Here is a 57,671-nt window from a genome sequence, read left to right as displayed (position 1 = left end):
CACGACGCTGTCGCCGATATCGCCCCGCTGATGGGCCAATCGGAAGCGGTGTCGACCAAGGCGCCGATCGTCGCCGCCAATGACCTGCAGGCGCCGCTCGAAGCCGAGCCGGCCCCTACAGGCGCCGAGAAAGCCAGCGTCGTACTGACCGCGCCCGGCCTTTCGGATCCCGACGCCGTTGCGGCCGTCGATGCCGAGGCCTCACCGACCTCCGAACCCGATACGACGCCCGTCGAACAGACGCTGAGCACCCGCGAAGTCGTCGCCCGTGCCAGGGCCGCCAAACGCCCTGGCTGGGGCGAGACGGCCACCTTCCTGGTCATGGGCGGGCTGGGCATGCTGTCGCTGGGCGTCGCCATGGCGGCGTTTCGCCGGGCGTCGGTATCGGACAGCAGCGACACCGCCACCGTCGCCTGGGTGCTGGCCCTGATCGCCGTCGCCTGCGTCGGCGTGTCCGGCTATAATCTGTATCGTCGCTGGGGACGGGCCGACCGCGTCTGACAACGCTTGGCGAACAGCCGTGCGCGATGCTACGCCCTAGCGCATGAGCATTCCCTTCGCGCCCCAATCCATGGAATTCGGTCTTGGCGAAAACGCCGACGCCATCCGCGACACGACCGCCCGCTGGGCCGCCGACCGTCTGGCCCCGCTGGCCGCCGAGATCGACGAGAAGAACGAGTTCAAGCGCGAGCTGTGGCCCGAGATGGGCGAACTTGGCCTGCACGGCATCACCGTCGAGGAAGAATACGGCGGCCTCGGTTTGGGCTATCTCGAACACGTCGTGGCGATGGAAGAAGTCTCGCGCGCCTCGGCCTCGATCGGCCTGAGCTACGGCGCCCACTCCAACCTGTGCGTGAATCAGATCCGTCGCTGGGGCACGCCCGAGCAGAAGCAGAAATATCTGCCAAAGCTGATCAGCGGCGAACACGTCGGCTCGCTGGCCATGTCCGAGGCCGGCTCGGGGTCCGACGTCATGTCGATGCGCACTCGCGCCGACAAGAAGGGCGACCGCTACGTCCTGAACGGCGCCAAGTTCTGGATCACCAACGCGCCGCACGCCGACACCCTGGTCGTCTACGCCAAGACCGATCCCGAGGCCGGCTCGAAGGGTTGCACCGCCTTCCTGATCGAAAAGGGCATGAAGGGGTTTTCGGTCTCCAAGAAGCTGGACAAGATGGGCATGCGCGGCTCGGACACCGCCGAACTGGTGTTTGAGGACTGCGAAGTGCCCGAGGAAAACATCATGGGCCCGGTGGGCGGCGGCGCCGGCGTGCTGATGAGCGGCCTAGACTATGAGCGGGCCGTCCTGTCGGCTGGTCCCCTGGGCATCATGCAGGCTGCGCTGGACGTGGTCCTGCCCTACGTCCGTGACCGCAAACAATTCGGCAAACCCATCGGCTCGTTCCAGCTGATGCAGGGCAAGGTGGCCGACATGTATGTCTCCCTGAATAGCGCCCGCGCTTACGTCTACGCCGTCGCGCGCGCCTGCGATCAGGGCAAGACCACCCGCTATGACGCGGCGGGGGCCATTCTGCTGGCCTCGGAAAACGCGGTGAAGGTCACGCTGGAAGCCGTCCAGGCCCTGGGCGGCGCCGGCTACACCAAGGAATGGCCGGTGGAACGTCTGGTCCGCGACGCCAAGCTTTACGACATCGGCGCCGGCACCAACGAGATCCGTCGCTTCCTGATCGGGCGGGAACTGCTGGGCGGCTGACGACTTGTCTCCGCAGAAGGAGACATCCAATGCCCGCCAAATCCGCAGCTCAGCAAAAGGCCGCCGGCGCCGCCCTGTCGGCTAAACGCGGCGACACGCCCAAATCGAAGCTGAAAGGCGCGTCTAAATCCATGGTCGAGTCCATGAGTGAGAAGCAACTCGAGGAATTCGCCCACACCAAGCGCAAGGGCAAGCCGGACCATGTGCAGGACTGAGACATAGGCGAATTATCTGATCGCCTTTCCGTTCTGTAAGTGGCGATCCTCGCACCGACAGCCTAGATGGGCGCAATCTCCAGCCGAGCGCCCTGCCTGATGCCCGCCCAACCGCCTCCGAACGACGACTTGCGGCGGTTTTCCGACGTTCTCGAAGATCTCGGCCACGCCCCCGAGCCCAAATTGACCATGGCCGAACTGGTCGCGTCATTCGGCGAGCGCGGTTTCGGGGCCATGATTCTGATCCTGTCGCTGCTGGCGCTCCTGCCTTGGCCGCCCGGCGGCAAGGCTGTGTTCGCTGTGCCCATAATCCTGATGTCGCTGGAACTGGCCTTTCAACGGCGCAGCGTCTGGCTGCCACGCTGGATGCTGCGGGCGTCGGTGTCGCGCGCCGCCTACCACGGCCTCATCGTCACGCCATTCGCCGCCCCGGCCTGGCTGCGTCGCTGGGTGCTGACATCCGAAGTGCGTACAGCGCAGCGCCGCTACATCTTCTCAGATCGCGTTCGACGCGCCGTAAGACGACGCCCCAGGGGCGCCAGCGTCCTCAAACTGGTCCGCGCCATCGAGCGGCTTACCCGCCCCCGTCTGCCCCTGCTGACCGGCGACATCGCCGACACCTTCACCGGACTTGTCTGCGTCGTGTTGGCGCTAATCATGGCCCTGCCCATCCCGTTCGGGGACGCTCTGCCCGGCATCGCCCTGGTCCTGTTCGCCCTGGGCATGATGCAGCGTGACGGCGTTGCGATCCTGTTGGGCATTCTCGCCACGGCCGCCAGCGCGCTTTATCTGTTCCTGATCTGGGCGACCGTGGTCGAGGTGGGCGAGCATGTCGCCGGCTGGTTCGGCCGCCTTTTCCACTAGGCCCAAACAAAAAGGGCCGTCGAGTTTCCCCGACGACCCTTCATTGCCTGACCGCTGACGGCCGGGCCGCAACTCAGTCTGAAAGGATCAGACCAGGACCTCTCCGAGGACCAGGGTCGCGGCCGCCGCTCGCGATTGATGACAATGAGACACTGGATCACCTCCTTTCGACTGTTCAACAGGGAGATGAAACATAAGACGCCTCAACGCCTTGCGCCAAGTGGCTTCGCGTTTTCGTGAACTATGGCGTGTCAGGCCGCCTGAGCGCCGCCCGACAGGCCCTGCATGATCATCCGATTGATGTCGATCAGGTCCTGGAATGTCTCCTCGCCCCGCATCACCGCTGACGAATGGCGGTTGATGAACAGGCTCAAGGAAATGATCTGCGCGCGCATCGGGTTGGCAAGCGCGTTGGCGGGATCGCTGCAATCGCTGGCCAGGGTCGACCATAGCCGCCGGTTCCAGTCCAGCGCGTCGATGCGGGTGGCGATATCTGACGCATCGACGGTCGAGGCGTGGACAAGGGCGCGTGTGACCTGACCGAACAGCCGGTACTCCAGGTCGCGCGGGCTCTCAGCTCTCGCTGTCGCCGCTGTGTACGCCTGAAGCGACATTCAGCACTCCCTCTTCGTATTCAACAATCTTACGGGCCGACATCAGGGCCTTGTAATATTCGCGGGCCAGCACGTGACGCGAGGCCGAGACGCATTCCGCCAGGATGTCCGGGTTCTGCGTCGCACCCATGAATTCGGTGATCCGCAGCGCCAGCTCATCATAGAATTTCGCCGCTGCACTCTCGTCCAGATACATCATCATGATCGGGAAATAGATTCGCCGGCCGGGCGTGGTGACGTCCTCGGCCTGCATGATGTCCTTCTCGCGCAGAACACTGGCGCGGTTCTGCAGGATCAGCACGCCGCGACGGTCGCCGTTCTGGACCACGGCGCCATTCAGGACGAACTTCTCGCCGGGTTTCAGCGACAGCTTCAGGGCCATTGAGCACCGAACTCCAGACAGGGGTCGAGCCGGTCACGCGTGGACCGGCTCAGTTGAGTCGAACCTTAGCCCGCCATCAGTTAACCATCCCTTGTCCGCCGCCTCCGCTGGAACGCGTATCGTCGCCGTTGCGTTGGTGTCTCGAAGAGGAGATCGCCATGCCGGACAACGATTATCAGGACGACCAGGAACAGTCGGAAACCTTCGACGAAACCCATCTGGACGACGAGGGCGACGGCGAATTCCTGCTGGACGAGGCCGACCAGGTTCTGGACGTCACCCAGGCCGACGGCGACGCCGACGAAGAGGATTTTGACGAGGATGCCGAGGTCGATCTCGATGACCAACTGGCGCTGGACGGCATTGAGCGCGAGGCGGACGCACTGCTTGGCGTTGATGGCGAGATCCGCAATCAATCTGACGCGGACGGCGAACCCCAGTCAGGTCCCGACGAAATCGAACTGGTCTATTCCGGCCTGATGGAAAATGAACGCGGCGCGCAAGCCAGCGCCGCCCACTGGGAGGCCAAACGCCTCTCCGACGACGATATCTCCGACTTGGGCTACGGCCCGGACGGCGATCAAGACACTCCGGCTAGATAAGGGAGCCATCGACATGACCGATCACAAAGCGCGCAACGACGCCTCGTCCGATACCCCTCACGCCAAGCGCACCCAGTCCGAAGAGGGCGTGCCCGATCAACTGGACAAGATCGACAAGAACGAAAGCCGTCAGGAGGCCCTGGTCGATGAGGGGCTGGAAGAAACCTTCCCCGCCAGCGACCCGGTCTCGGCCAAACGCATCACCTGATCGCTGTTCACACGGATTGCGATCCGCTACCCACTCCGTGGAGACACGGAGTGGGTTTTTCATGAGCCGGTTCGAAGGCACTGATCGATACATCGCCACTGGCGACCTGAAGGTGGCGGTCAACGCCGCCGTCGCCTTGGAACGTCCTCTGCTGATCAAGGGCGAACCCGGCACAGGCAAGACAGTCCTGGCCTATGAGATCGCCAAGGCTTTCGACGCGCCCCTGATCACCTGGCACGTCAAATCGACCACCAAGGCCCACAGCGGCCTCTATGAATATGACGCCGTCAGCCGCCTGCGCGACAGCCAGTTGGGCGAGGAACGCGTCCACGATGTTCGCAACTATCTGAAGAAGGGCAAGCTGTGGGAGGCCTTCACCGCCCCTGCCCGCCCCGTTCTTTTGATCGACGAGATCGACAAGGCCGACATCGAGTTTCCCAACGACCTGCTGCAGGAACTCGATCGAATGGAGTTCTACGTCCAGGAAACGGACGAGACGATCCGCGCCGAAGTTCGTCCCATCGTCATCATCACATCCAACAACGAGAAGGAACTGCCCGACGCCTTCCTGCGTCGCTGCTTCTTCCACTTCATCCGCTTCCCGGACGCGGAGACGCTGTCAGCCATCGTCGATGTCCACTTCCCCGGCATCAAGCCGCGCCTGGTCTCCGAGGCGCTGAAAACCTTCTACGAGATCCGCGACACGCCAGGCCTGAAGAAGAAGCCGTCAACGTCGGAACTGCTGGACTGGCTGAAGCTGTTGCTGGTCGAGGATATCGACGCCGAGACCCTGCGCGAGAAGACGCCGAACAAGCTGATTCCGCCCCTGCACGGCGCCCTGCTGAAAAACGAGCAGGACGTGCATCTTTTCGAACGCCTGGCCTTCCTGAACCGCCGTGAAGGCTCGCGCCCCGGCGGCTGATCCGTGATTACCGCGATTTCACTGGATCGCACGGCCGCGTCGCGCAGAATGGGGCTCAAGAGAGGTTCGACCATGCGTCATGTCCTGCTTTACCTAGCCCTGAGCGCCAGCCTGGCCGCCTGCGACGGCGACAACTCGGTCCGCATCACGACCACATCGTCCAAGGATGATCAGGGCGCGGGCGTGCTGAAGGTGATCGACGCCCTGCAATGCCCCGACAGCCTCGGCGTGCTGACGCGCAAGGGCCTGGCGGCGGCCGGCGGCACGAGTTGCGTCTACGGCGGCCCCAAGGGCGCCGATGTGGTGCTGCATCTGGTCAAGCTGGACGGACGCTCCGTCGATGACGTGCTGCGCGACTTCGAGACGCGGGTCAGCGCGGACCTGCCCCAGACGACCGCCAAACTGGCGACCCGCCCTGACGCACCCAAGACCGAGCCTTCCGACACGACCGAGCCGACCGAGACCGCCTCGGTCCAGGCGCCTGGTGTCGACATCAAGGCGAGTGGCGAAGACGCCTCGGTGCGCCTGCCGGGCCTGCGCATTGAGACCAAGGGCGACAACGCCAGTGTCCGCATCGGCGGCATCAACATCCAGTCCAAGGATGGCCAGAACACTCGGACGGAAAGCTCCAGCGTCAGCATCGACACCAACGACAACTCCACACGCGTACGGACCCGCGCGCCGGGCGAAGCGACCCGCATGACCTACATTCTGGCCGACGATCAGCCCGGCGACGCCGGCTGGCGTCAGGTCGGGTTCGAGGCCAGAGGCCCCGGCGGCGGCCCCATCGTGGTCGCGGTGGTCCGGTCCAAGGATCGCCAGAACGATCAGATTTTCGACGACGCCAAGGATCTGGTCGCCCTGAACGTCGGCCGCTGACACCCGTCCGAAGGTCTGGTTTTCCCCGCCCATCGGCGCGGATAGGGCCGTGCGGCTTGATCCCGGCGCGTCTTTGCGTCACCTGACCCCCCGACAAGCGATCAGGACACGCCCTTTGGCCGAGCGCACACCCAAGAAGAACGCCCCCCGCGCATGGCAGCGCATGCTGTCAGGCCGTCGCCTGGACCTGCTCGACCCCTCGCCGTTCGACATCGAGATCGAGGACATCGCCCACGGCCTGGCGCGCGTGGCGCGCTGGAACGGCCAGACCATCGGCGAGCACGCTTTTTCCGTCGCCCAGCACTCGTGCGTCGTCGAAGAGATCGCCGCCCACATCAAGCCCGGCCTCGATCCCAAATGGCGTCTCGCCGCCCTGCTGCACGACGCCTCCGAATACGTCATTGGCGACATGATCTCGCCGTTCAAGGCGGCGCTGGGATCGGGCTACAAGGATTTCGAGGCCCGGTTGGAGGCCGCCATCCACCTGCGATACGGCCTGCCGCCCAAGACGCCGCAAACGATCAAGACCCTGATCAAGAAGGCCGACAAGGCCTGCGCCTTCTTCGAGGCGACGCAGTTGGCCGGCTTCACCGAAAAAGAATCGCTCGGCTTCTTCGGCAGCCCGCCCGAGGGTTACAGCCTGACCATCGAGCCTCAGCCAGCCCCGGTCGCCCAGGCCCGCTATCTGGAGCGTTATCGCGTCCTGGCCGGCGCCGTCGGCCTGATCCCCGCCGACGACGCCTGGCACACGGAATAGAACCATGACGCAAGGGGCGGAGGGCGGCGTTCGCATCGGTCTGTCGGCGGTCGTGATGACCCTGAAGGCCCGACAGGCCGTCGTCCTGACCACCCCGGCCGAAGACGGCGCGCGCGCCCTGCCCTTTGGTCCCTTCGACCCATTGCGCGACCGCACCTTCGAACGCGCCCTTCGCGACTTCGTGACGGCCCAGACCGGTTTTCGCCTGGGCTTCGTCGAACAGCTCTACACCTTCGGCGACGCCGGCCGCGCCTCGCCCCGCGCCACGCCCGGCCCCGGCCGTCATCGGGAGGTCTCCGTCGGCTATCTGGCACTGACGCCCGACGCCGCAGAGGGCCAGACACATGACGCCCGCTGGGACGCCGTTTTCGATTTCTTTCCCTGGGAAGACCGCCGCAGCGACCACGACGCCGCCCTGACCGACGGTCTGATCGCCTGGGCCGCCGGCGATGAACACCGCCTGGCCCGCGCCTGCGCCCTGTTCGCCCTGACGCCCGAGCACCGCTGGAACGAGGAGCGAGTGCTGGAACGCTACGAGCTGCTCTACGAAGCCCGCTTGGTCGCCGAGGCTTGGCGCGACGTCGATCAGACTCCGCCCCACCCCATGCCTGGCCGCATCATGACCTCGGATCACCGGCGCATCCTGGCGACCGCCCTGGGCCGTCTGCGCAGCAAGCTGAAATACCGCCCGGTCCTGTTCGACCTGACCCCCGGCGTCTTCACTCTGTCCCAGCTTCAGGCCGGCGCCGAGGCCGTCTCGGGACTCAGTCTGCACAAGCAGAACTTCCGTCGCGGGGTGGAGCGGACAGGCCTGGTCGAACCCACCGGACAACTCTCCTCGACCACTGGCGGCCGTCCCGCCGAACTGTTTCGATTCAAGGGCGTGGACGCCCAAACCGGCGCCGCACCGGGGCTGTCCCTACCCGCCCAAAGATAGCTTCGGATTTCTTTCACAGACGGGTTGCGAAGCGCTGCGGCTCCGACTAGAGAAGCCCCTCGCTCGACCAAGCGATATCGGCGCCGCGGAGAGGTGGCAGAGTGGTCGAATGTACCGCACTCGAAATGCGGCGTGCCTGGAAGGGTACCGTGGGTTCGAATCCCACCCTCTCCGCCATTCTTTGTTGTAATGTTTGTATATTTTACCCGCCCGGGATACTGTTCCTTATCCCGTCCCACATCGAGATGGATTCCGTCGCGTACCACCGCGAAGTCGGTTCGGCGCCGATAGTCCTCCTGTAGAGCCATGAGTGTTTAGGCGATGGTAACCGTCTTGTTGGCCAAGGCCACGGCGGCGACCTTGGGCTTTTTCCGTTCAAGTAGATTGCCGATCAAGCCCTCTCGGCCACGCTAACGCGCATCCGCAGGACGGCGGTTGCGCCGACGACCAGGAGATGTCGGGATAGGCTATCGCCCATTTTGCTGATGCCGCCCTGGCGTTCCTTCCCGCCACCGCTGTTTGCTCGGGGTGTGAACCTTAGCCAGGCTGCGAACTGTCGGCCCGAACGGAAGAGCTTCGGATCCGGCGCGCTAGCAGCCATGTCGCTGGCGGTGATCGGCCCGATGCCTGGTATGGTCGCCAGTCGCCGGCTCGTCTCCTCCTGGCGACGCCAATCGAATATCCGACGCTCCAGTCACCCGATCTCCGCACCGAATAGTTCAAGTTGCTCTGCGAGGCCTCCCACGACTGCCCGAGCCAGCTCCGGAAGATTTCATCGTCTTCGCGCAAAGCCGTGAGCGCGTCCGCACCCCGGAAGGGCCTTGCGGTGCGATCACACCGTGCTGAGCGCTACCGCCATCTCGAGAGACGCCGCCAGTTCAGATGCCAACGACTAACTCACGTCATCCCGTCCAGTGTCGGTGCTTCAGCAGCGCTGCCTGGGAAGACGCGCGTGTCTAGCGCCGCCCGGTCCACACCCAAATGGTCACGCAGCACGCCCTTGAACACCGAGCGCACATCAAGCGTCGGGGCCAGGTCGCGATCTTCGAAAAGGTGGTCATCGGTCAAGGTAGGCCAGTCTCCGATCGGCCCGCCTGACTTCACTGCTCCGCCTGCCAAGAGCAGGGACGACGCTGTCCCATGGTCTGTACCCTGCGTTCCATTTGCCCGCGCTGTGCGGCCGAACTCCGTCGCGACGACCAGGATCGTACGGTTCCACTGCGCGCCCAGACCAGTTTTTAGGCCGCCGATCAAGGCATCCAGTCCCCCGAGCCGCGTCTGCAACTGGGCGAGCTGGCGAGCGTGGGTGTCCCAGCCATCGACGGTCAAGGCCACGACATCCGCGCCGTGCTCGCCCATCATGAGCCGCGCGACGACCTGACCCAACCCCGACACATCTCTCCGCCGCATTGCCGCAGCGTCGCCCATCGTTAGGGCCAAGGCCTCGGTCTCCAGCCCCCGGGCCAAGTTGGTGCCCAGCATCGGATCGTCGACGTAAAGCTCCTGCAGCAGAGATGCGATTCGATCCTCGCCTTTGACCTGACCGCCAGGGGCCCAACTCGAAGTCTCGGCCGCGCCGCGCATTATCAGCGGCGTCTGGGCCCCTATCGATAAGCCCTTCAGCCCGCCCTCGCCACCCGCCGCAACGAGAGCCCGGTTCAGCCAGCCATCCGATTGGGCGCGCAAACTCTCACCGCCGTTCTCCAGCACGTCCTGAGCGTCGAAGTGCGATCGTACTCGGACCGGAATGGCCACCGCCGGCGCGAACCGCATCTGACCCGCGCTGTAAAATCCATGCAGGCTGGTCAAAGCTGGGTGCAGGCCGAAGCCTTCATTCAACACCAGCGCCCCGCCCGCTTGTCCAGGCTCCGGGATAGCTAGCGCCCCGCGCAGCACCCGGTAGTTAGGGTCGCCATACGGAACCGTCACCGACAGCCCGTCCATGGCTCCTCGCGCAATGATGACCACGAATTTGTTGCGCTGGGTCGCGGTTTGAGCTCCGACGCGTCCGGCAAATGCCAGTCCTATCCCAGCGGACAGCCCCCCCAGCAGCCGGCGGCGGTTCAGTTGATTGAGATGGGTCATCGGCGCTGGAACTCCGGCGACATCAAAAATAGGGTCAGGGCTTCTGGTCGGCTTTCGGCGCGAGCCACGGCTTGACGGCTGCGTTCGGATAGTCGCGCCCCCAATGCTCTAGCGGCTACTGCGTTCGGGTCGGTGTTGTGCGCGGTGTTTACGAAGGACATGGCCCAGTTCAGCCGCTTGACCAGGGCATCTGGCCCAGCCCAGTCGGCTGCCATATCAGGCCAGCCTTCGGGAGACGGTGCGCTAAACGCCGGCTGGCCCATCTGCACCATCGCCTGCTGTAGCGGTTGCGGCCGCTCCGGCTGCGTCCCCAGTGCTCGATGGGACGAGATTACGAACTCATAAGGCGTTTTGATCTTCGCCGGCTGCGGATCCCAGGCCTCAGGCGCCATGATCAGCGCCTTCGCCACTTGCGCCAAGTCCCCACCCGAGCCGATCCAGGCCGCCTCTAGCCGCCTGACCAACGCAGCAGGCGGATTGTCCGCTACGAAATGCCGCGCCAACTTTAGAGCGAGACGCCGCGCCGTCTCCGGGCGGTTGGAAAGATCGCGAAGGATCGCCTCGCCTTGGTCTGTGGCGGCTTCCGGGTAGTTTCGCCCAAGCACGGTACGCTCGCCCGGCTCATGCACCTCAGCGCGGAAGATAGACCCACTTTCGCGCGGCTTGCTGTCCGTTGATGACAGCTGCTGCTTCGCGCCATCGTAGTCTGTTGGAACCGACCAACCGGTAAGCGCTCGCGCGAACTCAGTGACGTCAGCCTGTGAATAGTTGCCGTTAGTCCCAACGGTGTGCAGCTCTAGAATTTCACGAGCGAGATTCTCGTTCAGGCCTGCTTGGCGCCGCGTTCCCACCCGACTGTTTGGCCCTATCGACTGGGCCTGGTCGAGATAAAGCAGCATAGCCGGATGCGTCTCGGCCGCCACAGCCAGATCCTCAAACCGACCGAACACATGCGGCCGGATGGCCTCACGTTCGTATTGACCGATAAAGATACCTGCTTGGAACTTGGTCGCCGAGACGCTGAAAGCATTAGCCCAAAACAGAGCCCAACGCTCGGCAAATCCCGCATCTGTTGTCGCTCCCAGCTGCGCCCGCGCCAGGAACTCGCGCGTCGTGTCTTGCACCAGATTCCTTCGGCTCGCTCGCCGTGCCTCTAGAGCCTGCGCCTGAGGGCCGATCTCCATTCCCGCCGCTTGCCCCGCAGCCTGCGGCGGCGGCTCGTCCGTCGCGCTCGCAGCCGGCGCATCGACCCGTCGTATCCGCCGCGCCGCCCGGCTGTCGCCTTGATAGTCAAGATAGTCTTGAACCCGCGCGCGGGTGCTCTCGAACTCACCCGTCGGATTGGCTGCGCCGCTGGCACTGATCTGACCTTCTAGCCATCCGCTCGGATCACGAATGACGACGTCGATCTCGTCAGACTTGGAGCCGAGACCAAACCGGGTCAGCGCAATGGCGGCGTGAAGGCGGTCGTCGGTTTGAACGGGCATAGGTCAACCTTTTCGTGCACGCCTAAAGTTTTACGTCACGCTCACAAAAATCCGTCGACGCTTGCCTCCGCTGTCGATCACAAACCTACGCCAGCGGACCTGAAAAGACGGCTGCTAGAAGTGGATCCTCGTCAGCAACCCGTTCGCTTTCTCGCCTTAGCATCGGGCAGAGAGACCTTGGGCAGGGACGAGCCACACGCACCACACGTGCGACTCGCCCCGAGTTTCAGTTGGGTGCAGCCTGATCTGCGGTCCAACCCCAAGCGTCCATCATCACCTGGAATAGGTAGGTGTTGGGGAAGTAGCCGCGAACACGCTCGGCGCCGGCGCCGATGGCCAAGGCCGGCACCTCCTCGGCTGTGTGGGTCCTGTTGACCAGCACGTTCTTGAGACGAACGATATCGCCTTCGGCGTCCTCTCCGCCCTCGCGACGGGAAGCTTTCCATTCGTCATAGCCTTCCAGCAGAGGCTCGCCGCGACGGCCGCCGTCGACCTGCAGGCCGAAGGAGTGATCGGCCGTGAAGATCAGCAGGGTGTCGCTGAGATCGACGCGGCTCTGCACCTCGGTGATGAGCTTGTCGAAATCCACGATATTCTGAAGGCCTCGGCTCGGATCGCTGGTGTGCGCGTCCCATTCAACCATCAGGAAATAGCCGTTGGGCGAGCGTTGCAGGATGTCGAGCGCCTGCAGCGTGGCCGCGTGGACGTCCATACTGTCGGCCACCACCACCGGCCGAGCATTCGACGCAGGCACATCGGCCAGAGACGAGTAGATCGGACGGTCATGGGCCTGGCTTAGGGCGTCATAGCTCGTGCCCAGAACCGTCAGCTTCTCGCCGATCTTGTCACGGCCGGCGCCGATCAGCACATCGACCCCGTCGCCGAACCGGGGCGTAAAGGCCTGGGTGAAGATCCGTCCCCAGTCCGAGCGATTGTTGACGTGGGCGTAGTTGGCCGCCGGCGTCGCATCGGCGATATTCTGCGTGCTGATCACGCCGGTAAGCAGACCGTGCTCTTCCGCATACTCCAACAGGGTCTTGGTTGGCGTCCCGTCGGTCCGACCACGCACCGCGTCAGGCCCCTGGCTGATGACGCCGTTGTGGGTCTTCACGCCTGTTACGATGGACGACATGCCGTTGGCCGAGTCTGAGACGAAGCTGTCGACTGGAGACGTATCGCTCAGGCCCAAATGCGGCCATTGCTGGATGTTCAGCCGCAGCGGTTCGCCATAGCCAAGGATGCTAGCGGCATGCACGGCCGGCACACCTCCTGCGTCAGCCAAGAAGATTATGACGTTCTTTGCCTGCTTGGGGGCGGCCACGGGCGCCGGGCTGGTCCAGGCGGTCCCCGGAGCGACGACCTCCTGCGCCAGCGTGGGGACAGCCGACAGCGTCAAAGACACGGTCAGTATTGGGGAGATGAGAGCTCGAAGGGCGTTCATGATGTCTGTTCCCGTATTAGAATTTGTAGCCGAGGCCGAAGGTGAACTTGCGACCCGTCAGGCTCGCGTCTTCAACGAACTGGCTGTAGCCAGAGTAGGAAACCTGGGCTTCGTCGGTCAGGTTGGTGACGGTGGCGAAGGTCTGAAGGCCGTTCGCAAACGTGTAGCTGGCCTCGACATCGACGCGCTGTTCGGCATCGTAGAACTCGTCGCTCTCGATGCTGTCGCCCAGACCTTCGATGTAGGCGTCGCGGTAACGATAGTCTCCGCGAACGTTGAAGCCTCTCCAGGCCCACTCCAGGGTTCCGGTGAACATGAACTTGGAGAAGCCCGGAACCGGCAGGTCGCGATCGTCGTCACGATTGGGATAGGTCGCCTCGCTGTCCGCGAAGGTGGCGCTTATCCCGGCGCTCAGGCCACGCAGTGGGCCAGGCAGGAAGCCGAAGCGCTGGCGGGCGATCAGTTCGACGCCGTAGTTCTTGGCGGTCGAACCGTTCATCGGGACTTCGTATTCGAGGTCGCCTTCCGGATCGAAGATCGGAATGCCGTTCGCATCCAGATCGTTGAAGTTGTAGGTCTGGGTGTACGAGAAGTCGCTGATGTCCTTGTAGAATACGCCGATCGAGTACAGGCCGCCGCTGTCGGTGTAATATTCGACTTGGGCGTCATAGTTATCCGAGACCGCCGGCTTCAGGTTCGAGTTGCCGTCCTCGATGTCGCCATCGGCATTCACGAAACGACCTCCGGTCAGTTCGCTCAGCCGCGGACGGCCATAGCTGCGGTTGTAGCTTTCGCGCAGGATCAGGTTCGGTATGAGCTCGTGCCGAAGGTGGATGCCCGGCAGCCAAAAGCTGTAGGAGTCGCTCGAGTTCACCTCGACAATGCTGGCCACCTCATCGAGGTAGCTGACGCGATAGTTGGTGTTCTCCCAGTCGACCTGCTCGTAGCGCACCCCGGCCAGCAGGGTGTGCGGTCCCGCGCGCAGCGTTCCCATCACATAGGCCGCCGAGGTGTCCTCGGTCGCGTCGTAGTCGGCGCGGTTACTGTCGTTGAGCGAATCCTCGGCCTCGAACTCGAACAGGTCGGGGTTGCTGCGTAGCAGGGCGATGCCGTTGGCGGGGATGACATCATAGTATTTTTGCCCGCCCAGCAGCACCTCGTCATTGCGTACGACGACATCGGCGTAGGGGAAGGCCTCGTCCATCGAATAGACATTGGCCACCCGGTCGAAACGCGGCGCACTGCGATTGAACTTGGCGCCTGTCTTGAGGGTGAAGACGTTCGAACCGAGGTTGAAAGTGCGTTCCCAGTCGACCTTGGCGCCGAACAACTCCTCGGTCTTCACCGAACTGTTCAGGATCAGTTCGCCTTCGGTGACGAGGGACAGATCGGTGGGATCGCCGCCGAGCTGTGTGATATTCACCTCTCCGCGCGAAACGTCGATCAGATCGTATTCGAACACCAGCCAGGGATCGGTCGGCTCCATCAGGAAGTTGAGCTCATTGTCTCTGACGACGTTCTCCCGGTTGCGGGAATAGAAGGCGTCGTAGGTCAGAAGACTGTTCGGAGCCTCGTGACGGCCGCCGAAGTTGATCGAGTAAAGGTTATTCTTGCGTTCGTCCTCAGTGCCGATCCAGCCACGCGATCCCCGCGAGCCGTTGGCGCCGCCCGTTCCGCGCCCGCTGGTCGGGGTCAGCTCCGCATAGGTCTTGCGCCCTCCAACCGCGTTCTGGAACCGCGTGTCGATGTCGATGTCGGTCTCATAGGCGATGCCGTGACGTTCGGCGTCGCTGTATGTGGTGCGCAGGTAGAAGGAGTTGAACTCGTCGGTCCGGAAATCGAAGTTGGCGCTGATCGTGTTCGTGTCGGTGACACGCGTGTTGTACTCCCAGTGCGACGCCTCCATGAACCAGACGGGGTCATCGTACTGGTCCAGACCCAGCGATGGATTGTTCTCCGGCGTGACCTGGACCCAGTCCATGTCGCGGTTCTGGGAGTAGCGGTTGGTCTTGTAGCTTCCGAGCGAAACACTGACGCCGAGGTTTCGCTCGCCGCCGCCGATGCTGAAAATGTCCGAATACTTCAGGTCGAGTTCGTGGCCCCATTTTTCGGGGAGATCGCTGTAGACGCCGCCGGCCTCGAATTCGAACTGTCGTCCCGAACGCTGGAATGCGCTGCGGCTGATGACGTTGATGATGCCGCCGATGGCGTCGCCGTCACGGTCAGGCGTCGGCGCCTTCACCACCTCGATCCGGGTGACGCCGCTGGCCGCCAGTTGCCGCGTATCGAAGCCGCGTCCGCTTCCGGAGGTGGGCACGCGGTTGCCGTCGATCTGGAACGAATTGTAGTCGCCCTCGACGCCGCGGATATTGATGCCCGCCGCAGAACCGTCCTGGTCCGTATCGACGCTGATGCCCGGCAGACGCTGGAGCGCATTGCCGATATTGCCGTCCGGCATCTGACCGAAGACCTCTTCGGACACGATGTTGACGATGCCGCTCGCCGTCTTCTGCTGGTTGATGGCCAGGGCCTGACCGCTCGCGGCCGCACGAACGACGACGTCTTCCACGTGGAACGCGCCGGTCGACAGGCCGACATCGGCGACAGCGCTGCCGCCCTGCGGCACGGTCACCGAAACCACGGCTGGATCCAGCCCGACGTACTCGATCCGCAAATCCACTCGGCCGGCGGCGGCGACCAACTGGTAGCGGCCGTCCTGGCTTGTGTAGTCCTGAGCGCTGCTGCCGACGACCCGGACCACAGCCCCCCTCAGGGAGGCGCCGGTGACGGCGTCATAGACACGTCCGATGACGGAACCTTGCCCGGATTCCGCGTTCGCCGTTACTCCCGTCCTGGCGACCTGGGCCTGAGCATAACCCGACACTAGAGAGATTAGCGCAGTTGAAGTTAACAAGACAATTTGTCTTTTTACGGAACGTTTCGTCATCGTGACCCCCGGAACTTCGATGATTTAGCCGATGCATGGAACCTAAGCTCCGGGCCGGGGGCATATCAGGCCATAATTATTTATCGTGTGAAATTATTGTTAAACAAGTGAGGACAACGTGGCGTTGATTTACTTGGTATGATCGCTATATTGCTAAATTCATTTCTATTACACATGACGAAAGGCAATCCCGTGATCGTACGAGAGCGCTTCAAAGCCTCGTCATCCTTGTAAGACAGCCTCCCTGACATCCGCCGGACGTTTCGCCTCCTGGATCATCTAGCTCATCAGACGGGGCGGGCCGTTTCGACCACGGAGTTGGCGGATCGACTTTATGGCGGCGCGACCGAAAACTCCGACATCAACGCTATCGAGGTGATCGTCGCCCGCCTTCGCCGCAAATTCTGCCCAGACATCGTCACCACTTGCCGAGGTTTCGGATGTCTGATCGACAGCCGGCCGTGACCCGCAATCGCTGCGACGGCGGCTGCTGCTACGCAGCGGGCTGGCCTCTGATCGTGGCCTGGGTGTTGATGAGCCTTTCGTTCTCACGACACCTGGAACGGCGTCTGACACTATAAATGACGGCGGGCGCCAAAATGGCGCGCAGGTAGAGGTGTCGACCGACGACGATGGTCCAGGAATAACGCCAGAACACAAGTCTTCGACGACCAAATCCCACGCGGTCATCATCGTCGCTCAAACATCAAGAGGTGGAACCTGCAATGGAGCGCCGCCTGGGTCCCGCTGTTGGGTCGCACCAGCTATGACCCGACTCCAGTTCTCATGGAGGGGCCGCGACGTCCTGGGGGGAATGGGTCGAGTCGTACAAGCCGCCCCCCGAACCTGGCGATCCGCGCCCAGATCAACGTCTGGGACGATTATCAGCAGACTTGCATCTCCCCCGCCGATGGCCAGACGGGGCCGGTCGGCTATATCGAGACCCGCACCATCGACCCGCGAACCTTTTACTCGCTGCGCCTTCGCAAGACGTTCTGAGTGCTGGTCAGGCCGCCTAAATGCGACATTAGTCGCGTGAGATGCAGGGCCGCCTTCGAGTGGGGGGCGACGGTCTCAAGCGCTAATTTGGTTCTTCATCCAGCGGCTGGTGCGTGAAGCCTTTCACGCCGCTGATGGGCTTGGCGTCGCGGCCGATTTCGACGTCGCTTTCGGCATAGGCGATCAGCAGGCGCGAGAGGTCTTCGAGCGCGCTTTCGTGGATACGCTCATAGCCGTGGCTGGCGTCGATGCCGAAGGTGACTAGGGCCGTGCGTATGTCGGCGCCCGCCTCCAGCGCCGAGGCCGAGTCGGAGCGGTAATAGCGGAACACGTCCTTCTGGTGCAGGATGTCGTGGTCGCGGGCCAGTTGGACCAGTTTGCGCGACAGGTGCCAGTCGAACGGTCCCGTCTGGTCGGCCATGGCGATGGTGACGCCGAACTCGGACGAGTTCTGGCCCGGCGCTGTGGTGCCGTTGTCCACCGTGACCATGGCGGCCACGTCCGGGATCAGGACGGACGAGGCGCCCAGCCCGACCTCCTCGGCGATGGTGAACAGCCACCAGGTGTCGACGGTGGGCGTGCGTTCCTCGCGGATCATGCATTCCAGCGCGGCCAGCAAGGTGGCCACGCCCGCCTTGTCGTCCAGGTGGCGCGAGACGATGAAGCCGCTGTCCATGAACTCGGGCTGGGGGTCGATGGCGACGATGTCGCCGACGTCCACGCCAAGCGCCAGGGTGTCCTCACGACCATGAGTCACGGCGTCGATGCGCAGTTCGACTTGGGGCCAGTTGACCGGCTGGGTGTCCACCTCCTCGTTGAAGGTGTGGCCCGACGCCTTCAGCGGCAGGATGGTCCCGCGATAGGCGCCGCCTTCGGAAAAGATCGTCGCCCGCGCGCCCTCGGCGAAGCGCGAGGACCAGTGACCGATGGCGACCAGTTCCAACCGACCGTTGTCCTTCACCTGTTTGACCTGGGCGCCCAGCGTATCGACGTGGGCGACAATGGCCCGCGCCGGCTTTGGCGCACGGCCCGGCAGCCGCGCGCGGATGGCGCCGCGTCGAGTCATTTCATAGTCGAGGCCCAGCCGATCCAGCTCGCGACACAAGAGCCAGACCGCCTCGTCCGTATAGCCGGTCGGGCTGGGCGTGTTCAGCAGGTCGGCCAGGCGGGCCTTCAGGTAGTCGAGGTCTATCGCGGGGCGGGCCAAGGGGCCTCCTTCAGGCTTCGGATCTCGGGAATGTCCGCGCGGCGGCCGGCGCGGACAGAGGAAAGAGCAGATCGACGAAACGCTCGGCGGTCGGTTGGGGTTCGTGGTTGGCCAGGCCGGGGCGTTCGTTCGCCTCGATGAAGGCGTAGTCGGGCTCGCGCGGCGACTTCACCATCAGGTCGATGCCGGTGACCGGAATGTCGATCGCGCGGGCGGCGGCGATGGCGGCGCGGATCAGGGCGGGATGCACCTCTTCCGTCACGTCGTGGATGGTGCCGCCCAGGTGCAGGTTGGCGGCCTTGCGCACCAGCACCTCGGCCCCCTCCGGCGCCACGTCGTCGAGGCCATAGCCCGCCTCGGCCAGGGTGCGTTCGGTCTCGCCGTCGATGGGGATAGTGGATTCCCCGCCGGTCGCGGCGGCGCGGCGGCGGCTCTGGTGTTCGATCAGGGCCCTCAGGGTGGAGCGTCCGTCGCCGATGACGCGTGGCGGGCGACGCAGGGCGCAGGCGACGACCTTGTAGTCGATCACCACCAGACGCAGATCCTCGCCCTGGACCTGTTCCTCGATCAGCACCTCGGAACAGATGCGGCGCGCGCGGGTCAGTGCTCCCTGCACGTCTCTCATGGTCTTCAGGCCGACGGCGACGCCCTGCCCTTGCTCGCCCCTCGCCGGCTTGACGACCAGGCTGCCGTGTTTCTCCAGCGCGGCATCGATCGCGGACAGATCGTCGGGGTCGATCCGTTCGGGCACGCGCACCCCGGCCGCCTCAACGATGCGGCGCGTCATCCGCTTGTCGTCGCAGATGCTGAGCGCGACGGCCGACGTCAGTTCCGACAGGCTTTCGCGACACCGCACCGACCGGCCGCCCCAGTTCAGGCGGAACAGCCCGCCCTCGGCGTCGATGATCTCGGTGTGAATGCCGCGCCGACGCGCCTCATCGACGATGATCCGGGCATAGGGGTTCAGGTCGTGGTCGTCGGTGGGGCCGACGAACAGGGCCTCGTTGATCGGGTTCTTGCGCTTGACCCCGAAGAAGGAAACGCGGCGAAAGCCCAGCTTTTCATACAGGGCGATGGCCTGGTCGTTGTCGTGCATGACCGACAGGTCCATGTGCGCCAACCCTTGGGTCTTGAAATGCTCGGCCAGACGCCTGACCAGGGCCTCGCCGACGCCCGGCTGGGTCGCCTGGGGATCGACCGCCAGACACCAGAGGGACGAGCCGCACTCGGGATCTTGGAACGCGCGGGCGTGGTTGACGCCGGTCACCGTGCCGATGACCACGCCGGTCGCCGTATCCTCGGCGACGAAATAGGTAAGGGTCCGGTCGTCGCGATGGGACCAGAAGAAGCCGGGCGGAACCGGCACCATCTTGCGCTTGGCGTAGATGTCGTTGACCGCCTGGGCGTCCATCTCCGACGTCAGGCGACGCACGGTGAAGCCCCGCGGCTGACGGCGGCTGGCGCGATAGGTGGCCAGTTCCAGCCGATAGGTGTGCGACGGATCCAGGAACAGCTCCTGCGGCGCCGAGGCCAGCAGGACGTGCGGATTGCGGACATAGAAGGCGATGTCGCGCCGGTCCGGCCCCTCGGCGCGCAAGGCCTCGACCAAAGGCTCGGCCGTCTCGAACGTCTGGGCGAACAGCAACCGCCCCCAGCCGCAGTCCAGCACGGCGTCGGGCGCAGGCCCATCGCCGGACTGCACCGGCGGCTTCAGGCCCTCGTGACGCAGGCGTTTGAGCCGGTGCGCCTTTGAACGTTCGGGACGGATGTCAGACGCCATGCTGCTGCATCCACATTTCGAGGACCGCGACCTGCCACAGCTCCGAGCCGCGCAGGGGCGTGATGTGCTCAGTGGGATTGGCGAACAAGGTGTCGAGATAGGTCTTGTCGAACAGCCCGCGGTCGCGCGCCGCCTGATTGGTCAGGGCCTCGCGAACCATCTCCAGATATGGGCCCTGAATGTATTTCAGCGCAGGGACAGGGAAATAGCCCTTCTTCCGGTCGATCACCTCGGACGGGATGACTAAACGCGCGGCCTCCTTCAGCACCCCCTTGCCGCCTTGGGCCAGCTTGTGCTCGGGCGGGATTCGGCCGGCCAGTTCGACCAGTTCGTGGTCCAGGAACGGCACGCGCGCCTCCAGACCCCAAGCCATGGTCATGTTGTCGACCCGCTTCACCGGGTCGTCGACCAGCATCACCTGGCTGTCCAGACGCAGGGCCTGATCGACCGGCGTCGCCGCGCGGCCTTGCGCGAAATGGGCCTCGACCAGGGCGCGGCTGACGTCGGTGTCGGCCATGTATGCGCCGTTCAGCTGGGTCTTCAGCGTGGCGTGGCTGCGGTCGAAGAAGGCCTTGGCGTAGGTCTCGACCGGATCGGCCGCGCCCAGCATCGGCGGATACCAGTGATAGCCGGCGAACACCTCGTCCGCGCCCTGGCCCGACTGCACCACCTTGATGTGTTTCGAGACTTCCTGGCTCAGCAGATAGAAGCCGACGTTGTCGTAAGAGACCATTGGCTCGGACATTGCGCTGATGGTGCCCGGCAGGGCCTCCATCAGCCGCTGGTGCGGCACGAAGATTTGGTGGTGCTTGGTGCCGTAATGTTTGGCGATCAGGTCGGAATAGACGAACTCGTCGCCCTTCTCGCCATTGGCTTCCTCGAAACCGACCGAGAAGGTCATCAGATCCTTCTGGCCCAGTTCCGCCAGCAGGCCGACGATCAGGCTGGAATCCACCCCGCCCGACAGCAGGACGCCGACCGGCACGTCCGCGACCATGCGGCGCTTCACCGCCTCGCGCAGGCTGTCCAGCACCCGGTCGCGCCAGTCCTCGGCCGTCAGGGCGGCGTCCTCGGCGTGACGGGTCATGTCAGGCTGCCAGTAGAGACGATCCTTGGCCGCGCCGTCCGCCTCGATCACGCGGATGGTCGCCGGCGGAAACTTCTTCACGCCCTTCAGGATGGTGTGCGGCGGCGGCACCACGGCGTGGAAGGTCATGTAGTGGTGCAGGCCGACCGGATCGATGGTCTTGTCCACATCGCCCGCCGCCAGCAGGGCCGGCAGGGTCGAGGCGAAACGCAGACGCCTGCCCTGTTCGGCCAGATACAGCGGCTTGATGCCAAACCGGTCGCGGGCGATCACGGTGCGGCCGGTGTCGCGTTCATGCAGGACGAAGGCGAACATGCCCTTGAACCGCTCGACGCAGGCCTCGCCCCAGGCCTTCCAGGCCTTGATGATGACCTCGGTGTCGCCGTGCGAAAAGAAGCGGAAGCCCATCCCCTGCAGCTCTTCGCGCAGTTCGGGATAGTTGTAGATGCAGCCGTTGAAGGCCAGGGTCACGCCCAGGTCGGCGTCCACCATCGGCTGCTGCGCCTTTTCCGACAGGTCGATGATCTTCAGGCGGCGGTGACCCAGCCCCACCGGGCCGCGCATCACGATGCCGGACCCGTCCGGTCCACGGGGCGAGAGCGCATCGGTCATGCGTTGAACGGCGCCGGCGTCGGCCGGTCGTCCGTCGAAATTGATCTCGCCGCTAAGACCGCACATGGGCCCTCCTTGAATTGTGGAAGCAGCGGGTACAAATGGTTAGGACACGAAAGAGTTCAACCCGATGAGCGATATTTCCCTTCAGCCAATTTCCGACGCAGCGGCTGATCCCACGGCGTCCCTGGTTCGATCGGTGCGGCGCATCGCCCAGGCCATCGACGTTCGGTCACGAGAGATCGCGCGCCTGACGGGTCTGACCCTGCCGCAACTGCTGGTTCTGCAATCCATCCGCGCCCTGGGCGAAGTCAGCACCAGCGCCATATCCCGCGACGCCTCCATGTCGCCCCCGACGGTGGTCGCCGTGCTGGACAAGCTGGAAACCAAGGGGATGGCCGTCCGCTATCGCTCCACCATCGACCGCCGCGTGGTCCATGTGCGGCTGACGGATGCAGGGCGACAGGCGCTGACCACCTCGCCCGGCTTGTTGGGCGACGGCTTCATCACAGGCTTCGTGCGGCTTTCCTTGGACGATCAGGCCGAAATGGCGATGGCCGTCGATCGACTGGCGACGATGATGCAGTTGCGCAATCCGACTGTTTTGGAGGATGTGGAGACAGGCTGACCTGGCTCAGGCGAACTCCGCCTTGAAGCGGGCGGCGTCCCTGGGGGGCAGATCCTCCTCCGCGCGAGCGGCGACCTCTTGCGCCAGGGCAAGTGCCGCAGGAGCCAGGGGCGAGCCGTTCTCGCCCAGGGATCGCAGCGCCTTGTGCAGACGAATGGCGACCTGAAGATCGCCGAGGCCGAAGCGAATGCTCGGACCGAACACATCGTCCAGCAGGTCTTCGAACGCCAGATCGGCCTCGCGCAGGAAGCGGTCGATGTCGGCGGGCGGCGGCGCAGTGTCATCCCCTCTGGCGGACCAGTCGTCCAGCAGACGCACACCGGCCCCGATCACCTCGATGGCGGTGCCTGGATCATTGACGGCGGGCGACAGGGCCTTACCGCTGATCTCGCCCAGGACGATCAGACCGTGACGAGGATCCTGGGCGAAGGTGCGCGCACGATCCATCGAGAATGCCGCCTGAATGTCCGCCGCTCGCTTGGACGACAGATCGACCGCCCCGACGCGGCACAGGGTTTCGCCCCGCCGCACGAAGGCGCCGGTCGTGGCGACGATCTCGAGAAGCGCATCCAGGTCTTTCGCGATGTCACAAAGCGCGCGCCTGTCGATGTTCTGAACATAGCCGGTGACCAGCGACGATACTCCGGCGCCTGTCAGAGGCGCGGGGTTCGTCGGTCTGGCGCTCACAGGACGGCCGCACAGGGCCTTGGCGGTTTCGGCCTCCACCCGTTCGATCATGTGGCCGAGCCGCGCCAGACTGGAGAGGCGATTGATCCACGCCAGCAGTCTGAACGCCACCAGGACGACCACCGCCAGACTGGTCAGGAACAGCACCGCGCGCCCCTCCGGCCCATAGTAGCGGGCGTTGACAGCCGTCGTCGCCACGACCGCATAAAGGAAGGCGCCCACGAAGGTCGCCAATGACTTCTGGGTCGTCTCGTCGGACGTGACCAGCGCGGCGACACGCGGCGACGCCGCCTGCGAGACGCCGGTATAGGCGCTGACCATCACCCCCAGCGAAAAGGTCGCGACCGCCAGCAGACTGGACGCCAGTATGCTCAGGATCGCTTCAACGGATTCCCCGCCCAGCCTGTCGGCCATGGCCGAGGGCACCCATGGCGTCAGGAAGACGGCCGCCAGCGCCGCGACGCAGCCGAACAAGGCGTACAGGCTGGCCCGCACCCAGATCTCGGCGGTGATCTTTCTCCACACAAACAGCCAGCGGTTCATCCGCACCCCCTGGGCGACAAGTGATGAGGCTGCGGGATCGTTCTGGTCAGAAGATCACTCCGTCAACCGCCGCGCCATTCGCTGAGCATCTTGCCATCGGCGTCTTCGAAGGCGACGCGATCCAGTTGGACCGCGCCGATGCAGACCGGCCGCTGGTCGGGACTGGCGGCGCGGCAGCGGACGGCGCGACCATCGGCGAAGGCGGCCATGCGGCCCTCCAGCACCAGGCGATAACCTTGGGCAGGAGCGACGGGCGGCGCATCGCCCTCACCGCGCACGGTGAACTCATAGGCGCGGCCGTTACGACGCCCGGTCCGCGAGCCTCCCTCGTCGAAGACAGCAGCCAGACCCATTGTCTGCGGCGAGGGCTGCCCTTGGGTCAGAGGATCGCGCTGCGCAGATGGACAGCTCTCGGTGCGCTGCCAAGGGCGCGCTAGCCAGAAGCCCTCGGCCGCCTCCCAAGTTTCGGCGTCGTCCGCGATCAGGGCCGATTTCGACCAATCGCCGGGCACCAGGCTGAGTTTCAGGTTTTGACGGCGCTCGCCCCAGGACAGGGCCGCCAGACCCTCCCTTGCGTTCGCTTCGGCAGGCGACGGCGCCGCATTGCCACAGCCGAAGGTCTGACGCACGACGAACCGTCGACCGGCCAGAGACGCCCCGCCGACTTCACCCCCCGCCGCGTAGGCCGAGGCGGCGATATCCATGGCCTGCAGCAGGCCGGCGCGGTCAAGGGTGGCGGCCGGCAAGACGGTGACGACGGGTGCCGGCGCGGCGACAGGGGCCGGGGCCGGTTCTGGCGCAGCCTGCTCACGCTGGCAGGCGCCGAGGAGAAAGAGGGACGCCGCAAGCGCGACGATCGACGGGCGAGACGACACGGTCGGTACGAGCATGGAACCACACTAGCACGCGCGCCGCTGATGGGGAGGGATCGACCGAAAAAGGTTGACGCGAGCGATGGGGGACGGTCTGCACGGCTTCATGACATTCGATCAGATCGCAGCGCTTGCCGTGCTCGTCGGCGTGGTCGGCGTGCTGATCCACGGCAAATTGCGCGCCGATGTCGTGGCCCTGACTGGCGCCGCCGTTCTGCTGATGCTGGGCGTCGTTCGACCCGTCGAGGTGCAGGGCGCCTTCGCCAGCCCCGCCGTCATCGCCTTAGCCGGCCTGTTCGTCATCGCCTACGCCATCGAGCTTTCCGGCCTGCTGGGCTGGCTGATCCGCCAGGCGACCCAGTTGGCCGCGCGGATCGGCGCCCGGGGAATCTGGATCGTCATCGGCCTGTGCGGAGCGGTCGGCGGCTTCCTGAACAATACGCCGGTGGTGGTGCTGGCCGCGCCGGTAATTCGGGATGTGGCCCAGTCCCTTCGCCTGTCGCCCAAACGGTTCCTGATGCCGCTGAGCCACGTCACGGTCATGGGCGGCCTGCTGACCCTGATCGGCACCTCGACCAATCTGCTGGTCAACGACATGGCTCGCAACGCCGGTCAACCGGTCTTCAGCCTGTTCGAGATCACGCCCGTCGGCCTGGTGATCGCCCTCGTTGGCGGCCTCTGGCTCTATTTCATTGGAGCGCGACAGTTGGGCCGCTCGGTGGCGATGGACGAGGCCGAAGCCGCGCGTCTGGCCGAGATGGAAGACGCCCGACGGCGCACCGAGACAGAAACCCTCGCGCGTCGCAAACGCCTGTTGCCGTTCGGCCTGCCTCGCCTCGGCGAATCCAGCAATCTGGCCGATGGATCGGGCGACGCGCATCTGGGCGATGTCGATCTGTATGGGGCGGCGGACCGGCCGTTCCGCTTGCGGCCGGCGATGATCTCGTTGGCGATCTTCGCCCTGGTGATCGCCTCGGCCGCCCTGGGATGGGCGCCTATCGCCGCCTCGGCCTTCGCGGGCGCCGTCGCTCTGATCCTGCTCAAGGTCATCACGCCCGAGGAGGCCTATGCCGGGCTGCGCCCCGAGATCCTGCTGCTGATCGCCGGCATGGTGGTGGTGGGCACGGCCATCGAGGTGACCGGACTGGCCTCCGCCGGCGCAGAACGCCTCATCGGCGTAATCCGACCGATGGGGCCGTTAGGGGCGTTGATCGTGCTGTACGGCGTGACCCTGTTCGCGACCGAACTGCTGTCCAACGCCACGGTCGCCGTGCTTATCACGCCGATCGCCGTGGCTCTGGCCGAGAGCCTGGGTGTCGATCCCCGGCCCTTCCTGGTTTGCGTCATGATGGCCGCCTCGGCCGCCTTCGCCACGCCCTTCGGCTATCAGACCAATGTGCTGGTCTTCAACATGGCCGGCTACAGCTACATGGACTTCGTCCGGGTAGGCCTGCCGCTGAACCTGGTGACCTGGATCGCCGCCATGATCGCGATCCCGATCTTCTTCCCGTTCTGACAGTATTTGCGAGGCTTAGTCTAGGCACTGCATGCGGACATTCAGTGCATGTGAAATGAATCAAAAGACCAAGCGAGACATCTATTCGGTTAAGCTTCCTAAAATGCCGCTTAGGCGCGAAGGGCCGGCCCTCCCCACTCCCCGCTGCTTCCGCAACGCTCCAGAGGCGTCTTTAACTTACCGCCTATGCGCGGACGTCGAGACTAGGTGGGATAGCACCAATTCAGCCCACATCTTGCCCCACATTGGGTTGTGGATTTCAAACGATGGGCGTGGCTGCGTGTGGACGTCTCAACAAATTAACCTATTGGTTTTCTTTGGCTTTAAACAACCAAAGCACCCCGACGGACATGGATAAGGCAGACAACCTCTCCGCCACCCGTCAGCCTGTCGCTGACGACCGCCGAACTTCTGTAAACTTGTGACGATACGTCTGGCGCAGTTCCACTCGCTATGTGCCATTTAGATCGCTGCCGCCACAAATGGAAACGAGCGGTCCTTTCGACCGCCCGTCCGTTCTTCTTGATCTATCGATCGGTAAGCCGCTGACGCGGCCGACCATTTGGCATCAGAAACGGTAGCGCGCGCCCATAAACACCTGACGGCCTGTGTGATGATAGACGTAGGTGCTATCGCGCGGTCCGTCGAGGTCGCCGTGGTTCTGGCGATTTTCCTCGTCCGTGAGGTTCAGCCCCTCCAGCGTCACACTGAGGTTTTCGGTGAGATTGTACGAGGCGGAGGCGTCGATCGTCGTCGTCTCTGTCTTGCCCTGGTACGGAATGCCGTTGGATCCGCCGTTCGAACCCGGCACGGACTGGTAGTAGGCGTCGCGATAGGCCGCCGACACACGCGCATTGAACTTGCCGTCGTCATAATAAAGCGTGGCGTTCCAGGCGTTTGGCGACAGGTTTACCAGATCCTCGGTCACGAATACGCGGCAGGACGAGTCCGTGCAGTAGTCGATTTCCGATTCGACGTGGGTGTAGTTCAGCTGGGTCCCCAGATTGGCGAATAGACCCGGCAGGAAGGTGAAGGTCTGCTGATAGCTGATCTCGAAGCCCTTCAGGGGGCCGCCTGGCGTGTTGGTGGGGGTGCTGAACAGATACTCCTCGTCGACCGGTCGGTTCGGCGCAGCGGGGAAGGCGACGGGGTTCAGGGCCGTAAGTTGGGCATAGGTCAGCGTTTGCTGAGTCGTCTGAACATAGGTCGAGATATCCTTGTAGAAGTAAGCGAAGGACAGCAGAGCTTCTGGTGCGAAATAGTATTCAACCGAAAGATCGTATGTTTTCGCGCGATAAGGATCCAGATCCACGTTGCCGAGCGACGCTGTACGGTTTGCCGCATCAAAGGCGCTGAGGCCGAACACTGGGATAAGACTGCCAACCGGCGGCCGCGACATGACCTTGGCCGCGCCGAAACGGACGATCAGGTTTTCGAAAGGCTCCAGCGACACATTCAATGACGGCAAGGTGTCTTCATACTCATTTTCGCCCGTCGTGGGCGTCGCCACGCCGCCGACGTTGGAATAGCCGAGAGCATTGACCTCGGTCTTGACCTGACGGACGCCGACGTTGCCGCGGAAGGGCATGGAAGCGATCGTCGTGTTCCAGTCGGCCTGCACATAGGCGCCCGTGTCTTCTTCCGACACTTCGCGCCAGCCGCCGAACGTCGAGGTGTTTTCGTTGAGGCCCAGCAGCCGGAAATCACCGCCGGAAACCCCGGTGTCGCAGTTGCAGCTATAGTTCCAGACATTGTCTAGGGCGCCGAGATCGGGACGAACCCAGGATGTCGCAGAGCCCGCTGGCAGGCCAAGATTATTGCCGAAATCCTCCAGCATGTTGGTGACGTCCGCCAGGCTTACGCCGGCGGGCAGGTTAGGCGCGCCGTTGTTGAGGCGCGCGAAGCTTTGGCTGGTTGATTCGAACTTCTTCCAGCTGGCGCCCGCCTTCAACGTCAGCCAATCATTCAGGTCGTAGACGAAGTTCGCCTCGGCGGTCGAATAGACGTTGTCCTGGAAATTCGAACTGGAGCGCAGTTCGGAACGAGGCTGAGCGCCGGTCGGTCCGACAATGGACCATTGCGCCGGATCGGTGACGTCGAATCCGTAGCCGATCAAGGGCAGATTCCGATCATCTCGGAAATCGATCGTGTAGCCATCGACGTTCTGACGGTCGATGATCGCGCTGACCTGTGTCGGATTGCCGAACTGCGAGTCGGCGCGGCCGACCAGGCCTTTGAAACGGAACTTGTCCGAAAACTCGTGTTCGACGCCGAATGTCAGCTGGGTGAATTCGGTTTCCAACACGTCGAAGCGCTGCTCGCTGCGGACATCCATGTTGTCGAGCTCGGCATAGATCATTTCGCCCGTGTTGGGATCGATTTCGTAATCGACGATTTCCACTTGGGGCTTGCCGCCTTGGCTGGCGTTGCGGCTGAGGGACCAAGCCTGCAGGAAGTTCTCGCTCCGGGTCGAGTCCAGCTTCGAATAAAGGGCGTCGAAGGTGAACAGGGTCGGTCCGTTATCCGGACGGGCCTGGAACGACAGAGTGGCGCCGAGACGCTTTTGCCCGTGCTCAAGGCGACCATAACGTGGAATGCGGGGGTGGTAGGTTCCACCCGGATTTGGCAGGACGCTTGTGTTCAGGAACCCGTTATCCCCGCTGGCCGGCCCCCAACGAACGGAACTAAAGCCTTCTTCCAGGCTCTCCTTCTCGCTGTAGGCAATCGAGAACAGCGCGCCCAACTGCCCGTCGGCCCAAGTGTTGGAGATCAGGGCCGCAAAGCGCGGATCCCAATTTTCTGACAGGTCGTTATAGCCATACTGGCCGGAGATCGCGCCCTGGAAGCCGGGCTTGTCGAATGGTCGGCTGGTCTTCAAATCGACGGTGGCGCCCAGCGACCCTTCCTCAACCTCGGCCGAAGCGGTCTTGCGAACCGTGATGTTGTTGAAGAGTTCTGACGCAAAGACATTGAAATCAAAGCCACGGCCGCGGTTCACGCCGCCAGAGGAATCAGTGGCGCTGGTCGTCGCTTGCGCCTCGATGCCGTTGATGCGGGTGCGGGTGAATTCCGAGCTCAGGCCGCGCACGGTGATCGAACGTCCTTCGCCCGCATCGCGGTCGATGGAGACGCCGGGAATGCGCTGGATAAATTCGGCAAGGTTGGTGTCGGGGAAATCGGCGATATCCTCGGCCGAGATCGCGTCCACGACGCCGGCCTCGTTGCGCTTTATGTTGAGAGCATTCGCCAGGCTCGCACGGAAACCGGTGACGACGATCTCGCTGACTTCGGTCGCGGCGTCATCCTGTTGTGGCGCAGCGGCCTCGGCCGTTTGTGCTGCTGCGTCGTGCGCCATCATGGCGAGGGCGAGCGCGCCCAGCGAAGCGGTGGCGACCAGCGCGGGCCGCGCAAATTTATGGCGTTGGGTCATTGTCATGTCTCCTCCCAGGTGTGGCGTCTCGGGGATCGAAATGTCCCCGTTCAGGCCGCCCGCTGCTGGCGGGCGACACCGGTGTCAGCGCTCGTTGTCCGAACTCCTGCTACCGGTGTCATAAATCTTTAGCCACAGTTGTCGGCGTGTGGCAAGAACGTGACCGCCATGATCTCGAATTTGTAATCTAGCCCCACCGCACTGACTCACAGGCGCCTGAACCAAGACCAAGCGCGCAAGACGCTGGCAACGGGAGGAAAGAATGCCACATACCACCTACGCTTTACTGCATCTTGCGCTGGCTGTGAGGAACACGGCCTCCTCGCGTAAGTTTGGGGCGGCGAGATGATCACCCGACGCACAGCCATCGCCGCCGCCCTCGCCACCACCGCCCTGCCCTTTGCGGCGAGCGCTGATTCTCGCGATCCCAAGGCGCTGACCACGGCAGGTCCCGTGGTCGGAATGCGTCGCGAGGGAATCAGCACTTTCAAAGGCGTTCGGTACGGTGCGCCGACCCGTCGGTTCCAGCCGCCGGAACGGCCGATGCCTTGGCGCGAACCGGTGCGCGCCACTGAGTACGGGGCCTCCAGTCCACAGCGGGGCGACGAGGCGAATCAAGGCGAGGACTGCCTGTTCCTGAACGTCTGGACGCCGGCGACCGACGCCGCCCGACGGCCGGTGATGGTCTATATCCACGGCGGCGCCTATTCGAGCGGATCGGGATCGGACCCGCTGTATGACGGCGCGCGGCTGGCGGCGCGGGGCGACGTGGTTGTGGTCACGCTTAACCATCGGCTGAACGTCTTCGGCTACGCCTATCTGGCGCGGTTGGCGCCGGGGTTCGAGGATTCGGGCAATGCGGGTCAACTGGATCTGATCCTGGCGCTGCAATGGGTGCGAGACAATATCGCGGCCTTCGGCGGTGACCCGTCGCGGGTCATGCTGTTCGGCCAGTCGGGCGGCGGCGCAAAGATCGCCACCCTGATGGCGGCGCCCGCAGCCCAGGGCCTGTTCCACCGCGCCGCGACCATGAGCGGACAGCAGGTGACGGCATCCGGGCCAATCAACGCCACGACGCGGGCGACGGCCTGGCTGAAGGCGCTGGGCCTGACGCCGGACCGGGCGGCCGAGGCGGCGACGATGCCGGCAGAACGGCTGCTGGAGGCGCAAGGCGCCGAGGATCCGATCCTGGGCTTCGGAGGCTTGTATTTCGGGCCGGTGCTGGATTTCCGCACCCTGCCCCGCCACCCCTTCTATCCCGACGCCGCACCCCTGGGCCGGTCGATCCCGATGATCATCGGCAACACGCGCGAAGAGACGCTGGGCTTCATGGGCAACGATCCAAAGAATGTCGGCCTGACGTGGGACACTCTGCCCGCACGACTATCGCCCGGCGTCATGCGGATCGACATCACGCCGGAGGCGGTGATCGCAGGCTATCGCGCCATGCATCCCGACTGGTCGCCCGATCAGGTGCTGATCGCCGCCACGACGGCGGGCCGATCCTGGCGCGGCGCGGTGATCGAGGCTGAGGAGCGGGCCAAGGCTGGGACGCCCGCCTGGGTCTATCAACTCAACTTCCCCGGCGAGTTGGCATCGGGCCGCAAAGGGGCCTTCCACACAGCCGACATCCCCCTGGTGTTCGACAACGTGGAGGCCGTCGGATCGCGAACACGTGGACCGGGCGCGCAAGGCCTGTCAGACCGGATGAGCGACGCCTTCATCGCCCTGGCCCGTGACGGCGATCCCAATCATGCCGGCCTGCCGCGCTGGGACCGCTATGAGTTGCCGCGCCGCCAGACCATGCTGATGGACGTGCAGCCGCGTATGGCCGACGACCCGCGCGGCGACGAACGGGCCTTCTTCTCGGCAATCCCCTACATCCAACCGGGGACCTAAAGCGCGAAATCGAGCCGGGCGGCCCAGGCGCGGACCAGATCCGGCCAGACCTGGGCTGGTTTGCCCTGGATCAGGCGAACGCCGAACCCATGCCCGCCTTCCTGGAACAGATGCGCCTCTGTGGGAACGGCGGCGGCCTTGAGCGTGGTCAGCAGTTGCAGGCTGTTCTCCACCGGCACGGATGTGTCGTCGATGGCGTGCAGCAGGAAGACCGGCGCAGAGCCTCTCCATTCTATCTGCTCCAGGGAATAGGCCGCGATCCGCTCCGGAGACGGCATTTCGCCCAGGAGATAGCTGCGCGATCCTGCGTGGACGTGGGGGTCCGCCATGGTCGCCACCGGATACATCAGCACCGTCAGGTTTGGACGCAGGGACACGGCGTCGGCGGCGTCCACGACCTCATAGGCTGCATCCGTCCGAGCACTCGCCAAGCCTGCCAAATGTCCGCCAGCTGAGGCGCCCAGCACGCCAATTTTCTTCGAATCGACGCCATAGTCGGCGGCCCGACTGCGAATCAGCCGGATGGCGCGCTGCGCATCCTGAAGCGGCGCGTCGGACCCGGCTGCCCATCCGTCGGCCGGCAAGCGATAGCGCAGCACGAAGCAGGTCGTGCCGCTGGCCGCGAAGACGCGGGCGACGTCGTAGCCCTCCTTGTCCAGCACCGCCCAGCGATAGCCCCCACCGGGGATCAGCAGCATGGCCGATCCATTGGGCCGCTCGGGCCGGAAGACCGTCAGGATTGGATCGGTCGTATATTGGGCATAGCGATCATGAAACGCGGGATCGGTCGAACGCTCGGGCACGATCGGCGTGACCGTCACCCCCTGCCCGCCCGGCGCGCCGTCGGGCCACAGGCGGATGATCTCAGTCGGGTCGCCAGGGCCGGCGCGTCCGCCGTCGGCGATCGTCTGCGCCCGTGCGCCATTGACGCTCAAGGCCATCCCGGCCCCCGCGGCCAGACCCAGAAGCGTCCTGCGTTCCATATCCATCGTCATGCCTCCATGCTGAAAAGACGACGGCCGGACGATCGCTCGCCCGGCCGTAATCCTCGATGCGTCGGGACCTAGGCCCCCAGCGCCGTTCGTCAGACCTTGGCCGGCTCGTACTTCGGCATGACCAGGTGAATGACCAGAAGCGCGATCAGATATACCGAACCGGCCACGATGAAGATGGGCGTATAGGTGCCGATCTTCTCCAGGATCTGGCCGACGTATTTGGAGAAAACCATCCCCCCGATACCGCCCAGCATCCCGCCGATGCCGACCACCGATCCTACGGCCTTGCGCGGGAAGACGTCGCCCGGCAGGGCATAGAGGTTGGCCGAGAAGCCTTGGTGCGCCGCTGTGGCCAGGCCGATGATCAGGACAGCGACCCACAGGTTCGACGCCTCTGCGGCAAACATGACCGGCACGGCCAGCACGGCGCACAACAGCATGGTCAGCTTGCGCGCCTTGTTCAGGCTGATGCCCATGTGCATCATCCGCGACGACAGCCAGCCGCCGCCCACGGAACCCACGTCCGACAACAGATAGATGGCGACGATAGGCGGACCGAAGGTCTTCAGGTCCAGGCCGTAACGCTTGCCCAGGAAGTCCGGCAACCAGAACAGGAACATCCACCAGATCGGATCAATCAGGAACTTGCCCGCCGCATAGGCCCAGGTTTCCTTGACGGTGAGCAGCTTGAGCCAGCCCACCTTCTCGTCCGTGTCGGCCGGATCCTGTTCGATATAGGCCAGTTCAGTCGCGGACAGGCGCTTTTGATCACGTGGCTTGCGATAGACCAGCAGCCAGATCGGCAGCCAGATCAGACCCAGGGCGCCGGTGATAACGAAGGCCATTTGCCAGCCGAAGGACAGCACCAGGATCGGCACGATCAGGGGCGTGACGATGGCCCCAATGTTGGTGCCGGCATTGAACAGGCCGGTCGCCAGCGCGCGTTCCTTCTTGGGGAACCACTCGGTTACGGCCTTGATACCGCCGGGGAAGCCCCCGGCCTCACCGGCGCCCAGCACCATCCGGGCCATGATGAAGTGGGACAGATCGCGCGCTCCGGCATGCAGGATATGGCCGACCTGCCAGATGGCGAAGGCGATCCCCAGGCCCCACCGGGCCCCGATCTTGTCCATAAGCCGGCCCCAGATCGCATAAAACAGTGCGTAGGTGGCCTGGAAGTAGAAGACGATGTCGGCGTAGTCGGTCTCCGACCAGCCCATTTCGACGGACAGGGTCGGCTTTAGGAAGCCGATCATCTGCCGGTCGACGTAGTTGATGACCATGGCCGCAAACAGCAGCCACATGATCAGCCACCGGTATTTGCCCGGTGACGGCGCCTTGATCTGAATCGGCGGCGCGACGGAAGCGTCTGACATGGTTATGAAAACCCGTTCCTAAATTTCCTCGACGCGTCCCTTGCTCTTTCCGTCCCTGAACGGCGGCGGGGTTGACGTCCGATGATGTTTACTTGGCCTCGGCCCTGACGACCGAACAATGAAGTTCTGCGATACCCTTGAAGATGCACACGGCCTCGTCGCCCGCGTGGACACGGTGGACGCCGGTGACGGCGCCGGTCGAGACCAGCGTGCCCGCCTTCAGCGGACGGCCCCAGCGCGCGCAATGCTCCAGCAGGAAGCGCACCGATTCCATGGCCCCGCCGGCCAGCGAAAGCGAACCGCCCGTGCCGACGCTGGCGCCGTTGATGACGGTCTCGACCTCGATGCCGTCCAGACGCTCGCGCCAATTCTCGACCTCGGGGCCGATCATCAGCCCGCCGTTGTTGCCGAAGTCGGAGGCGACGACGGCCGAACCCAAGTCGTTGATCGCCGACAGCGGGCTGCCGGCCAGTTCGACGCCGATGAAGACCTTGTCCACGGCGGCCGTGGCCTCCTCGATGGTCCAGTCCGTCTTGGCGGGATCGGCGTCGGCGCCGATCCGGGCGATGAACTCCGATTCTACGGCGGCGAACCCGCCCTCGATCTCGGGCAGCGGCACGACGGTGTCGCCGGGCGCGGGCCAGACGTTGCGGGCGAAGATCGCGCCGGCCAGGCGATGGATGCCCAGTTTCGGCTGCTGCGCCGGCGGCACGCCGCCCACCTTCCAACCCACGACCTCATCGGGAAACAGGCCGATGGCGATGTCCTGAATGGCGTAGGACTCGGCCATGCTCTGAGGAATCACGCCTGGATAATCGGGTGTGTTGCGCGCAGCCAGGCGTGCTGCGACGAACTGCTGTGCGATCGCGGCGGGATCCGCGGGCCGCGCATCGGCCTGGCTCGCGTGAGAAGGGGTCGAAGTCAAAAGGGTCGCCTCGTGAATAAGCTTCGATAAGAGCGACGAAGGAAACCGGTGTCAATGCGCTTTAGCAACGCCCCATGGCGCTGACGGCGAGTCGCGGCTATGCCTTTGCATTGCACATAGGGAAGGAGCCGAACCTTGGCTCAGGACGATCCGCGATCCGGCAAACCGGGCAAGCGGGCCACGATCAACGATGTCGCCAGAGAAGCGCAGGTCTCCAAGAAGACCGTCTCGCGCGTCATCAACCAATCGCCGTTCGTCAAGGAAGACACGCGCGAGCGGGTCAACGCCGTCATCAAGACCCTGGGCTTCACCCCCGATCCCCAGGCGCGTGGCCTGGCGTTCCGGCGCTCGTTCCTGGTCGGCCTGATCTACGACAACCCCAGCCCGACCTATGTCGTGAACATGCAGCAGGGCGTGCTGGATGCGCTGAAGGGTTCGGGTCTGGAACTGGTCGTCCACCCCTGCAACCGCAACTCCCCTACCCTGCTGGAAGACATCCGAGGCTTCGTCGAGCGCCAGCGTCTGTATGGCGTCATCATGCCGCCGTCGGTGTCGGAGGACGAACAGGTCATTGACCTGCTGCGCGACCTGGACTGCCCCTATGTCCGCATCGCCTCGGTGGCGCTGGACGAGCCGCAGGCCATGGTGGTCACCAACGACTGGATCGGCGCGGCCGAGGCGGCGGCGCATCTCGCCGACCTGGGGCACCGGCGAATCGGCCTGGTGCGCGGCCCGGACCTGTTCCGGTCGTCGGCCGTGCGGGGCAAGGGCTTCCTGGACGCCCTAGCCGAACGGGGCATACCGCTGGACCCTGCCTATGATTTCAAGGGCGCCTATACGTTCGAATCGGGCGTCGAGGCCGGGCACGCCCTGTTGGCCCTAGAGACGCCGCCGACCGCCATCTTCACCCTGAACGACGACATGGCCATCGGCGTGATGCAGGCGGCGCGGGATCGAGGGCTGGAACTGCCGCGCGATTTGTCGGTCGTCGGCTTCGATGATTTGCCGATGGCGGCGCGGGTCTGGCCCAATCTGACGTCGGTGCGCCTGCCGATCCGCGACATGGGGCGGATGGCGGCCGAGAAACTGCTGGCGCCGATGCGCGGCGTCGATCCGGCCAAGATGCAGCAGCCGGAAGTCCGACCGGCCCTGGTGGTGCGCAAGTCGGCGATCCCGGCGGCCTGAAAAGGCCGGTCGGCGCGCGGGATCGCGCGCCGACCCCTAGCCTTAAGCCGTTTCGAGAACGGGCTTGGCGGCGAGAACACCCTTCAGATAGTCGCGGATGCCTTCGTCGGTGGCGTTGGCGAAGAAGTAGTCCTGGAACCGCTCGCCGGCGATGGCCGCCTTCAGCAGGTCTTGGTCCATCGTCTTCAGCACCGTCAGCATGTCGTGGCAGGTCACGGCCTTCAGGTCGCTGAGAACGCCGCGATTCTTGCGCATGATCTCGGCCCGCTCCTTGGGATAGCCCAGACCTCGCTCGCCTTCGAACAGCTTACGATAGACATCCTGCAGGTTCAGTTCCGCCGCCCAGCCAAAGCCCTTGGCGTACGGCATGGCGATGGCGTTGCCGTCATTGATCTGGCCGAACAGGAAGGCGTCGGTGGGGTCGATGATCAGCCCGCAGAAGACACCCGGCATGGCGTTCGCGGCCAGCATCGAGCCCGTGCCTGTGCCGCAACCGGTGACGACGAAATCGGCCGCGCCCGAGTTCAGCAGGATGCCGGTCAGGACGCCGTTCATCACATAGGTCAGCGACGCCTTGTCCTCAGCCGCATACATTCCATAGTGGAAGACTTCATGGCCCAGGGGCTCCGCGACGGCGGTCAGCGCGGCATGCACCGTCTCGCTTTTGGCGGCCTGGCTGTTTTCGATGATGAGAGCGATCTTCATGGGGGAATCCTCAAGACGGTGGCGAAGCGATGCCGAACGGATGTCGGCGATTATGGTCTAATCGATTGCATCATAATATGACACCGGTTACCTAGTCCACAGAAGGACGGACGCAAGATCCGTCACTGTGGCTCGCGGTGCGAGTTCCTAGGGAGACCCGCATGTACGACCCCATGTACGACAAAGTCTATCAGGCCACCCATCCCGACATGATGGACGGCGCCTCGAACCAGCAGCTGCGGGATCGCTATCTGATCGAGGGCCTGTTCGTTCCGGGCAAGATCAGCCTGAACTATTCTCACCACGAGCGGATGATCATCGGCGGTGCGACCCCGGCCGAGACCGCCCTGAATCTGCCCACCCATTCCGAGCCGCCGTCGCTGGCCGGCGCGCCGTTCCTGCAGGCCCGCGAACTGGGCGTGGTCAATATCGGCGGCGCCGGTTCGATCACTGTGGATGGCGAGACGATCGAACTGGGCTTCCGCGACGGCCTTTATGTGCCGATGGGATCGAGCGACGTCAGCTTCGCCTCGAACGACGCCGCCGAGCCCGCGAAATTCTATCTGGTCGCCACCCCGGCCCACGCCCGCTACGACCTGACAAAGATCTCGATCGACGAGGCCGTGCCGCTGGAAATGGGCGCGCTGGAGACATCGAACGAACGGACCATCTACCAGTATGTCGTGCCCGCCAAGGTCAAGTCCTGCCAGCTGCTGCTGGGCGTGACGGTGCTCAAGCCTGGCTCGGTGTGGAACACCATGCCGCCGCACATTCACGACCGCCGCTCGGAGGCCTACCTCTATTTCGGCCTGGGCGAGGACGACCGCGTCTTCCACTTCATGGGCGAGCCGGACAAGTCGCGCCACATCGTCATCGCCGACGGCGAGGCCGTGATCTGCCCGCCGTGGTCGATCCACACGGGCGCAGGCACATCGAACTACACCTTCATCTGGGGCATGGGCGGCGAAAATCTCGACTACACCGACATGTACAAGCTCGACATCTGCCAGTTGAAGTAATCAGGACAAGAGGAAGAAAAACATGAGCAATCCGTTCGACCTGACCGGCAAGGTCGCCCTGGTCACCGGCGGTAACGTGGGTCTGGGTCAAGGCATCGCCCTGGCCCTGGCCGAGGCCGGCGCCGACATCGTCTCGGTCGCCCTGTCGGATTCCGACGACACGGTCGCAAAGGTCCAGGCCCTGGGCCGTCGCGCCCACGCCATCAGCGCCGACCTGACCTCGATCGAGCCGGTCGAGCGCGTGGTTCAGGAAGCCCTGGCCGCGATGGGGCGGATCGACATCCTGGTGAACAACGCCGGCCTGATCCGTCGCGCCGACGCGGTGGACTTCACCGAGGCCGACTGGGACCTGGTGCTGAACATCAACCTGAAGACCGTCTTCTTCATGAGCCAGGCGGTCGCCCGCCTGTTCATCAAGCAGGGCGACGGCGGCAAGATCATCAACATCGCCTCCATGCTGTCCTTCCAGGGAGGCATCCGCGTGCCCTCCTACACGGCGTCCAAGTCGGGCGTCGCCGGCCTGACCAAGCTGATGGCCAACGAGTGGGCGCCGCACCGCATCACCGCCAACGCCATCGCCCCCGGCTATTTCGCCACGGCCAACACCCAGGCCCTGCGCGAGGATCCGGTGCGTTCGGCCGAGATCCTGGGCCGCATCCCGGCCGGCCGCTGGGGCGAGCCTTCGGACCTGGGCGGCGCAGCCGTCTTCCTGGCCAGCCGGGCCTCGGACTATGTCCAAGGCGCCATCCTGCCGGTCGACGGCGGCTGGCAAGCACGCTGATCTAAGGCTAGCCTTTCGACCATGACTGACATTGCCTCGGGCGGCCGCATCCTCTGCTTCGGCGAGATGCTGCTGCGGTTCTCGCCCAACGACAACGAAATGCTGATGCAGTCCCCCGCCCTGACGATCCGTCCGGCGGGGGCCGAGGCGAACGTCGCCGTGTCCCTGGCCCGCTTCGGCGTGCCGACCGGGATGGCGACGGTCCTGGCCGACAACGCCTTGGGCCGGGGCGTGCGCGACGAGGTGCGCAAGCACGGCGTCGACACCTCGCAGGTCGTGTTCAAGCCGGGGCGCATGGGTCTGTATTTCCTGACGCCCGGCGCAGTGCGTCGTCCGTCGGAAGTGCTGTACGACCGCGCCGGTTCGGCCTTCGTCGAACATGTGCACACCGCCTTCGACTGGGACGCTCTGCTCGACGGGGTCGAATGGCTGCACGCCTCGGGCGTGACGCCGGCGACAGGGCCGAACGGTTCGGCCGCCGCCCTCGCCATCATCGAGGCCGCCGTCACGAAGGGCGTCAAGGTCAGCTATGACGGCAACTTCCGCGGCAAGCTGTGGGAACAGTGGGACGGCGATCCGCCCGCCACCCTGGGCAAGATGCTGGCCGGCGCCACGGTCGCCTTCGCCGACGACCGGGACTTCGCCCTGGTGCTGAAGACGAAGTTCGACAGCGCCGATCCGGCCGTGCGCCGTCGCGAGGCCGCCAAGGTCGCCTTCGCCGCCTTCCCCCGCCTGCAACGCATCGCCTGCACCCTGCGCGTCCAGGAAAGCGTCGCCGACCAGGCCCTGTCCGCCGTCATGCTGACCCGTGACGGCGACGGCGTGATCGAGACCAACGCCGAGGCCATTCACATGACCGGCGTCGTGGACCGCGTCGGCGGCGGCGACGCCTTCGCCTCAGGCGTGCTGTTCGGTCTGTGGAACGGATGGTCGGATCAGGAGGCGCTGGACTTCGGCTTGGCCGCCGCCGGCCTGAAACATTCCGTGCCGGGGGACTTCAACCTGTTCACGGCCGACGAGGTTCGCGCGGCCATGGGCGACGGCGGGTTCGATATCCGCCGTTGAATACCGTCTCCTCCCCACTTGTGGGGAGGGGGACCGCGAAGCGGTGGAGGGGCTCTTGAAGTCCCACAGAAACTTACGATGACCTAAAAAAACCCTTCCGTCATGACGCTAAAAAAGCGCCGCGCCACCTCCCAATCGCTGCACGATTGGGAGGAGACGGAAAGACTAGGAAACCGGTGTCAGACATGCTTGAGTGATGCTTCGAAACGGTCGCCAAGAACCGTCCGAGAGAGGTCACACCAGGAGTTTCCATGTCCGTCACGTCCATGAACCGCCGCGCCCTGCTGGCCGCCGGCGCCGCCGCCACCTTTGTCGCCGCATCCGGCCCTGCCTTCGCCCAGGCGTCGCCCGAGCGCACGGCCGTACTGGACGCCATGAAGCGGGCCGCCCGGTTCATGAGCGAGGAGGCCGCCGTCGAGGGCGGCTATGTCTGGCAGTATCTGCCCGACTTCTCGCGCCGCTGGGGCGAACTGGAAGCCAGCCCGACCATGATCTGGGTCCAGCCGCCCGGCACGGCCACCGTGGGCCACCTGTTCCTGGACGCCTATCACGCCACCGCCGACGAATATTACTACGAGGCCGCCAAGAAGGCCGCCGACGCCTTGATTAAGGGCCAGCACCCGTTGGGCGGCTGGAACTATGTCATCGACACCGCCGGCGAGGAATCGCTGAAGCAGTGGTACGGAACAGTTGGCGCCAACGCCTGGCGGCTGGAGGAATTCCACCACTATTACGGCAACGCCACCTTCGACGACGCCGGCACGGCCGAGGCGTCGCAACTGCTGCTGCGGGTCTATCTGGAGAAGAAGGACCGCAAATATCTGGCGCCCCTGAACAAGGCGATCAGCTTCGTGCTTGAGAGCCAATATCCGAACGGCGGCTGGCCCCAGCGCTATCCGTTCGTCGAGAACGGCGGCCTGCACGGACATGAGGACTATACGCCCTACATCACCTTCAACGACGATGTGGCGGGCGAGAACCTGGAGTTCCTGATCTACGCCTATCATGGCCTGGCGCGGAACGGCCGGGGCGACGCCAAGGTGCTGGACGCCATCAACCGCGGAATGGACATCTTCGTGAAGACCCAGCAGCCGCAGCCTCAACCGGCCTGGGGCCTGCAGCACTTCCCCGACACGCTGAAGCCCGCCGGCGCACGCACCATCGAGCCGCAAGCCTTCGTCACCCATGCGACGGGGACCAACATCCGCTCGATGCTGGGCTTCTATCGCCTGACCGGTGACCGGAAATATCTGGCGCGCCTGCCCGAGGCGATGGACTGGCTGGACCAGGTGGCGACCAAGCCGCCGCTGAACACGCCGGGCCGCACGCACCCGACCTTCGTTCTGGAAGGCGCCAATACGCCGATCTACATCCACCGGCGCGGGTCCAACATCGCCAACGGCCAGTATTACGCCGACGACAACCCCACCAATCTGATTGTCCACTACGGCTCGTTCCGCAACGTGGACACCCCTGCCCTGCGCGCCGAATATGCGCGCCTGTCGGCCCTGCCGGTCGATGAAGCTACACAAGGCTCGCCCTTGAAGGCGCGCCCCGGCTCGCTGAACCTGCCGAAATATTTCACGCTTCAGGACGTGGACGTCTGGGACATGTCCAGCGACGCGCGCCGCCCGACCCTACCGCACGCCAATCGCGTGGCAGAGGTGATGGCCGGGCTGAACACGCGCGGCTACTGGTCCACGCCTCTGACCACGACGTCCAACCCGTACAAGGGGCCATCGCCCACGGCGGTGACCGGCGGCGAGTACCAGATGACCCGCGTCGGCGACCTGTGGGACACCTCGCCCTATCAGACCGACTTCCCGGTCGAGGGCGTCTCGACCTCGGTCTTCATCCGCAACATGGGCGATCTGATCGAGGCGTTGGGGGCGTAAGCGCCCTCTCCACTCTTTCGTCATCCTTGGGCTTGTCCCAAGGATCCAGACTCCCGGTCTCAGGACGGATGCACCGGGAGTTTGGATCCTCGCCACGAGGGCGAGGATGACGAGTTCAGGAATGCGACCGCTTGGTCAGAGCGCCAGCATGTCCCGCGTGATCCCGCCAACCGACTTCGCCCCGGTCAACGTCATCGCCACCCGCATCTCTTTCTCGAACAGGTCGAGCAGATTGCCGACGCCGGCCTCGCCCCCCGCCGCCAACGCATAGACAAAGGCCCGCCCCAGCAGGACGGCGTCGGCGCCCAGGGCGATGGCGCGCACCACGTCCAGGCCGTTGCGAATGCCGGAATCGACCAGGATCTTCAGGTCGCCCTTCACCGCCTCGGCGATGGCTGGCAGGGCGCGGGCGGACGACAGCACCCCATCCAGCTGACGCCCGCCATGGTTCGACACCACGATGCCGTCGGCGCCGAAGCTGACCGCGTCACGGGCGTCCTGGGCATCCAGAATGCCCTTGATGACCATCGGCCCGTCCCAGAAATCTCGGATCCATTGCAGGTCTTTCCACGAGATCGACGGATCGAAGTTGTTGGCCAACCACCCGATGTAGTCGGCCAGGCCCGTCGGCTTGCCCAGATAGGCCGACACATTGCCCAGATCGTGCGGCCGTCCGTTCAGCCCCACATCCCAGGCCCAGGCTGGGTGCGTCATGGCCTGGACCATGCGGCGGATCTCGGCGTTGGCGCCGCTCATGCCCGAATGGGCGTCGCGGTAGCGGGCGCCGGGCGTCGGCATATCGACGGTGAAGACCAAAGTCTTCACCCCCGCCGCCTTTGCCCGCTCCAGCGCATTCCGCATGAAGCCCCGGTCGCGCAGCACATAGAGCTGGAACCACATAGGCCGATCAATAGCGGGCGCCACCTCCTCGATCGGACAGACCGAGACGGTGGACAGGGTGAAGGGCACGCCGCGCGACGCCGCCGCCTTGGCCGCCTGGACCTCGCCGCGCCGGGCGTACATGCCGGTCAGGCCGACGGGCGCCAGAATGATCGGCAGGCGCAGGGTCTCGTCGAACAGCCGGGTTTCTAGGCTGAGGCTGGTCATGTCCTGCAGCACGCGCTGGCGAAGGGCGATGGCCTGCCAGTCCTCGACGTTGCGGCGCAGGGTCTGCTCGGCGTAGGCGCCGCCGTCGATATAGTGGAACAGGAAGGGCGGCAGCTTGCGCCGCGCCGCCTCTCGGTAATCGCCCGGCGACGAGATGATCACGCGCCCGTCCTACTGGAAGTTGGCGAAGGCGCCGCCGTCGACCAGCAGGGCCGCGCCGGACATATAGCTCGCCATGTCCGAGGCCAGGAAGGCGACGACCGAGGCGATATCCTCAGGCCTGCCCAGACGGCCCAGCGGGATGCGGCCTTCCATATATTCGCGCTTGGCCGGGTCCGCGAGATCGTCCTTGTTGATGTCGGTGGCGATGGTGCCGGGCAGGACCGAGTTGCAGCGGATGCCGTGACGCCCAAGGGCGACGGCGCAGGACTGCATCAGGCTGTGCACCCCCGCCTTGGTCGGGGTGTAGTGGGTCTGCATCTCGCCGCCGACCAGGGCCGAGATCGAGCTGATGGCGACGATCGATCCCCCCTCCCCTTGCTTGACCATCTGGTTGGCCGCCGCCTGGGTCATGAAATAGGCGCCATGGAGATTGACCTCCATCGTGCGGCGCAGGGTCTCGACCGGCATGTCGAGGAAGGCATGAAACGGACAGATGCCCGCGTTGGACACGAAGACGTCCACGCGCCCGAAGGCCTCGACCGCCGCGTCCACGAAGGTCGTCGCGCTGTCCGGCTGGGCCACGTCGGCGTCGATCACGATGGCCTTGCGGCCCAGCGATTCGATCTCGGCGACCACCTCGGCGGCCACGGCGTCGTCCTTGTAGGTGTTGATGGCGACGTTGGCGCCCTGGCGTGCGGCCTCGATCGCCGTAGCCCGTCCGATACCCCGCGATGCGCCCGTGATCAGGACGACCTTGTTCTCAAGCAGCATGCGGGCTCCGGCGTTTCACTGTGTTCAGGGTTTCGGCAACCAACCGAGGTCGGCGCTGATGGCGTTGGCGGCGTCGGTGACGGTCTTGGTCAGTTCCGTCATCCGGGTGTCGGACATGTATTGGGCGGCCGAGGAGACACTGAGCGCGGCGACGATATGGCCGTCCACCGAGCGGATCGGGGCGGCGACGCAGCGGATCTGGTCCTCGTTCTCTTCCAGGTCGAAAGCGTAGCCCTTTTGGGCGTACCCGTGCATCCGCTCCAGCCAGACGGCGCGGGCCGACGAATCATAGGGCGCGCCCTCCGGCGCATAGAAGTCGATCCAGTCCGGCTCGGACTTGTCGAGAATCAGGGCCTTGCCCAGGCCGGTCGAGGCGATCGGATGCCGTTCGCCCAGGCGCGAGCCGATGTTGATGCGGCGGCGACCGGCGACCTTGTCCAGATAAAGGGCGTGGCGGCCGTCCAGCACGCCCAGGTGAACCGTATCGTCGGTCTGGGCCGACAGTTGCTCCAGCCAGGGCCGGGCGACGCGCGGCAAGTGCATCTGCTGGCTAGCGGCATGGCCCAGCTCCAGCAGTTTCGGGCCCAGGCTGTAGCCCTCGCGCGGACGGAACGACAGCAGGCGACGATCCACCAGGGCCGAGGCCAGGCGGTGCGTCGTGCTGCGGGTCAGGTCCAGCTTTTCGGACAACTCGGCCAGAGGCAGGGAGCCTTCCATCAGGGCGTCGATCACGTCCAGGCCGCGCAGCAGGGTCTGACTGCCGGACGCCTTGGCGCCGACCTCTTCTTCCCCATCGACCTGTGCGGTCTTGATTGACGCCACTCGTCCCATTTCGTAATCCTCATTCTCAGAATGTAGCAAAACACGCAAGCTTGTCCGGGGAACGGGATCGAGTTTGACGCGGCGCACGGAGGAAAGCCAGTGAAATCCCGCATGATGGGAGCAAATCACCAAATGCCGGTGATTTCTCAATGAGCCGCCTGCCGAAGATCAAGCACGTTCGCGCCTTCGTCGTGAAGAACGACGGAACCGGGGGCGGCGCCGACTATCATGACCAGGGCGACGGCCACTGGATCGACGACCATATCGCCACGCCGATGGCCAAATATCCCGAGTATCGCCAAAGCCGTCGCAGCTTCGGCATCAATGTGCTGGGCACCCTGGTCGTCGAGATCGAGGCCGAGAACGGCGTGGTCGGGTTCGCGGTCACGACCGGCGGCGAACCTGCCGCCTATATCGTCGAAAAACACCTGGCCCGCTTCCTGGAAGGGCGCGATCCGTCCGAGGTCGAGAAGATCTGGGACCAGATGTATTTCTCGACCCAGTACTATGGCCGCAAGGGCCTGGTGGTGAACGCCATCTCCGGCGTCGATCTGGCGCTGTGGGATTTGCTGGGTCGTCTGCGTCAGGAGCCGGTGTTCGCCATGCTGGGCGGAGCGGTGCGCGACGAACTGACCTTCTACGCCACCGGCGCCCGGCCCGACAAAGCCAAGGAGCTCGGCTTTATCGGCGGCAAGATGCCGCTGCACCACGCACCCGCAGAGGGTGAGGAGGGGCTGCGCAAGAACCTCGCCGAACTTGAAGCCATGCGGAACGCCTGCGGTGACGACTTCTGGCTGATGTTCGACTGCTGGATGGCGCTCGATCTCAACTACGCCACCCGCCTCGCCCACGAAGCCCACAAGCTGGGTCTGAAGTGGATCGAGGAGGCGTTGAGCCCCGACGACTACTGGGGCTATCAGGCGCTCAAGAAGGCCGCGCCCAAGGGGATGCTGGTCACCACCGGCGAGCATGAGGCCACCCGCTGGGGCTTCCGCATGCTGCTGGAAATGGAGTGCTGCGACATCATCCAGCCGGACGTGGGCTGGTGCGGTGGCGTGACCGAACTGATCAAGATCTCCGCCATGGCCGACGCCAAGGGCGTGCTGATGATCCCACACGGATCCAGCGTCTATTCCTACCACTTCGTCGTGACGCGCCATAACAGCCCGTTCGCGGAGTTCCTGATGATGGCCCCCGGCGCCGACGAGGTCGTGCCCATGTTCCACCCCCAGCTGATCGGCGAACCGGTTCCGATGAACGGCAAGCTCAAGGTGCCGGATGCGCCCGGCTTCGGCGTCGAGCTGAACCGCGACATCGCCCTGCATCGCCCCTACGCGCGCTAAGACGAAAGACACTCAAGAATGAAACTGTTGCGTTATGGCCCCAGGGGCCAGGAAAAGCCGGGCACGCTGGACGCCGACGGGCGCATCCGCGACCTGTCGGGCGTCGTCGCCGACATCACGCCGGACCAACTGCATGGCGCGGCGCTCGAAGCGCTGAAGGCCATCGACCCGACCACCCTGCCCCTCGTCGCGGGCGAACCCCGCTACGGCGTGCCGGTGAACGGCAGCCGCAAGTTCATCGCCATCGGCCTGAACTTCGCTGACCATGCCGCCGAATCCAACCTGCCCATCCCGGGCGAACCCGTCGTCTTCACCAAGGCCATCACCTGCCTGAACGGCCCGAACGACGACGTCATCATTCCGCGCGGTTCGGAAAAGACAGACTGGGAAGTCGAACTGGGCATCGTGATCGGCAAGCCCGCCACCTATGTCACCCAGGACGGGGCGCTGGATCACGTCGCCGGCTATGTGCTGATCAACGACGTGTCCGAGCGCGCCTTCCAGACCGAGCGCGGCGGCACCTGGGACAAGGGCAAGGGCTGCGACACCTTCGGCCCCGTCGGCCCGTGGATCGTCACGACCGACGAGGTGGGCGACGTCCAGAATCTGGACATGTGGCTAGACCTGAACGGCAAGCGCATGCAGACCGGCAACACCAAGACCATGATCTTCGGCGTCGCCGAGATCGTCTCCTATCTGTCGGAGTTCATGACGCTGGAACCCGGCGACCTGATCACTACCGGCACTCCTCCGGGTGTGGGCCTGGGTCAGAAGCCGCCGCTCTATCTGAAGGCCGGCGACACGGTTCGTTTGGGCATCCAGAAGCTCGGCGAACAGGGCCAGACCTTCGTGGAGTGGACGCGATGAGCGCTTATCAAGGCCGCTTCGCGGGCCGCACCGCCGTCGTCACTGGCGGCGCCTCGGGCCTGGGCAAGGCCTCGGCCGCCCGCATCGTCGCAGAGGGCGGTAAGGTCGTGCTGTGGGACCTGAACGCCGACGCGCTGAAGGCGGCGGCCGAAGAGGTCGGCGCGACCCACGTCGTGGCCCTGGACGTGTCCGACGCGGACGCCGTCGCTGCAGCGGCCGAGGAATCGAACAAGGCCCTGGGCCGGATCGACATTCTGGTCGCCTCAGCCGGGATCACAGGCGCCACCGTGCCGGTCCAAGAGTTCCCGATCGACAGCTGGAAGCGGGTCGTCGACATCAACCTGAACGGCGTCTTCTACTGCTCGCGCGCCATCGTGCCCTTTATGCTGGCCAACGGCTATGGCCGCATCGTCAATGTGGCCTCGGTCGCGGGCAAGGAAGGCAATCCCAACGCCAGCGCCTATTCGGCGTCCAAGGCCGGCGTCATCGGCTTCACCAAGTCGCTGGGCAAGGAACTGGCCGGCAAGGGCGTCATCGCCAACAGCCTGACCCCCGCCACCTTCGAAAGCCCGATCCTGGCCCAGATGCCGCAAAGCCAGGTCGACTACATGCGCTCCAAGATTCCGATGGGCCGCCTGGGCGAGGTCGACGAGAGCGCCGCCATGGTCTGCTTTATGGCCTCGGAAGAATGCAGCTTCACCACCGCCTCGACGTTCGACACGTCCGGCGGACGCACGACGTACTAGGGCGCGTGCGGGTGGCTTCGGATCTTCGCATCGTCGACGGCCACGTCCACCTGTGGGACCTGTCGCGTGCGCGTTATGGCTGGCTTCAGGACGATCCCCTGCCGAACAATCCGGCAGGGGACATGAGCCCCATCGCCAACGCGAACTATCTGCTGGACGACTATCTGGCCGACACGGCCGGCTGGCGCGTGGACAAGATCGTCCACGTCGAGGCCGGCCAGCCGGTGGGCCAGCAGTTGGCCGAGACCGACTGGCTTCAGTCCCTGGCCGATGACCGCGGCTACCCGCACGCCATCGTCGCCGGCGCCGACCTGCTGGATCCCGACCTCGACGCCCTGCTGGAGGCCCACGCGGCCCGACCGAACGTGCGCGGCGTGCGCCAGATCCTCTGCTGGCACGAGGATCCGCTGAAGACCTATACCGACCGCGACCTGCTGCGCGATCCGCAGTGGGTCGAGGGGTTCGCCAAGCTGGCCCGCCATGGCCTGTCCTTCGACCTGCAGCTCTATTCGTCGCAGATGGCGACCGCCGCCATCGTCGCGGCGCGCAATCCCGACATCCCCATGATCGTCAATCACGCCGGCCTGCCGACCGACCGCAACGACCTCGGCATGGAACGCTGGCGGATCGGCCTACGCCTCTTGGCCGCCCAGCCCCAGGTCTCGATCAAGATCTCGGGCCTGGGCATCACAGACCGCGCCTGGACGCCCGACAGCATTCGCCCGACCGTTCTGGAATGCATCGACGCCTTCGGGATCGAGCGCGCCATGTTCGCCTCCGACTTCCCCGTCGAAAGCGTGCACGGAACCTTCGACGCCTTCTACTCCGCCTTCGACGCAATCACGGCCGACTTCTCGGCCGATGAGCGCGACCGCCTGTTCGCCGCCAACGCCGAGGCGATCTACCGCATCTAGCCCCCTTCCGCCGAAGCCGCGCAAAGACGGCTAGGCCCCGAGGACATCCAGGAGAGTATCCCATGGTCATCGAGACCGACGCCGCACACACCCCCGGAGGCCTCGATAAGCCCGCCGGTTCGCTCAAGGGCCCGCTGGCCTTCGCCATCGCCTGCTTCCTGATCTGGGGCCTGGCCTATGGCCTGCTGGACGTGCTGAACAAGCATTTCCAGGAGACGCTGAGCATCAGCCAGGCCGACAGCGCCTGGCTGCAGATCGCCTATTTCGGGGCCTATCTGCTGCTGTCGATCCCGGCGGGCATGCTGCTGCATGCGCGGGGCTACAAGTTCGGCATCGTGTCGGGCCTGGCGGTCACCGCTATCGGCGCACTGTTGTTCATCCCAGCGGCGGGCGCGGGCGCCTTCCTGCCCTTCGTCGGCTCGATGTTCGTCCTCGCCGCGGGCCTGTGCATCCTGGAGACCAGCGCCGACACCTACGTCAACGTGCTGGGCGATCCGGCCAAGGCGTCGCAGCGTCTGAACCTGGCCCAGTCGTTCAACGCCCTGGGCGTTTTCTTCGGCCCGCTGATCGGCGGTGCGGTCTTCTTCAGCCCGACGACGACCGAAGCCCTGGGCGGCGCGACGCGCTCGATCCAGATCGTCTATGGGCTGATCGCCGTCGGGGTGGTCCTGTTCGCCATCGCCGTCTGGCGCGCTCGCCTGCCCGAAACCGGCCTGTCGGACCACGGCGGCGCGGTAGCGGGCGACGCCCCCGCCCTGCCCCTGTCCAAACAGCCGCACTTCATCGCCGGCGTCATCACCCAGGCCCTCTACATCGGCGCCCAGGTCGGCATCGGCGCCTATTTCATCAATCTGGTGACCCACAACTGGCAGGGCCTGACCTCGCAGCAGGGCGCCTTCATGCTGTCTCTGGCGGCCATCGGCTATCTTGTCGGGCGCTTCTTCGCCACCGCCCTGTTGCTGAAGGTCAAGCCCCGCGTCCTGCTGACCACCTATGGCGTGATCAACGTGGTCCTGACGCTGGTCGTCGCCGCCGGCATCGACAAGGTCTCGCCCATCGCCCTGCTGGCCGTCTTCTTCTTCATGTCCACCATGTTCGCCACCATCTTCGCCCTGGGCACCACCGGCCTGGGCGCCGGAACCAAGAAGGCCTCGTCCCTGATGGTCATGGCCATCGGCGGCGGCGTGCTGCTGCCCTGGCCCATGGGCAAGGTCGCCGACCTCTACGGCGCCAACGTCGCCTTCCTGATGCCCGCCGTCTGCTTCGCCGTCGTCGCCTGGTACGGCTGGAAGGGCGCCGGCCTGGGACTGAAGAAGGACGCCGCCTGATGCGCCTGCGCACCGCCCTCCTCGTTTTCACCCTGCTCGCCGGTCCCACGGCCGCCTGTGCCCAGACCACCGCGCCCACCGCGGCCGTGGCGCCCGCCGCGCCGATTGACCGCCACGCCCTGGTCTCGCGTCACAATGTGACCCTGACCGCCATCGATCGACACGCGCCGATCATGCTGGGCAACGGCGACCTGGGCTTCACCGCCGACATCACCGGGCTTCAGACCTTTCCGGAACAGTATTCGGAGCTCGCGCCCCTGCTGACCATGGCCCAGTGGGCCTGGCACAGCTTTCCCAATCCGAACGGCTATACCGAGCAGGACGGCCTGATCGACGTGCCCGTGCCGGGTCGGGGCGAGCAGCCCTATGCCTGGATGAAGTCCTGGGCCGTGGCCGAGACCCAGCCCGCCTACACCTGGCTGCGGGCCAATCCACATCGGTTCTCGCTCAGTCGCATCGGCCTGATCTTCGCCGACGGCAAGCCGCTGGACTTCGCCAAGGTCGCCGACACGCGCCAGACGCTGGACCTGTGGTCCGGCGCCCTGACCAGCCGCTTCACCTATGACGGCCAGCCCGTCGAGGTCGTGACCCGCGTCCACCCGACGCTGGACATGGTCATGGTCGAGATCGCCTCACCTTTGGTGGCCGCCCAGGGCTTGGGCGTCCAGGTCCGCTATCCCGGCGTGAACCCGGCCATCAACCCTGACCCGACGACGTTCGAGGCCTCTGGCGCGCAAAGCCTGAACATCGTCGCCTACGACACGGGCGACGTCCACATCCGCCGCACCCTGGACGACAGCACCTATTATTCAGGCATCACCGCTTCCGGTAAGATCGAGCAGAGCGGCGCCGACGCCTTCCGCGTGGCCGCCGCTGGTCGCGACCGATTGACCGTCATGGTCCGTTTCGATCAGCAGGCCCAAACGCCAGCGACGCCCGCCTACAGCGCTGTCGCCCAGGCGACCACCGCACACTGGAACGGCTTCTGGACCCAGGGCGGCGCCGTCGATTTCACCGGCTCCACCGACCCTCGCGCGGCCGAGCTGGAGCGCCGCGTGATCCTGTCGCAATACCTGTCGGCCGTTAACGGCGGCGGCGAACTGCCCCCGCAGGAAGAGGGCCTGTTCTCCAACAGCTGGTACGGCAAGTTCCACCTGGAAATGCACCCCTGGCATTCCGGCTGGCAGGCCATGTGGGGCCATCCCGACATGCTGGAGCGCAGCCTGCCCTGGTATGTCGGCAATCTGGATCACGCCCGCGCCGAGGCCGCCCGCCACCATGTGAAGGGCGCCTGGTGGCCCAAGATGGTCGGGCCCGAGGGCCGCAACAGTCCCAGCCTAGTCTCGCCCTTCATCATGTGGCAGCAGCCGCACCCGATCCTCCTGGCCGAACTGGTCTGGCGCGCCGAGAAGGATCCGGCCGTGCTGGATCGATACGGCGAGGTGGTCGAGGCGACCGCCGACCTGCTGGCCTCCTGGCCCATCGAACACGACGGCCGCCTGAACCTGGGCGCGCCGATGATCCCGGCGCAGGAGAACTACGATCCCCTGACCACGGTGAACCCGACCTTCGAGGTCGAGTATTTCCGCTGGGCCCTGGAAACCGCGCAACAGTGGCGCGAACGCAAGGGCCAGGCCCGCCGCGCCGACTGGGATCAGGCCCTGGCCAGGATCGCGCCGCCGCCGATGAAGGACGGCCTGTATCTGCCGATCGAGAACCTGCCGGACTTCTGGGAGACGGCCATGTCGGACGCCTGCCGCAAGCACGCGGCGGCGGCCCAGTGCAAGAACCGCGACCACCCCTCCTTCCTGATGGCCTATGGCTTCATTCCTGGCGCGCGGATCGACCCCGCCGCCATGCGCCGCACCTTCGAGGCGGTGGAGCAGAACTGGGACGTGCGCCAGACCTGGGGCTGGGACTTCCCAATGATGGCCATGACCGCCGCCCGCATCGGCGAGCCGGACAAGGCCGTCGACTGGCTGTTCGCTGACCTGAAGAACAACCAGTGGGGCGTCACAGGCATGACCCCGCGCGTCCACCTGGACGAGCACGCGGACGAACTCGTCCCTGTCTCGGCCGGGGCAGGCGGCGTCAAGATGGCGGTCAATCCCGACGGTCCCGGCTATCGCCGCGCCGCCGAGACCTATTTCCCGTCCAACGGGTCGCTGCTGATGGCCGTCGGCCTGATGGCGGCGGGCTGGGACGGGTCCAGCGGCCACGCGCCCGGCTTTCCCAAGGACGGCTGGACCGTCCGGGTCGAAGGCCTGACGCCCGCGCCGTAATCAAGACAGAACCGAGAGGAACGCCCCCAATGACGACCTCCAGACGCACCGCCCTGAAGACCCTGTTTGCGGCGCCCGCCGTCGGCGCCTTCGCCACGACGACCGTTCAGGCCCGGCAGGCCGCGCCCGCAGCCCCGCCTGCGCCGGGCCAGATCCCGGTCTGGCCCGCGCCCAACACCGCCCCGCCCTCGACCCAGGAGACGCCGGTCGAGCGGCCGCGCTGGGACGGCCCGGTCCCGACCGAGTGGGTCGATCCGAAGACCGGCCACCGTATCCGCCGCGTCTCGCCCGATGACGGCGGCGGAAAGCCCTATTTCTACAAGAACATGTTCCTGCCGCCCAAGGCCGGCGCGCCCGACCTGATGGTCATCTCGACGCCCCAGGGCATCTCGACCGTCGATCTGGCGACCTGGACCGTCAGCGTTCTGGTCCCCGAGCACGACGCCGACCTGATGTTCACCGGCCGCAAGGGCCGCAACGTCTATTATTCGGTCACCGCGCCCGGCGACGGCCAGCTGATGGACCGCGCCAAAACCCTGTTCGTTATCGACGCCGACACCAAACAACGGCGCGAGATCGGCCGGATCCCCAACGGCCAGATCAACTCGGTCAACGCCGACGAGACCCTGCTGCTGGGCTTCGTCGCCTATGACAGCCAGCCGCTTCAGCCGACCGTGCCTGACCCCCGCAACCGCCGCTTCGACCAGGCCGAATACGAAGCCAACGGGCCGGACGGAAAGCCGCTGAACTTCGCCCGCGCCAAGGGCGTGCGGATGCTTCAGCGATGGGCCGCCCGCTACCCGATGGAAATCTTCGTCATCGACCTGGCGACGGGCGAGCGGCGCGTGATCCACAAGACCAACGAATGGATCGGACACACCCAGTTCTCGCCCACCGACCCGCAGCAGATCATCTTCTGCCACGAAGGCCCCTGGCACCGCGTGGACCGGATGTGGGCCATCCGCGCTGACGGCACGGGTCTGAGAAAGACCCACCAGCGGACGATGAACTTCGAGATCTTCGGACATGAATGGTTCAGCCCCGACGGCAAACAAGTCCTCTATGACCTGCAGACCCCGCGCGGACAGGTCTTCTGGGTCGCCTCGGTCGATCTGGAAACGGGCCGTCGGGTCTATCGTCGGGTTGAGCAAAACGATTGGTCCGTCCACTACAACGTCTCGCCGGATGGCAGCCTGTTCGCCGGCGACGGCGGCGATGGCGACATGGTCGCCCATGCGCCGGACGGCAAATGGATCGTCCTGCTGCGTCCCGAACCGATCGTCGATGCCGATCCGTCCAGCGACAAGGACGACCAGATCTTCGTCGAGTATCTGCGCTCGGAGCGGCTGGTGGACCTGTCGAACCACGACTACCGGCTGGAGCCGAATCTGACCTTCACGCCGGACGCCAAATGGATCGTCTTCGTTTCGAACATGCACGGCGCCAATCACGTCTATGCCGTCGAAGTCGAACGCCGCGCCTAGAAACATCGACAATCTGTCGAGGCCCCCGGCCTGAATTATCGAGGTTTTGTCGAGACTTTTATCTCAATTGTCTTGGTTCCGATTCAGGCCGGTTGCAAAATGCGGGAAGCTGTTGCAATAAACGGCACGTCGCCAATCCAACTATGCGCGACAGCATACCAAAAAATGACACCGGTGCCAGATTGACGCCGGGATGGGGAGAGAACGAATGCGACGGACCAACACCCGGACTCTGTGCGCCGTTGGCGTATCCCTGGCGGCCCTGATGGGCGCCTCGTCGGCGCTGGCGCAGACCGCCCCAGTCGCCGAGCCGACGGTTGAAGATGCAGCTCAGGACGCGACCGTCGTCGACGAAATCGTCGTCACCGGTTTCCGCTCCAGCCTTCAGCAGGCCCTGAACATCAAGCGCCAGGAAGCCGGCGCCGTCGACGCCATCTTCGCTGAAGACATCGCCGACTTCCCCGACCAGAATTTGGCCGAGGCCATCCAGCGCCTGCCCGGCGTGACCATCGACCGCGAGAACGGCCAAGGCCGCAGGATTTCGGTGCGCGGTCTCGGGGCCGACTTCACCCGTGTCCGGATCAATGGTTTGGAGGCTCAGGCGGCCTATGGCGGCAGCCGCGACCGCGGCTTCGACTTCTCCATGTTCGCGTCCGAACTGTTCAACAGCATCAAGGTCCGCAAGACCCAGTCGGCCGAGATCGAAGAAGGCTCACTGGGCGCCACCGTCGACCTACAGACCGGTCGTCCCCTGGACTTCAGCGGCAGCGGCTTCAACTCCGCGCTGTCGGTCCAGGGCTCCTACAACGACCTGTCCGAAAAGACTGTCCCCCGCGTGGCTGGCCTGCTGAGCTGGTCGAACGACAGCCGCACCTTCGGGGCGCTGGTCTCGGTCGCTTACTCCGAACGCGCGCCGATCAGCGAGAGCTTCAACACGACACGTTGGCAGGCAGGTGATCCGTCGCTGGCCTATGGCGCCGGCAACAACTTCGCCGGCTGCATTCCCTGCACCACGACCGGGCAGCGCACCGAGTTGCTGAATGCCTTCTACCCGCGCATCCCCCGCTACACCTTCGGCACATTCAACGAAGACCGTCTGGGTATCACGACGTCTCTGCAATGGCGCCCCACCGACCGGACTGAGGTCGTGCTGGACCTGCTGTGGTCGCGCTTCAACATCGAGGCCGAAAGCCCCAATATCGAGGCTATCAGCTTCAGCCGCGCTGCAGGCGGCGTGCGCGACACTGTCGTTCGCGACTATGAGATCGATGCCGATAAGAACGTTATCTCCTACGGCGTGTTCGACGGTGTCGACATCCGTTCCGAGAACGGCTTCACCCGCGACGAAAGCAACTTCTATCAGGCGTCGCTGAACCTGCGTCACGAGTTCACCGACCGCCTGCGCGGCACGGCGAAGATCGGCGCGAACAAGTCGGAAGCGCGTACGCCTCAGTCGTTCGCCTACATGTTCGACGCCAACGATCAGAACGGCTTCACTTACGACTTCCGGGGCGATGATCGCCTGCCGATGATCAACTACGGCTTCGACGTCACGTCGGGTTCGCGCTTCACCCTGACCGAGCGCCGCAAGAGCACGGGCGGGGCCAACTTCGAGAACGCCGTCTTCGCGGGCAATCTCGAATACGACTACACGCCGGACTTCACGATCAAGGCCGGCGGCGAATATCGTACCTACGGCTTCGACACCTTCGGCATGCAGCAGGCCGTATCCGTCCTGTCGGGCGCGGACCGGGTCGTGGGCGTCGACGCCCTGGGCAAGATCGTCAGCATCGACGGCAAGCTGGACATCCCGTCGGGATCGAACCTGAACTACATCGTTCCCGACATCTGGAAGATCAACGAGTTCCTCAGCGTCTTCGACGATGCGCTGGTGCCGACCTACAACGGCATTCGCGAAGTCGAGGAGACGGACAAGGGTCTGTTCGTCCAGGCCGACTTCAACACCCAAATCCTGGGGATGACAGTTCGCGGCAACGCCGGCATTCGTCGCGCGATCACCGAGACGACGTCCAAGGGCTTCCTGAACACCGACTACGTCACGGTGGAAAACGAGTATGCGGACACCCTGCCCTCGTTCAACCTGGCCATCGAACCGCGCGACGACGTCGTCATCCGCATCGGCGCCGCCAAGGTGATGTCGCGCCCCGCGCTGGGCGACCTGACCCCTGGTGGCAGCCTGTCCACCCCAACGCGTCGCGTGTCCTATGGCAACCCGCTGCTGGAACCCTTCCGCGCCACCAACTTCGACGTGGCAGCCGAGTGGTATTTCCAGAACGAGGGCCTGCTAGCGGCTGCGGTCTTCTACAAGGAGATCGACAGCTTCATCACCACGATCACCGACGTGGTGCCGTGGCGCAGCCTGGGTCTCGACGACAGCCTGCTGGCCGGCACGCCCGCCTCGCCGGACGAAGACTTCGAGGTCACTCGCAAGGTCAACGGCGACGGCGGCTCGCTGCACGGACTGGAAATCCAGTACCAGCAGCCCTTCACCTTCCTGCCCGGCTTCTGGTCGAACTTCGGCTTCATCGGCAACTACACCTATGTCACCTCCGAGGTGACCTATGGCGACGGCCGCAAGGGGCCGCTGACGAACCAGTCGAAGAACGCCTTCAACACGACCCTGTACTACGAGGTCGATGGCTTCCAGGCGCGGGTCTCGGCGGCCTATCGCAGCGGCTACCTGTTGTCCTTCCCGGGCGGCAACGGCAACACGGAAGAAGGCGTCAACGACACCGTCAACTTCGACGCCTCCATGTCCTATGACATCACCGACAGCCTGACCTTCTCTCTGGAAGCTCTGAACCTGTCCGACGAGTTCAACGACCGCTACGTCGATGTGACGGACCGCGTCTCGAACTACCGCCATACCGGCCGAGAGATCGCCGTGGGATTGCGCTGGAAGTACTGATCTTCCCTCCCTGACGCTTCTAGCGCGATAGACTAAAGGCCCGGAGCGAACCGCTCCGGGCCTTCTTTTTGTTCGGTGCTGAAGGTTTGCGGGCGGGGGTCAGGCGACCCGTGGGCGCAGGCCGGTGACGCCCGTCGAGTCCGTCACCTTGGGGCCCTTGCCGTCCAGGGTGTCGATGTTGCAGTCGCGGAAGCGCCAGTTTTCGGCGTTGGCGATGGCGCCTGCGTCCTGCACGTCCCAGTCCAGCCGTTCGAATGTGAAGTCCTTCAGCGGCGCCTCGGGATAGGCGGCGGCCGCAAAGCCGACCTTGCCGCCGACGGCCTTGATGTTCGACAGGCGAACGTCGTGGATGCGGGGGATGCCCTGTTCGCGCGGAACCGGCGTGGCCAGGGCGCGCCAATAGTCGGGGATATCGGCGACGCCCGCCGGGATCTGGGCGTAGCTGTAGTTCGGATACCAGTTCAGATTGACCTGCATCAGCGTCCGCACGTCCTGCAGATGGATGTCGCGCAGGCGGATGTTGGAAATCACGCCGCCGCGCGTATGGCCCGACTTGAAGAAGATGCCGAGCGGCACCGGATACTCGATCCTCAGGCCCGACACCTCGATGTCGTCGAAACCGCCCGAGGTCTCCGAGCCGAACGTCATGCCGGCCAGAGCGTCGCGGACGATGCAGTCGCGGATCTTCACCTGACGACACGGACGGGCGACGCGCAGCCCATCCCAGTCGCGGCCGGCCTTGATGCAGATGGCGTCGTCGTTGACCGACAGGTCGCAACGCTCGACCAGCACCCGCTCGGACGAGTCGATGTCTATCCCGTCCGTCGAGGGGCCTCGGCCGCCCAGGTTGTTGCGGATGATCAGATCGGCGACCTTCACATCGCGCGAATAGCAGATGTGGACGGTCCAGAAGCCCGATCGCGCCAGGTTCAGGCCTGAAACCTCGACCTGTTGCGAATCATAGACGTGGATCAGGCGGGGACGACGACAATCGTAGTCGGCCGCCCAGCGCAGATCGCGCGGGTCGTAGTCACGACGCATGGCCCAATAGGAGTCCCAGAAGACCTTGCCGTCGCCATCGACCAGGCCCTCGCCGGTGATCTTGGCGTTCTGCTGCTGATAGATGTTCAGCAGGGCGGCGGGCCAATCCATCTCCACCCCGGCGACGCGGGTGCGGACCATCGGATAGGCGGCGATGTCCTGAAGACCCCGGACGGTCGCGCCACGGCCGATCGACAGGGTCACGCCCGACTTCACAAACAGCGACCCGGACAGATAGAGGCCAGGTTTCAGCACCACCACGCCCCCACCCTGCCCCGCCGCCGCGTCGATGGCGGCCTGGATCGGGCGGGTGTTGATCGTCACGCCATCGCCGACCGCGCCATAGTCGGCGGCGTCGAAGGTGCGACCGACCGACTGGGCGAAGGCGGGCGCGGCTGAAGCCAGTGCCCCGGTCAGGCCGAGTTGAAGCAGGGAGCGACGATGCATGAGCGTTTTCCTTCGCCGCCTGCGCGGCGTCTCACATTATGCTTATCCATCCCACGATAGTGGGCAAGCCGTGAGACGCAAGCGCCCGCGTGTCGCAGTCGTCAGAGATAGGCCCCCACCTGCCAGGGCACGAACTCGTTGTCCCCGACGCCCAGGGCCTCGGACTTG

General features: G+C 64.9%; 48 protein-coding genes, 1 tRNA gene and 1 pseudogene (2 of these 50 running past the window's edge). 28 read left to right on the top strand and 22 right to left on the bottom strand.

Translation table 11 applies throughout. The annotated features are described in order from the left end of the window. From ACZZZD_RS01945 to ACZZZD_RS01930, 4 genes are all read left to right on the top strand, one after another. Nucleotides 1-501 carry the 3' portion of a lysozyme gene (locus tag ACZZZD_RS01945; protein WP_463432152.1) on the top strand. The gene continues 540 nt to the left of window position 1, outside the view, so the window shows 501 of its 1,041 coding nt (coding positions 541-1,041); its start codon lies beyond the left edge, outside the window; it ends in the stop codon at nucleotides 499-501. Nucleotides 502-544: 43 nt separating this feature from the next. Then, a complete protein-coding gene (locus ACZZZD_RS01940) occupies nucleotides 545-1,714 on the top strand; it encodes an isovaleryl-CoA dehydrogenase (protein WP_463432150.1) in 1,170 nt (389 codons plus the stop codon). Nucleotides 1,715-1,743: 29 nt separating this feature from the next. Continuing rightward, complete coding sequence (locus ACZZZD_RS01935) at nucleotides 1,744-1,929, top strand: DUF3008 family protein (RefSeq protein ID WP_463432148.1); 186 nt, start codon at nucleotides 1,744-1,746, stop codon at nucleotides 1,927-1,929. Between the two features lie 99 nt (nucleotides 1,930-2,028). Further along, nucleotides 2,029-2,793 carry an exopolysaccharide biosynthesis protein gene (locus ACZZZD_RS01930; protein WP_463432146.1) on the top strand — a complete coding sequence of 255 codons (765 nt, stop codon included), beginning with the start codon at nucleotides 2,029-2,031 and terminating at the stop codon, nucleotides 2,791-2,793. Between the two features lie 251 nt (nucleotides 2,794-3,044). Here ACZZZD_RS01930 and flaF read toward each other — a convergent pair whose 3' ends face one another. Together flaF and flbT are read right to left on the bottom strand one after the other, a co-directional pair. Then, on the bottom strand, nucleotides 3,045-3,407 hold the full coding sequence (flaF, locus tag ACZZZD_RS01925) for a flagellar biosynthesis regulator FlaF (protein WP_463432144.1): 363 nt from the start codon (nucleotides 3,405-3,407) through the stop codon (nucleotides 3,045-3,047). Continuing rightward, on the bottom strand, nucleotides 3,367-3,789 hold the full coding sequence (flbT, locus tag ACZZZD_RS01920) for a flagellar biosynthesis repressor FlbT (protein WP_463432142.1): 423 nt from the start codon (nucleotides 3,787-3,789) through the stop codon (nucleotides 3,367-3,369). The genes flaF and flbT overlap by 41 nt, the downstream gene beginning before the upstream one ends. Here flbT and ACZZZD_RS01915 point away from each other — a divergent pair. From ACZZZD_RS01915 to ACZZZD_RS01885, 7 genes are all read left to right on the top strand, one after another. Beyond that, nucleotides 3,789-4,391: a hypothetical protein gene (locus tag ACZZZD_RS01915; protein WP_463432140.1), complete on the top strand. Its 603-nt coding sequence runs from the start codon at nucleotides 3,789-3,791 to the stop codon at nucleotides 4,389-4,391. The genes flbT and ACZZZD_RS01915 overlap by 1 nt on opposite strands. A 13-nt stretch (nucleotides 4,392-4,404) precedes the next feature. Then, nucleotides 4,405-4,599: a hypothetical protein gene (locus ACZZZD_RS01910; RefSeq protein WP_463432138.1), complete on the top strand. Its 195-nt coding sequence runs from the start codon at nucleotides 4,405-4,407 to the stop codon at nucleotides 4,597-4,599. Between the two features lie 61 nt (nucleotides 4,600-4,660). After that, nucleotides 4,661-5,521, top strand: a complete 861-nt coding sequence (locus ACZZZD_RS01905) for an AAA family ATPase (protein ID WP_463432136.1) — start codon at nucleotides 4,661-4,663, stop codon at nucleotides 5,519-5,521. A 72-nt stretch (nucleotides 5,522-5,593) separates the two neighbouring features. Beyond that, nucleotides 5,594-6,400 (top strand): methyltransferase type 11, encoded by an 807-nt coding sequence (locus ACZZZD_RS01900; protein ID WP_463432134.1) that lies wholly within the window; start codon nucleotides 5,594-5,596, stop codon nucleotides 6,398-6,400. Nucleotides 6,401-6,515: 115 nt separating this feature from the next. Beyond that, nucleotides 6,516-7,157, top strand: a complete 642-nt coding sequence (locus ACZZZD_RS01895) for a YfbR-like 5'-deoxynucleotidase (protein ID WP_135195719.1) — start codon at nucleotides 6,516-6,518, stop codon at nucleotides 7,155-7,157. Between the two features lie 4 nt (nucleotides 7,158-7,161). Then, nucleotides 7,162-8,094 (top strand): NUDIX hydrolase, encoded by a 933-nt coding sequence (locus ACZZZD_RS01890; protein ID WP_463432132.1) that lies wholly within the window; start codon nucleotides 7,162-7,164, stop codon nucleotides 8,092-8,094. 87 nt (nucleotides 8,095-8,181) lie between these two features. Continuing rightward, nucleotides 8,182-8,271: transfer RNA gene (locus ACZZZD_RS01885), tRNA-Ser, on the top strand. Nucleotides 8,272-8,515: 244 nt separating this feature from the next. Here the strand turns inward: ACZZZD_RS01885 and ACZZZD_RS01880 are convergent. The 5 genes and pseudogenes from ACZZZD_RS01880 to ACZZZD_RS01860 all read right to left on the bottom strand — a co-directional run. Continuing rightward, a pseudogene (locus ACZZZD_RS01880) lies at nucleotides 8,516-8,788 on the bottom strand (transposase); the annotation flags it as partial. Nucleotides 8,789-8,991: 203 nt separating this feature from the next. Continuing rightward, on the bottom strand, nucleotides 8,992-10,179 hold the full coding sequence (locus ACZZZD_RS01875; RefSeq protein WP_463432130.1) for a DUF1501 domain-containing protein: 1,188 nt from the start codon (nucleotides 10,177-10,179) through the stop codon (nucleotides 8,992-8,994). Further along, complete coding sequence (locus ACZZZD_RS01870) at nucleotides 10,176-11,666, bottom strand: DUF1800 domain-containing protein (protein ID WP_463432128.1); 1,491 nt, start codon at nucleotides 11,664-11,666, stop codon at nucleotides 10,176-10,178. The genes ACZZZD_RS01875 and ACZZZD_RS01870 overlap by 4 nt, the downstream gene beginning before the upstream one ends. A gap of 226 nt (nucleotides 11,667-11,892) precedes the next feature. Further along, a complete protein-coding gene (locus tag ACZZZD_RS01865; protein WP_463432126.1) occupies nucleotides 11,893-13,068 on the bottom strand; it encodes an alkaline phosphatase in 1,176 nt (391 codons plus the stop codon). Nucleotides 13,069-13,123: 55 nt separating this feature from the next. Continuing rightward, nucleotides 13,124-16,021, bottom strand: coding sequence for a TonB-dependent receptor (locus tag ACZZZD_RS01860; RefSeq protein ID WP_463432124.1), 2,898 nt, complete (start codon nucleotides 16,019-16,021; stop codon nucleotides 13,124-13,126). Between the two features lie 282 nt (nucleotides 16,022-16,303). Between ACZZZD_RS01860 and ACZZZD_RS01855 the strand changes: the two genes are divergently transcribed. Continuing rightward, nucleotides 16,304-16,519, top strand: coding sequence for a helix-turn-helix domain-containing protein (locus tag ACZZZD_RS01855; protein WP_463436058.1), 216 nt, complete (start codon nucleotides 16,304-16,306; stop codon nucleotides 16,517-16,519). A 616-nt stretch (nucleotides 16,520-17,135) separates the two neighbouring features. On the opposite strand, the gene ACZZZD_RS01850 is transcribed toward ACZZZD_RS01855, so the two are convergent. The 3 genes from ACZZZD_RS01850 to ACZZZD_RS01840 are packed head-to-tail and all read right to left on the bottom strand — an operon-like array spanning nucleotide 17,136 to nucleotide 21,805. Further along, the gene (locus tag ACZZZD_RS01850; protein WP_463432122.1) at nucleotides 17,136-18,260 is read right to left on the bottom strand and encodes an osmoprotectant NAGGN system M42 family peptidase; all 1,125 of its coding nucleotides are present in this window, start codon (nucleotides 18,258-18,260) and stop codon (nucleotides 17,136-17,138) included. 10 nt (nucleotides 18,261-18,270) lie between these two features. Next, the gene (gene ngg, locus ACZZZD_RS01845; RefSeq protein ID WP_463432120.1) at nucleotides 18,271-20,040 is read right to left on the bottom strand and encodes an N-acetylglutaminylglutamine synthetase; all 1,770 of its coding nucleotides are present in this window, start codon (nucleotides 20,038-20,040) and stop codon (nucleotides 18,271-18,273) included. Beyond that, nucleotides 20,030-21,805 (bottom strand): N-acetylglutaminylglutamine amidotransferase, encoded by a 1,776-nt coding sequence (locus tag ACZZZD_RS01840; RefSeq protein WP_463432118.1) that lies wholly within the window; start codon nucleotides 21,803-21,805, stop codon nucleotides 20,030-20,032. The genes ngg and ACZZZD_RS01840 overlap by 11 nt, the downstream gene beginning before the upstream one ends. 64 nt (nucleotides 21,806-21,869) lie before the next feature. Between ACZZZD_RS01840 and ACZZZD_RS01835 the strand changes: the two genes are divergently transcribed. Beyond that, nucleotides 21,870-22,367, top strand: a complete 498-nt coding sequence (locus ACZZZD_RS01835; RefSeq protein ID WP_463432116.1) for a MarR family winged helix-turn-helix transcriptional regulator — start codon at nucleotides 21,870-21,872, stop codon at nucleotides 22,365-22,367. Nucleotides 22,368-22,373: 6 nt separating this feature from the next. Here ACZZZD_RS01835 and ACZZZD_RS01830 read toward each other — a convergent pair whose 3' ends face one another. Together ACZZZD_RS01830 and ACZZZD_RS01825 are read right to left on the bottom strand one after the other, a co-directional pair. Continuing rightward, nucleotides 22,374-23,597 carry a DUF2254 domain-containing protein gene (locus ACZZZD_RS01830; RefSeq protein WP_463432114.1) on the bottom strand — a complete coding sequence of 408 codons (1,224 nt, stop codon included), beginning with the start codon at nucleotides 23,595-23,597 and terminating at the stop codon, nucleotides 22,374-22,376. Nucleotides 23,598-23,659: 62 nt separating this feature from the next. Beyond that, nucleotides 23,660-24,487, bottom strand: a complete 828-nt coding sequence (locus ACZZZD_RS01825) for a hypothetical protein (protein ID WP_463432112.1) — start codon at nucleotides 24,485-24,487, stop codon at nucleotides 23,660-23,662. A 64-nt stretch (nucleotides 24,488-24,551) separates the two neighbouring features. Between ACZZZD_RS01825 and ACZZZD_RS01820 the strand changes: the two genes are divergently transcribed. Next, nucleotides 24,552-25,985, top strand: coding sequence for an SLC13 family permease (locus tag ACZZZD_RS01820; RefSeq protein ID WP_463432110.1), 1,434 nt, complete (start codon nucleotides 24,552-24,554; stop codon nucleotides 25,983-25,985). A 568-nt stretch (nucleotides 25,986-26,553) separates the two neighbouring features. Here the strand turns inward: ACZZZD_RS01820 and ACZZZD_RS01815 are convergent. Beyond that, on the bottom strand, nucleotides 26,554-29,415 hold the full coding sequence (locus tag ACZZZD_RS01815; RefSeq protein WP_463432108.1) for a TonB-dependent receptor: 2,862 nt from the start codon (nucleotides 29,413-29,415) through the stop codon (nucleotides 26,554-26,556). Between the two features lie 345 nt (nucleotides 29,416-29,760). Between ACZZZD_RS01815 and ACZZZD_RS01810 the strand changes: the two genes are divergently transcribed. Next, entirely contained in the window at nucleotides 29,761-31,314 is a 1,554-nt protein-coding gene (locus ACZZZD_RS01810; RefSeq protein ID WP_463432106.1) for a carboxylesterase/lipase family protein, read from the top strand. On the opposite strand, the gene ACZZZD_RS01805 is transcribed toward ACZZZD_RS01810, so the two are convergent. The 3 genes from ACZZZD_RS01805 to ACZZZD_RS01795 form a co-directional block, all read right to left on the bottom strand. Beyond that, nucleotides 31,311-32,303, bottom strand: a complete 993-nt coding sequence (locus ACZZZD_RS01805) for an alpha/beta hydrolase (protein WP_463432104.1) — start codon at nucleotides 32,301-32,303, stop codon at nucleotides 31,311-31,313. The two genes, ACZZZD_RS01810 and ACZZZD_RS01805, sit on opposite strands and share 4 nt — an antisense overlap. 95 nt (nucleotides 32,304-32,398) lie before the next feature. Then, complete coding sequence (locus tag ACZZZD_RS01800; RefSeq protein WP_159850834.1) at nucleotides 32,399-33,685, bottom strand: MFS transporter; 1,287 nt, start codon at nucleotides 33,683-33,685, stop codon at nucleotides 32,399-32,401. A gap of 88 nt (nucleotides 33,686-33,773) precedes the next feature. Beyond that, entirely contained in the window at nucleotides 33,774-34,475 is a 702-nt protein-coding gene (locus ACZZZD_RS01795; RefSeq protein ID WP_463432100.1) for a 2-keto-4-pentenoate hydratase, read from the bottom strand. Between the two features lie 270 nt (nucleotides 34,476-34,745). On the opposite strand from ACZZZD_RS01795, the gene ACZZZD_RS01790 reads away from it, so the two are divergent. Then, nucleotides 34,746-35,795 (top strand): LacI family DNA-binding transcriptional regulator, encoded by a 1,050-nt coding sequence (locus ACZZZD_RS01790; RefSeq protein WP_159850830.1) that lies wholly within the window; start codon nucleotides 34,746-34,748, stop codon nucleotides 35,793-35,795. Nucleotides 35,796-35,837: 42 nt separating this feature from the next. On the opposite strand, the gene ACZZZD_RS01785 is transcribed toward ACZZZD_RS01790, so the two are convergent. Continuing rightward, on the bottom strand, nucleotides 35,838-36,500 hold the full coding sequence (locus tag ACZZZD_RS01785) for an RpiB/LacA/LacB family sugar-phosphate isomerase (protein ID WP_135195709.1): 663 nt from the start codon (nucleotides 36,498-36,500) through the stop codon (nucleotides 35,838-35,840). 173 nt (nucleotides 36,501-36,673) lie between these two features. Here ACZZZD_RS01785 and kduI point away from each other — a divergent pair, with 173 nt between their 5' ends. The 4 genes from kduI (at nucleotide 36,674) to ACZZZD_RS01765 (ending at nucleotide 41,260) form a co-directional block, all read left to right on the top strand. After that, nucleotides 36,674-37,519 (top strand): 5-dehydro-4-deoxy-D-glucuronate isomerase, encoded by an 846-nt coding sequence (gene kduI / locus ACZZZD_RS01780; RefSeq protein ID WP_463436056.1) that lies wholly within the window; start codon nucleotides 36,674-36,676, stop codon nucleotides 37,517-37,519. A gap of 22 nt (nucleotides 37,520-37,541) precedes the next feature. Beyond that, nucleotides 37,542-38,300 (top strand): 2-dehydro-3-deoxy-D-gluconate 5-dehydrogenase KduD, encoded by a 759-nt coding sequence (gene kduD / locus ACZZZD_RS01775; protein ID WP_463432096.1) that lies wholly within the window; start codon nucleotides 37,542-37,544, stop codon nucleotides 38,298-38,300. Nucleotides 38,301-38,321: 21 nt separating this feature from the next. Further along, nucleotides 38,322-39,365 carry a PfkB family carbohydrate kinase gene (locus ACZZZD_RS01770; protein ID WP_463432094.1) on the top strand — a complete coding sequence of 348 codons (1,044 nt, stop codon included), beginning with the start codon at nucleotides 38,322-38,324 and terminating at the stop codon, nucleotides 39,363-39,365. Between the two features lie 251 nt (nucleotides 39,366-39,616). After that, on the top strand, nucleotides 39,617-41,260 hold the full coding sequence (locus ACZZZD_RS01765) for a pectate lyase (RefSeq protein ID WP_463432092.1): 1,644 nt from the start codon (nucleotides 39,617-39,619) through the stop codon (nucleotides 41,258-41,260). A gap of 135 nt (nucleotides 41,261-41,395) precedes the next feature. On the opposite strand, the gene lldD is transcribed toward ACZZZD_RS01765, so the two are convergent. From lldD to ACZZZD_RS01750, 3 genes are read right to left on the bottom strand one after another with little or no spacing between them, the layout of a single operon-like run. Further along, on the bottom strand, nucleotides 41,396-42,529 hold the full coding sequence (gene lldD, locus ACZZZD_RS01760) for an FMN-dependent L-lactate dehydrogenase LldD (protein ID WP_463432090.1): 1,134 nt from the start codon (nucleotides 42,527-42,529) through the stop codon (nucleotides 41,396-41,398). Between the two features lie 9 nt (nucleotides 42,530-42,538). Then, nucleotides 42,539-43,300, bottom strand: a complete 762-nt coding sequence (locus ACZZZD_RS01755) for an SDR family NAD(P)-dependent oxidoreductase (protein WP_463432088.1) — start codon at nucleotides 43,298-43,300, stop codon at nucleotides 42,539-42,541. A 24-nt stretch (nucleotides 43,301-43,324) separates the two neighbouring features. Then, nucleotides 43,325-44,131, bottom strand: a complete 807-nt coding sequence (locus ACZZZD_RS01750; RefSeq protein WP_463432086.1) for an IclR family transcriptional regulator — start codon at nucleotides 44,129-44,131, stop codon at nucleotides 43,325-43,327. Nucleotides 44,132-44,271: 140 nt separating this feature from the next. Here ACZZZD_RS01750 and rhmD point away from each other — a divergent pair, with 140 nt between their 5' ends. The 8 genes from rhmD to ACZZZD_RS01710 all read left to right on the top strand — a co-directional run bounded on the left by rhmD (nucleotide 44,272) and on the right by ACZZZD_RS01710 (nucleotide 56,015). After that, complete coding sequence (gene rhmD, locus ACZZZD_RS01745) at nucleotides 44,272-45,465, top strand: L-rhamnonate dehydratase (protein WP_463432084.1); 1,194 nt, start codon at nucleotides 44,272-44,274, stop codon at nucleotides 45,463-45,465. Nucleotides 45,466-45,483: 18 nt separating this feature from the next. After that, complete coding sequence (locus tag ACZZZD_RS01740) at nucleotides 45,484-46,332, top strand: fumarylacetoacetate hydrolase family protein (protein ID WP_463432082.1); 849 nt, start codon at nucleotides 45,484-45,486, stop codon at nucleotides 46,330-46,332. Continuing rightward, nucleotides 46,329-47,078, top strand: a complete 750-nt coding sequence (locus tag ACZZZD_RS01735) for an SDR family NAD(P)-dependent oxidoreductase (RefSeq protein ID WP_463432080.1) — start codon at nucleotides 46,329-46,331, stop codon at nucleotides 47,076-47,078. The genes ACZZZD_RS01740 and ACZZZD_RS01735 overlap by 4 nt, the downstream gene beginning before the upstream one ends. 11 nt (nucleotides 47,079-47,089) lie before the next feature. Further along, a complete protein-coding gene (locus tag ACZZZD_RS01730; RefSeq protein WP_463432078.1) occupies nucleotides 47,090-47,992 on the top strand; it encodes an amidohydrolase family protein in 903 nt (300 codons plus the stop codon). 62 nt (nucleotides 47,993-48,054) lie between these two features. Further along, nucleotides 48,055-49,320, top strand: coding sequence for a sugar MFS transporter (locus ACZZZD_RS01725; protein WP_463432076.1), 1,266 nt, complete (start codon nucleotides 48,055-48,057; stop codon nucleotides 49,318-49,320). Next, complete coding sequence (locus tag ACZZZD_RS01720) at nucleotides 49,320-51,602, top strand: hypothetical protein (RefSeq protein ID WP_463432074.1); 2,283 nt, start codon at nucleotides 49,320-49,322, stop codon at nucleotides 51,600-51,602. The genes ACZZZD_RS01725 and ACZZZD_RS01720 overlap by 1 nt, the downstream gene beginning before the upstream one ends. Before the next feature lie 29 nt (nucleotides 51,603-51,631). Next, nucleotides 51,632-53,086, top strand: a complete 1,455-nt coding sequence (locus tag ACZZZD_RS01715) for an oligogalacturonate lyase family protein (RefSeq protein ID WP_463432072.1) — start codon at nucleotides 51,632-51,634, stop codon at nucleotides 53,084-53,086. Nucleotides 53,087-53,294: 208 nt separating this feature from the next. Then, entirely contained in the window at nucleotides 53,295-56,015 is a 2,721-nt protein-coding gene (locus ACZZZD_RS01710; RefSeq protein ID WP_463432070.1) for a TonB-dependent receptor, read from the top strand. A 99-nt stretch (nucleotides 56,016-56,114) separates the two neighbouring features. Here the strand turns inward: ACZZZD_RS01710 and ACZZZD_RS01705 are convergent, their stop codons facing one another. Beyond that, the gene (locus tag ACZZZD_RS01705) at nucleotides 56,115-57,503 is read right to left on the bottom strand and encodes a glycoside hydrolase family 28 protein (RefSeq protein WP_463432068.1); all 1,389 of its coding nucleotides are present in this window, start codon (nucleotides 57,501-57,503) and stop codon (nucleotides 56,115-56,117) included. Between the two features lie 101 nt (nucleotides 57,504-57,604). After that, nucleotides 57,605-57,671, bottom strand: the end of a protein-coding gene (locus tag ACZZZD_RS01700; RefSeq protein WP_463432066.1) for a UxaA family hydrolase. Its footprint extends 1,433 nt past the window's final position; only the last 67 of its 1,500 coding nucleotides appear in the window; its start codon lies off the right edge, out of view; the stop codon is at nucleotides 57,605-57,607.

It is taken from the genome of Brevundimonas sp. AC546 (genome assembly GCF_979258305.1).
This window is presented reverse-complemented; position numbering and strand designations above follow the sequence as displayed.

Coding starts and splice junctions, on each gene's coding strand:
- ACZZZD_RS01940 (WP_463432150.1), top strand. CDS start 545: ATGAGCATTCCCTTCGCGCCCCAATCCATGGAATTCGGTCTTGGCGAA.
- ACZZZD_RS01935 (WP_463432148.1), top strand. CDS start 1,744: ATGCCCGCCAAATCCGCAGCTCAGCAAAAGGCCGCCGGCGCCGCCCTG.
- ACZZZD_RS01930 (WP_463432146.1), top strand. CDS start 2,029: ATGCCCGCCCAACCGCCTCCGAACGACGACTTGCGGCGGTTTTCCGAC.
- flaF (WP_463432144.1), bottom strand. CDS start 3,407: ATGTCGCTTCAGGCGTACACAGCGGCGACAGCGAGAGCTGAGAGCCCG.
- flbT (WP_463432142.1), bottom strand. CDS start 3,789: ATGGCCCTGAAGCTGTCGCTGAAACCCGGCGAGAAGTTCGTCCTGAAT.
- ACZZZD_RS01910 (WP_463432138.1), top strand. CDS start 4,405: ATGACCGATCACAAAGCGCGCAACGACGCCTCGTCCGATACCCCTCAC.
- ACZZZD_RS01905 (WP_463432136.1), top strand. CDS start 4,661: ATGAGCCGGTTCGAAGGCACTGATCGATACATCGCCACTGGCGACCTG.
- ACZZZD_RS01900 (WP_463432134.1), top strand. CDS start 5,594: ATGCGTCATGTCCTGCTTTACCTAGCCCTGAGCGCCAGCCTGGCCGCC.
- ACZZZD_RS01890 (WP_463432132.1), top strand. CDS start 7,162: ATGACGCAAGGGGCGGAGGGCGGCGTTCGCATCGGTCTGTCGGCGGTC.
- ACZZZD_RS01875 (WP_463432130.1), bottom strand. CDS start 10,179: ATGACCCATCTCAATCAACTGAACCGCCGCCGGCTGCTGGGGGGGCTG.
- ACZZZD_RS01870 (WP_463432128.1), bottom strand. CDS start 11,666: ATGCCCGTTCAAACCGACGACCGCCTTCACGCCGCCATTGCGCTGACC.
- ngg (WP_463432120.1), bottom strand. CDS start 20,040: ATGGCGTCTGACATCCGTCCCGAACGTTCAAAGGCGCACCGGCTCAAA.
- ACZZZD_RS01840 (WP_463432118.1), bottom strand. CDS start 21,805: ATGTGCGGTCTTAGCGGCGAGATCAATTTCGACGGACGACCGGCCGAC.
- ACZZZD_RS01835 (WP_463432116.1), top strand. CDS start 21,870: ATGAGCGATATTTCCCTTCAGCCAATTTCCGACGCAGCGGCTGATCCC.
- ACZZZD_RS01830 (WP_463432114.1), bottom strand. CDS start 23,597: ATGAACCGCTGGCTGTTTGTGTGGAGAAAGATCACCGCCGAGATCTGG.
- ACZZZD_RS01825 (WP_463432112.1), bottom strand. CDS start 24,487: ATGCTCGTACCGACCGTGTCGTCTCGCCCGTCGATCGTCGCGCTTGCG.
- ACZZZD_RS01820 (WP_463432110.1), top strand. CDS start 24,552: ATGGGGGACGGTCTGCACGGCTTCATGACATTCGATCAGATCGCAGCG.
- ACZZZD_RS01815 (WP_463432108.1), bottom strand. CDS start 29,415: ATGACCCAACGCCATAAATTTGCGCGGCCCGCGCTGGTCGCCACCGCT.
- ACZZZD_RS01810 (WP_463432106.1), top strand. CDS start 29,761: ATGATCACCCGACGCACAGCCATCGCCGCCGCCCTCGCCACCACCGCC.
- ACZZZD_RS01805 (WP_463432104.1), bottom strand. CDS start 32,303: ATGGATATGGAACGCAGGACGCTTCTGGGTCTGGCCGCGGGGGCCGGG.
- ACZZZD_RS01800 (WP_159850834.1), bottom strand. CDS start 33,685: ATGTCAGACGCTTCCGTCGCGCCGCCGATTCAGATCAAGGCGCCGTCA.
- ACZZZD_RS01795 (WP_463432100.1), bottom strand. CDS start 34,475: ATGGCCGAGTCCTACGCCATTCAGGACATCGCCATCGGCCTGTTTCCC.
- ACZZZD_RS01785 (WP_135195709.1), bottom strand. CDS start 36,500: ATGAAGATCGCTCTCATCATCGAAAACAGCCAGGCCGCCAAAAGCGAG.
- kduI (WP_463436056.1), top strand. CDS start 36,674: ATGTACGACAAAGTCTATCAGGCCACCCATCCCGACATGATGGACGGC.
- kduD (WP_463432096.1), top strand. CDS start 37,542: ATGAGCAATCCGTTCGACCTGACCGGCAAGGTCGCCCTGGTCACCGGC.
- ACZZZD_RS01770 (WP_463432094.1), top strand. CDS start 38,322: ATGACTGACATTGCCTCGGGCGGCCGCATCCTCTGCTTCGGCGAGATG.
- ACZZZD_RS01765 (WP_463432092.1), top strand. CDS start 39,617: ATGTCCGTCACGTCCATGAACCGCCGCGCCCTGCTGGCCGCCGGCGCC.
- ACZZZD_RS01755 (WP_463432088.1), bottom strand. CDS start 43,300: ATGCTGCTTGAGAACAAGGTCGTCCTGATCACGGGCGCATCGCGGGGT.
- ACZZZD_RS01750 (WP_463432086.1), bottom strand. CDS start 44,131: ATGGGACGAGTGGCGTCAATCAAGACCGCACAGGTCGATGGGGAAGAA.
- rhmD (WP_463432084.1), top strand. CDS start 44,272: ATGAGCCGCCTGCCGAAGATCAAGCACGTTCGCGCCTTCGTCGTGAAG.
- ACZZZD_RS01740 (WP_463432082.1), top strand. CDS start 45,484: ATGAAACTGTTGCGTTATGGCCCCAGGGGCCAGGAAAAGCCGGGCACG.
- ACZZZD_RS01735 (WP_463432080.1), top strand. CDS start 46,329: ATGAGCGCTTATCAAGGCCGCTTCGCGGGCCGCACCGCCGTCGTCACT.
- ACZZZD_RS01725 (WP_463432076.1), top strand. CDS start 48,055: ATGGTCATCGAGACCGACGCCGCACACACCCCCGGAGGCCTCGATAAG.
- ACZZZD_RS01720 (WP_463432074.1), top strand. CDS start 49,320: ATGCGCCTGCGCACCGCCCTCCTCGTTTTCACCCTGCTCGCCGGTCCC.
- ACZZZD_RS01715 (WP_463432072.1), top strand. CDS start 51,632: ATGACGACCTCCAGACGCACCGCCCTGAAGACCCTGTTTGCGGCGCCC.
- ACZZZD_RS01710 (WP_463432070.1), top strand. CDS start 53,295: ATGCGACGGACCAACACCCGGACTCTGTGCGCCGTTGGCGTATCCCTG.
- ACZZZD_RS01705 (WP_463432068.1), bottom strand. CDS start 57,503: ATGCATCGTCGCTCCCTGCTTCAACTCGGCCTGACCGGGGCACTGGCT.